The organism is Cohnella yongneupensis, from assembly GCF_042655785.1.
GTDB lineage: Bacteria > Bacillota > Bacilli > Paenibacillales > Paenibacillaceae > Cohnella > Cohnella yongneupensis.
The window spans coordinates 57,672-115,342 of sequence record NZ_JBHSNC010000021.1 but is presented as its reverse complement, the minus strand read 5'-3'; the positions used below and the strand labels follow the sequence as shown (position 1 = coordinate 115,342).

The following is a 57,671-nucleotide window of genomic DNA, read 5'->3' as shown; positions in this document are numbered from 1 at the left end:
GTTGGCACTTTGTCGATGCCGGCTTTAGCGAACGCTTGCTTGTTGTATACGATACCTTGCGTGTTTACGCCGGTCGGCAAGCCGTAGCTTTTGCCGTCTTGCGCTCTGTAGTCCGCGAACCATACGTTTTCTTTCATCGCGTCCGGAAGCGGCTCATAATAGTTCGCGAGCTCGCTGTTCGGCAAGCTGGAGTCCATCATGTTTACGTCGCCGGCTTCGCCGGTCGTCAGGCGAACTTTGATATCGTTTGCGTAGTTCGTCATGGCTTCGAATTCGATTTCCGCGTTCGGAGCGTATTTCGCTTTGAAAGCTTCTGCGTATTTGTCCATCGTGCCGTCGTCTACGAGGTCCGTGCGGTGCGTCAGAACCGTGATTTTGCCGGTCAGTTCGGCAGCCGGGCTTGCGGATTCGGATGCGCTCGGGCTCTCCGCAGCAGCCGTAGAAGCAGCTGGCGATGCGGATGGCGATGCGTTCTCTTCGTTGTTGTTGCTGCCGCATGCGGCAAGCATGCCAGCGGACAAAGTCAGAACGGATGCAAGAGCTAGTGCTTTTTTCATTCTGTATTACCCCCATACTTGATTTTTTTGAGCGAGTCAGACCCAGTAAATCAAGTTGTTTGACATCGCTTACATTACTAATTATAAATTTTTGGTTTCCAATGAAAATGCTTTTATTTTGTTTTTATTGTCTCTTATTATGATAACAAATAAATAATTTTAGTTTACAAATGCTGGGTTGGGCAATTGTTAGCTTAAACCGACGTTGTATAAGTACAATTAGACGCAAAAAAACGGTTAGGTAGACTAACATCTACCTAACCGCTTTATTATACACCAGATTACGTACCTACCGCTGCTTTGCCTTTTTTCCACTTCGCGTTCAAATCGTCGAAAGCCTTTTGCAAATCTTTCGCGGTTACAAGCGTCTGGATGTAGTCTCCCGTATAGAAACCGATCTCCGCTTTGTTGCCGATTTCCGCGAATTTCGGATCGGTCGACTGGCTCTCGATATAATTCGGAGCGAACGACTTGAATTCCGCAAGCTGAGGCAACGTCGGTTCCTTCGACTTGTCGACCGGAATGAAGCCCGACGATTCGACATACCCGGAATCTTTAACGAAGAACTCGACCCACTTCGTAGCGAGCTCTTTGTTACTGCTCGACTTGCTGACGCCGATCATCCAGTCTTGGCCAAGAGGGGCGTTCAGCTTGCCGCTGTTATCATAGGGTAGCGGGAAGAACCCGATATCTTCGGACTTTCCGCCCGCGCCGATGATTTGCGGGATGACCCAGTTGCCGAGATAATACATCGCAGCTTTGCCGCTCGCGACGTCGCCTTTGGACAACTCCCAGTTATTCGTCGACAAATCTTTCTCGACGTATCCTTTTTGAACGAGCGTCCGCGCGATCGTCAGCATTTTACCCCATTCATTGTTCAGTTGCCAAGGCGCATCCTGCTGTACCATCTTCGATAAATATTGCGGATCGCCGCTCGTGAACCATACGCTTTCCTCGCCCCAAGACTTCATTGGCCATTGCGCGCCGAAATTCATGTACAGCGGCGTGATGCCTGCGTTCTTCAGCTTGTCTGCATCCGCGTAAAATTCATCGAGCGTCGACGGGATTTTATCGATGCCGGCTTTAATGAACGCCTGCTTGTTATAGACGATGCCCTGCGTATTCACGCCGGTCGCCAGCCCGTAATGCTTGCCGTCATATTTCATAAGATCGGCGAAATACACATTGTCGAACAACGTGTCCGGCAGCGGCTCGAAGTACTGGCTAAGCTCGCTATCGGGAACGCTGCCTGGAATAAGCAACACGTCGCCCGCTTCTCCCGTCGTCAACCGGACCTGAACGTCCGTCGCGTAGTTCGTCAAACCTTCGAATTCGACTTCGGCGTCCGGGTATTTCTCCTTGAACTTGTCGGCGTACTTCGCCATCGTGCCGTCGTCGACCAAATCGGTACGGTTAGTCAAAACCGTGATTTTGCCTCCGATCGCGTTGCCGGCAGGCTGCGATGCGCCAGGCGCGCCCGACTGGGTCGGTGACGGCGAAGCACCGTTATTGTTGTTGCCGCAACCTGTGAGAGTAGCTAACGACAGCGCGAGACCGATACACAATATCGACGATTTTCTCATGATGTCACTCCTATTGATGCGCGTAATCGTGTGCTCCCGCTCCCACGAATCGGTTCAACTTGAATAGCTAATCGAAATCAGTCTCTCAAGAACGCGTACTCGGGCTTGTTCATGAGCTCGAGATTGCGCGCGATCAGCTCGCAACGTTGATCCACGCAAGCGGCGGAACGAAGCGGATCTTCCGGCGTGTTGATGCAGGCGTCGACTAATTTCTCAACCGTCGTCGCCGCTACATGAATGCGCGTATCGGAAGAAGCGTAGTAAATGTACACTTCGCCGTTCTCTTTCGCGATCAAGCCGTTGCAGAAAATAACGTTGGATACGTCGCCGACGCGCTCGATGCCTTCCGGAGCGATCAGATGACCGCCCGGCGCGTATGTCAGCTTGTGCGGCTCGTTCAGATCCGTCATGAACATGTAGACGACGTAACGCAACCCGGCTGCCGTATTCCGAACGCCGTGCGCGATGTGCAACCAGCCTTTGTCTGTCTTGATAGGAGCCGGACCTTGGCCGTTCTTCACTTCCTTGATCGTGTGGTACTTGCGCTCGTCTACGATGAATTCCTTATCGACGATCGCCGGGTTCATGCTTCCGGACAGTCCCCAGCCGATGCCGCCGCCGGACCCCGTATCGATGAAGCCGTCTTGCGGACGCGTATAGAAAGCGTATTTGCCGTCGACGAATTCCGGGTGAAGCACGACGTTGCGTTGCTGCGCCGAAGGCGTCTTCAAATCCGGCAGACGCTCCCAGTTGACCAAATCCTTCGTGCGCGCTATACCGCCTTGCGCGACGGCGCTGGACAAATCGCCCGCCGGCGCGTTCGGGTCTTTGCGCTCCGAGCAGAATAAACCGTAAATCCAGCCGTCTTCATGCTTGACAAGACGCATATCGTATACGTTAATGTCCGGATCCTCGGTTTCCGGCAGGCGAACCGGGTAGTCCCAGAATTTGAAGCCTTCCGTCGGACTATCGCTTTCCGCCACTGCGAAGAACGATTTCCGGTCGACGCCTTCCGCTCTGACCATTAGATAGTATTTCCCGTTCAGCTCGATCGCACCGGGGTTGAATGCGGCGTTCACGCCGATACGCTCCATAAGGAACGGATTTGTCTCCGGATTCAAATCGTAACGCCAATGGATCGGCGCATGCTCGTTCGTCAGCAACGGGTTTTCGTATCGATCGTAAATGCCGTTGCCTTTTGCCGCCGGTTTGTTAGGTCGGTTCACCAATTCGTCGTGCTCTGCTTTCAAACAGATCAATTTGTTCATGAAATCGCTCATCGTTCGTTTCTCCTCCACCGTCTCAATGTTGCGCTTCGATATGCGCCAGTCTTTCCAAACCTTCCAAGCAAGCTCTGCCGTTATGATAAGGGCATTTCCAAGGATCGACCTTCGGATGCGTCGTGACCGGCACGCCTTCCCGCGTAACTTGCCAATGCCACTCGCCATGCTCCGCATCGCTAATATATTTCTTAGTGAACGCCCAGCTATTGCGGGCGGCTTGCAAATACTTTGCTTCCCCAGTCAGCTGATAAGCATTCAAAAATCCTACCATCGCTTCCGCTTGCGGCCACCAATCTTTCGTATCGTCCAGATGGCCTTCGCCGTCGGCTTCGTTGAACACGCCGCCGTTCGCGTCGATGCCTTCGGCTATCGTAACGTCCGCCATCGCGATTGCTTCCGCTCTTACGCGCTCGATTCGCGCTTCGTCGCCTAACACTTCCGCCGCTTCGCAGAGCAGCCAGCTTCCTTCGATGTCGTGACCGTAGGAGACGTGCTCGGACTTGGATGCCCATTCATCGTCGAAAAACAACAAGAAATGATGGTTCGCCGGGTTGACGATTTTGTCCAGATGAATGTCGATCAAGTCGGCAAGCTTCATGCGCAGTCCTTCCGGTTGCCATACGCGATATAGATTCGTATACGCTTCTAGCACGTGAAGATGCGTGTTCATCGATTTGCGCTCGTTCAAATCTTTGCCGCTAAGGCTCAGATCGCTCGTCGGCGTCCAATCGGCGGACAGCGCTTCGATATAACCCCGGTGCGCAGGATCGTACGCGTGCTTCTCGATCAGCAGGTACAGCTCCTTCGCCCAGTTCAGCGCCTCTTCCGTTCCCGCCGCGCGATAAAATTCCGTTAACGCATAGATCGCGAACGCTTGCCCGTACACTTGCTTCTTGTCTTGCACGGGGTTGCCGGCAACGTCGACCATCCAATACAAGCCGCCGTTCGCTTGATCGCGGAAAATGCTATCGAGTTCCTCGTAAGCTCGCTCGGCGATTTTTAAGTAGGCTTCCTCTCTGTAAGTCCGGTAGGCGCTAGAAAAAGTCCAAAGGATGCGCGCGTTGAGCACGAGTCCTTTGTCCGCGTCTTCGACGATAGTCATGTCGTGCTTAATTTCTCCGATAAATCCGCCGTGCTTCTCGTCGATCGTATGACGCATCCAGAAGCCGAGTATCGTCTGCTTAAGTTCGTCTTCCAATTCGCTTCGCCACCGGGCGGTCGTTAATGCTTCGTTCATTGGCTCGCGTGCGCCTCCTTGCCTTGATGTACGCTAGACGTGTAGTAGTCTCGGACGATAGCCTCGGCCTGCTTTCCATACATGCAGTAATCGTCGTTCTGGGAAGCTTGCTCCGCAGAATACAACCGAGCGGGCCAGTCCCATAACATGTAACCACGCATCCATTCGCGCTTGGAACAAGCCTCGAACATAACGCGGTAATAGTTCGCTTGTTCTTCCTCCGAAGGACCGCCCGGCAATGACCAGTCGTTCGGTCTTTGCGCGGAGCCTTCGCGGCTTGGGCATCCGCCTTCCATGAAGAAGAAAGGCATTTCCCACTTCTTCAACACGCCCTCGATCCGATCGAGATGCGCTTCCCACTCCCCGATCGGATAATAGCCGCTGGAGGAAATAATATCGACTGCATCCCACCATGTGAGCCGGTCTTCTTGATATTTGTCGCAGTTGTAAGTAATGAGGCCGCTATATACTTTCCGCACTTCCGCGATCAATGCGCGCCATTCGTTCCCCCTGCTATCGGCCTGAACCATCTCGCAACCGACGCACAGCATCTCGCATCCTTCTTCCTCGGCGATGCGAGCGTAATGAACGATGAACTCGGTATACGAAGCGAACCACTCCGCCCAGCTCGGCTCCCCGGGCACGTCCTGTTGGAAGAAGACGATATGCGCTCGCCACGTGCCGTTCGCGCAGTTGACTACCGGCTTCATGCACACCTTCATCCCGAGCGATTTCGCTTGGCGGATCGCCCATCTTACTTCGTCGTCGGTTACCGTCGGCTCGTCGCCGTAAGCGATCTTCGTCGATTGCGCCGTTTCTTGCAGCGCTCCGAGCGCGATAGCTACCCAATTCACGCCTACCGCGCTCATTTTGCGCATCGAATCTTCCGCTTCCGAGCCGCCCCATGTACCGCGTACTCCGGTCCATCCCCAGGTCATCCCGTTTACTGTTCCGTCCATGTTTTCATGCCGACAACCTCCTGTTCCTGCTTTGTTTCTCTATTACCTGTTTGTTGTTATTGTTTTGTTTGCAAATAACAATAACAAGACTCAAACAAATTGTATCACCGTACGCTTAGTTGTCAACCGAAAAACGCGCGTTTTTCCTCTTTAACTTCTTGATTAGGATGTCATCGCGCACGCGAAAAAACCCGCCAGGTAGGCAGGTTTTCATTACACATCCTATTATTGCGCGTAAGGTGCGCCTGCCGTCGATTCCCGAATCAGTAGCTCTCCGGCCAGCAATATTTTTTCTTTCGGTCCGTCCGGATGCTCAACCCGCCATAGAAGCGTATCGACGGCGCGTTGGCCGAGCGCTTCCTTGTTGACGTGCACGGTGCTAAGCTTCGGACTAGCTAACGCGGCATCCTCGATATTGTCGAAGCCGGTAACCGAGCATTGGCTCGGAACGTCGATGCCTAGCTTCATTAACACCGTGATCATGCAAATCGCGATCGAGTCGTTCGCGCACACGAAAGCGGTCGGGAGTTTATGTTCGGCTTGCAGCTTGCGCACGATCGCTTCGAGGTTCTCGGTCATCTCCGAACGGTTATTCCCTTCGAACTCGATAAGCTCGGGACGCTGATCTAGCTGGACGCCCTGCTCCTCTAGCATCGACCGGAAGCCGAGCCAGCGATCGTAGAAGCTACGGGAATAACGAATGTTGCCTACGAATTGCAAATCGCGATGACCGCTGCCAAGCAAGTAATTGGCCGTTCTTCTGACGCATTCGTAATTGTTCATGAATAGCACGTCCGAAGGAATTAGCGGATCCTCGTGATCGACTAAGACGAACGGGATGCCTAGATTGCGGATTTCCAGCAACAGCTGGTTGGATATATGGCCTACGCCGAGCAAGCCTAACACCGCATCCGGATTGATCAGCTTCGTGAAGTTATCGGTAATATGTTCGGTCACGATCATCATGCCTAGGTGATTTTCTTCCAGCCCGTTCGTTATCCCGTCGATGATACGTCCCCAGAACGTCGACTGCCGCGTCTGCTCGCGCACGTTAGGAATAAGCACGATAATCGTATTCCGGTCAGCTTGCGAAGACTTGCCCTGCTGCGACGAACGGCTTACCGTAGGCCGAACGCGCTTTTGCACGAAATAGCCGAGCTGCGTGGCGGTTTGTATAATCTTCTCCCGCGTATCCGGACTAACGCCCGACTTGCCGGACAATGCCTTGGATACGGCGAATTTGGATACGCCGACTTGATCGGCGATCTGTTGCATCGTAATTTTCTTGGACATGGCTCGTTAACACACTCCGCTCATAAAAGAAAAAACGCCCGGAACAGATGATAACAAAATAATAATTGTTATCATAACACATCCCGAGCGTTAGCGATACTCTACGTTGCTATGCGAAGCTTTACTTAACCGCACCGTTAGTTACGCCGGCGAAGATGAACCGTTGCAGCAACAAGAAGATGAGGATCGTTGGGATAAAGATGATGAGAATCCCGGCGGAAATAACGTTCATCTGCGCGGCGTTCGGACCAACGAAGCTGTAGATGGCCGTCGATACGACCTTCAGCTTTTGCGAAGGCATGTAGAGGAACGGCACGTAGAAGTCGTTGTAGATCGAGATCGTCTTCAAAATGACGAGCGTAGCCGTCGCCGGACCGAGCAGCGGGAAAATAATCGACCGGTAAATCTTGAAGAGCGACGCGCCCTCGATCATCGCGCTTTCGTCCAAGTCTCGCGGGATGTTATTGATGAACTGCAAGTAAATAACGATTTGCAACACGTCCGCGCCCATATAGAGCAGCATCGGAGCTTTGATCGTATTGTAGACGCCAAGCCATTTGATTACGCTGAACGTAGCGACTTGCGTCGTAACGAGCGGAATAACTTGCGCGACCAAGTACAAGCCCATGATCGGAGCTCTAAGCTTGAATTCGAAGCGGCCGAGCGCATAAGCTACCATCGTACCGATGGCGATGTTGCCCGCTAGCGCGACGACGATGATGATCGCGATATTTTTGAAGCCGAGGCCGAGCTTACCTACTTTGAATACGCGCTTGAAATTGTCGAAGTTGAAGAAGTCGTGCGGTAAACTTAGACCCGATTGATAGAACTCTACCTTCGTCTTGAACGCGCCGACGAACACGGAATAGATCGGGAAGAACACAATGAACACGCCGATAAGCAGCGTAAAGTATTTGAGCGCGGTTACGGAGTTAGATCTGCCTATCATGTTATTTGCCCTCCCTGAACAGCACTTTACGCTGGATGACGATGAAGAACAGGACTATGAACAGCAGGACGACCGCCATCGCGGAAGCAAGCCCGAAGTTCTCGAATTTGAACGCCATATCGACCGTTTGGATGACGAAAGTCGAAGTGCCGTTAGCGCCGAGCATCATAACGAACGGAATATCGAACGCTTCAAGCGCGCCGGTGAGCGTAAGGATGAGCATCAGCTCGATCACTTTGCGCAAGCTAGGAAGAGTGATGAACCGGAATGTCTGCCAGCTGTTCGCGCCGTCGATTTTAGCGGCTTCGTACAGGTCGTCAGGGATCGATTGCAATGCGCCGATGAAAATAACCATGCTTAGTCCGAAATATTTCCACATCGAGATGAAAGCTAGCGAGAAGTTGACCAAATGCGGATTGCCCAACCACATTTGTTGCCAAGATTCCAGACCCAGCGCGCCAAGGAAGACGTTCAAAGAGCCGTACTCGGCATGATACATGTTCTTGAACATGATGACCGTCGCGACGCTGTGTAGCACGTACGGTAAAAACAGCAAGACGCGGAACGCGTATCTGCCCTTGAGCTTGCCGTTCAGAATGACGGCGAAATACAGAGCGATCGCGGTTTGGATTAACCCGCCGACGAAATAATAGAGGTTGTTTTTGAATGCGCCGAAAATTTCAGGTCTGACGAATAATTCCTTATAGTTTTCAAGGCCGACCCATTGCTGGTCGAACCCGAGTCCGTCCCAGTTCGTCAAGCTAAAATAAAATAACGCCGCCGCGGGATACAGCGAGAAGGCGCACAGCAGAGCCAACGGAATCGTTAGGAATCCGAACAGAATCATGTATCTCTGCGTTTTGTAGCTAAAATTCAATGAAATTCCCCTGCCTTTCAGTCACTTCTGTAGGTAGTCTGTTACAGGAAACGCTTTCATCATTATTATACGTTCTATTGTTATCGAATTTAATGGGCTGTGTTTGTTTTCATTGTCCTCAATTTAGATAATATTCACCTAACACGATCTCGGTACTCTTTCGGCGTGCAGCCGACGACCTTCTTGAACACCTTGTTGAAATACGCCGGATCGGCATAGCCGACTTTCTCCCCGATCTCGTAAGTTTTGAGAGCGATACGATCGCGCAGCAGCTCTTTGGCGCGGTCGATCCTAACGGAAATCAGGAAATCCGTTATCGTCTCGCCCGTCTCCGTTTTGAATAGCTTGCTTAGATAACTAGGCGTCAAGTACACTTCTTCCGCCAAGCGATTGAGCTCCAACTCTTCGGTGAAATGCTGAATGATATAAGTTTTTACCGTCTCGATGACGCGATTCTCTTGCCGGACCTCTTGCAAGATACGGAACAGCCCCTCGACTTCCCCGAGGAAAAACTTCGAGAACGCTTCGAAGTCCAGGTAACGGTGCGGATCGCATACCGTAACGGCTTGCTTCGATACCCCCGCGTCCCCGACTTTGGCCGCGCCAGAACGATGAATGAACGCCAGCACGGTCTCGCAGCTTTCGCGCAGCTCCGACCACTGCGGCTTATCTTCCTTGCATGTTCTGAACCATTTGGCTATCGACTCCTGGGCGCGCGCGAAGTCCGACATCGTCATCGCCTCTTGGAACTCGCGGTCGAGCAAGACGATCATATGCGATCCGGATGGCTGCTTCTTGGTCAGATGCGAATAGTCGACGAAGCTTCGTCTTCCGGACTCATACCAAGCAAATTGCATAGCATGCTCCGCTTGCCGATAAGCTTCGCGCAACCAGGACGATCCTCTAAACACGTCGCTTCCGCCGATTCTACCATCGAATGAGGGCGGCAACCGATGCGCCAGCGTCTGCCCGATTTCATGTACGCGCTCGGCATGGTCCGTACTGTTCATTCCGACGATCAAGGCGAGCGAATCGTCGCCCTTAAGCAGCTTCCAATTAGACAACCAACCCGAAGTCGCCGCTTCCATCATCGCGTCCGGCGACGGCAACGTTCCTCTGATGACGTATACCGCATACGGTTCGCTGAATAGAGGAGTCAGCTCTAGCGCTTTCCCCGCTTCCAGTCGAAGATGCTTAGGCAACAGCTCCGCTTCATTGAAGAGCAGCAAGCCCATCTGGTCTTCCTGCAACGCGTGTTTCTTCTCCCTCTCCTCCGCTAAGCTATCGCTAACTTTGCGGAGCAGGTAGTCTAGTTCCGCTTTGTCCACCGGTTTCAACAAATATTCCTCCACACCGAACCGCAACGCTTGACGCGCGAAGGTGAAATCGTCGAAGCCGCTCACAATCGCGACTTTTAGGTTAGGCGAACGTTCCTTCAATCGCTCGATCAGCTCGAGACCGTTCATCATAGGCATCTTTATATCCGTTATGACAAGATCGACCGCCAGCTCGTCTATTTGCGTCAGAAGCTCCATTCCGCTCGCGAAGATGCCGATAATCTTGTATTGTTCGCCGGCCTGCGCGATCAATTTCGCCAACCCTTGCCGTATGCGTTCCTCATCATCCACCACGACGATGTTAACCATTGTGTTTGCCTCCATTCGCCTGCTCGATCGGAATGCGCACGGTAACGTTCGTCCCGATGCCAGGCTCGCTATCTATGCTGATACCGTATCCTTCTCCGAATCTAAGCTTTAAGCGTTCATGAACGTTCCTAAGCCCGATTCCCCTGCCGCCTTCGGACTGTCTGCGCTGCGGGTCGTTCAATGTACCGCGAAGCCGCCTTAACGTAGACTGATCCATCCCGACGCCATCGTCCGAAATCGTATATAAGCGATCCGTTCCCCTTTCCTCGTATTTCAACCTAATCGTCATATTCGGCTTCGTCTCGTCCATGCCATGATACACCGCGTTTTCCACGATCGGCTGGAACAGAAGCTTCATGACCGGCATTTGCATGTCCATACTCACTTCAGGTAGCGTCAGTACGAACCGGTTGCTGCCGTATCTATAATTGAGCAACTGGAGATAAATTTCCAAATGCTCCAGCTCCTTGGCGAGCGGCACCGTCTCGGTTCCCGATCCGATTCCGTAACGCAGCAGCTTGCCCAGAAGCTGCGTCATATCGCTTACTTCCGTATCGTCGTTAATGACGGCCGTCATCCGAATGGATTCCAGCGTATTATAGATGAAGTGCGGATTGATCTGGTTTTGCAGCGCTTCGAGCTCGGCCTCGTTTTTGCGTTGCCCGGCTAAGTATACGTCGTCGATGAGCGACTTGACCCTTACGATCATCCGGTTAAACGCGCTGCCAACAAGTCCGATCTCGTCGTGGCCGCGAACCGGGAACGTAACTTCCAGATTGCCCGTCTGAACCGTCTTCATTAGACGCACGAGCGACCGAAGCGGCTTCGTTAGCGTGAACGTAAAAATCATCGAGATCAATAGCGCGAATCCGACGATCGCAATCGCCGAAGCCACTGTTACGTTCCGAATGCGCAGCGCGTCGCCCATAAGCTCTTTCTGGGGTATCGCCACGAATATTTTCCAGCCTGTGTTTTGCGATTCGCGGTAAATGGATAACACGGGCACGCCGTCGATTTCGGTATGAAAGCTGCCTCCGGTACCCGACGCTAGCTCCAGCAAATCGCTCGATTGCAAATTCCGCGCCAAATATTTTTTCTCGCTGTCGAACACGACTCTGCCCGCGTTGTCCACGATAAGCGTCGTCCCGTGCGTCGCGTTATCCAAGTCCTTGACGATGTTCTCGATGACGTCGATGTTCGCGTCCACGGCGATCAAGCCGAGCGATTCGAAGTTCGTATCGATAATTTCGCGCACGACCGAGAACACGTACTGGTTGCCCGCCCGTCCGCTCACTTCCTGTGTGCTTACGAGCACGGGCGTTCCGTGTTGCGAATAAGCGAGCGACTTCCAATCTTCGTACACCGCCTTCAAGTCTGAACGGATTCCGCCGCTCTTCGTCGTGAAATAATAGTGTCCGTACCGATCGAACAAGTATACGGAATTGGAGCCGGTACTTTTGATATTGTTCAGGAAATAGATGCTGGCCTCGATTCTCCGCAACATCTGCAACTCTTCGCCGGTTAATCCGACCTTCGTGTCGCTTCCCCGCGCAGTCGGATCGTTCTCCTGCAACGGCAGGCTTTCGTAATAGCGGTTGGAAATTTTGAGCCCTTCCTTGATTTCGTCCAAATACGAAGGAATGATCGAAATTTTCTTCATATCTTCCATATAATCGTCAAGCTTGCTGATCATCTTGTCCGAGATTTGGGATACGTATGTAACAGTATTGCGTTCGATCGAATCGCTATAACGAGCGGCGGATATATAGCTTAAAGCCCCAATTGGCAAAATAATCAAAAACAAAAAGACAATAAACAGCTTGCCTTCCATTCTGTTAATGGGCGAAACGAGCCGCTTCCAAATCCGTTGCCAAAGCCTCATCCGAACTTCCCCCTTCTCTCGATAGTAGTGTAACATAATTTTATGCTAACAAAATAACATAATCTACGTAAAAATCCCCACTTCACCGCTTGAAAACAGCGACAAAGCAGGGACTTCACGATCGATCAATTACGATTTCGCCAAAACGGCATTATTAGTCAACGCGGCTTCGGCTACGCATGCCGGCTAGTCCGAACAGTCCAAGCAAGCCTAACCAACCCCAGTTAGAGGCTCTGTTCGTCGTCGTTGCCGTCGCGCGGTAAGCGTTCGTTCGCAAATTGTTGTTCGTAACGCCCATGCCGCGATACGTGTTCACGTGGTTCCGGTCGGTAACGTCATACGATCTCATGCCGTAAGTTCCATTCGGACCGTGCGTTCCGGTCGTGCCGTAAGTTCCGGTTCCGGTCGTGCCGTGAGTTCCGGTTCCGGTCGTGCCGTAAGTTCCGGTTCCGGTCGTGCCGTAAGTGCCGTAAGTGCCGTAAGTTCCAGTCGTTCCAGTCGTGCCGAAATTCGTCACGTTGCCGTTGCCGTACCGGTAGGCATCCGTGTTTTGGACGTTCACGGTGCCGCTATACGGCGTCGCGCGGTAATCGGTACCGTGTCCGGTAGTTACCTGCTTGATCGTCATTTCCGTCGGCATCGGAGTAGCCATGACCGGAGCGACAGCGGCGACCGACATACTACCCACCAGCATCGAACTCAGCAAAAGCTTTTTCAATTTGCAGCCTCCTTGAAGTTCGTTTTGATTTCACCTCTAATTTCTCCGGCTCGTACGTTAATCATCCGCGCCATCCAGCGCCAATAAGCTAACAGTATTCTAATATTTGTAAACCAACTTTGCTAAAACTTTTAGCCTATACTTTAGGCAATAAGACACAGGAAAGGCGGTGGGTCGTATGCGCAAAATGTCCGAAACGGTACATCACATGGACGACGAGCTTCTCATTACTCAGTTCAATAAAGTAGCTCCGTTCTCTCCGGATGACGAGTTCATCCAGATGCTGCTTAGGGAGATCAAGAACAGGAAGCTCAACATCGAGGACGTACTTAAAGATTTGTATTTGCAATAAAATGGGCCGATTATGACAATTCGTACAGAAGCGGAACCTCGAAGAAATAGGTTGCTGTCCCATCCCTGTGCCATTACCATCGCATAAACTGACATCGTGATGATTCATCACAATAAAATGCGGTGGTGATACACATGGGTTACCCTGTAGCAGGTGAAGGCGTTGGATGTGGTGGCGGAATGGGCGCAGCTGCTTTCGCACTCGTATTGTTCGTTCTCTTGGTCATCATCCTTAAAGCCGGCTATTAATCTAAGGCGATGTAAGTAAGAACAACCCCGACCAGGACAGCTGGTCGGGGTTGTTCTGGGATGTCCTGAACTTCTTATTATTGAACGTAAATTCAATGGGAGAAAGACAGCGGTAGCAAATGCCAGACTCTGTCCGGTGGAGGTAGGCAATACTAAACCCGTGACCGATTTCTACCCGTTTTTACATTGATTAGCCATAGCATAATCCGAGCTACAAATTCGATACCGGGGATTGTCCCGCGAACGGGATCTCTCCGAAAATCGCGGAGACGAAAGCTTCGTGCGAGGCGGGAGCGTTGCCGTAAGCGTTCACGCGAACCGGCGCCATATCGAAATAATCGTTCATGACGTACGGAGATCCGAAGGACGCAACGATCGTTTTGTCGCGTCCGGCGGTCAGCGCGCTCCATGCGGCGGACGCTTCGTCTTTGGATAATCCGAGCGGCCCCATCGGCCGATGCGGCCGGACGGCCGGCGCGAATACGATCAGATCGAATTCGGCTTCACGCTGTTGGAGCTCCTCGTACCATATGTTTCGTTTGAGCTCGGCATTCACGCCTCGGCGCTCGAACGCCGCTTGGAGAGAGTCCATCTCTTCGAAGTCGGCGTCCGCCGGACAGATCGCAACGATCAACACGTTCTTTATCAATCGGGTGGATAGCGGTAACAGTCCGTTCTCGTCATTCAGCAGCGTAAGGCTGCGTTCGGCTACCGCCTTCGCGGTGCTTATTGCGAAGAGGCCAGCTTCCTCGGCAGACACTTCTGGAGCTTCGACCATGCTATAGTCGGTTGCTTGATCGTCGTCAGCCAGCTCGACTAAGCCGAGCCGTTGCTTGAGTTGCAGGATTCTTAAGACGGCGTCCTCCAGCCGCTCCATCGACAGCTCGCCGGACTCTAACGCCCGCTCCATTCGCTCGAAGTAGCTGAACTCCGGCCACAGCATCATGTCGGTACCCGCTTGCATGCTCTTCACGTACGCTTCGTCTTGCGGGAACCACTTCAAGTACCCACCCATGACAAGCGCATCGGAGACGACGACACCACGGAAACCCATTTCGTGTTTCAACAACTTCAATGTCAGTTCCTCGGCGAGCGTCGCCGGCAAATGCCGTCCGCCTTGTTCCGTTCGGAGTTGATAGGCAGGCAACGCGATGTGCCCGGTCATGATCGACCCTACGCCGTCGTCAATCAGCGCTTGGAACATCGCGCCATGGTTGGTCAGCCACTCCTCCCAAGGGAGCGAGTTGCGCGTCGTCATAATGTGTTGGTCGCGGTAATCGACTCCATCCCCGGGAAAATGCTTTGCCGTCGCAGCAAGCCTGTGCTCCTGCATCCCGCGCACGAACGCGCGCAGCAGCGGGATCGCCCAATCCGGCTTATCCGACAATGCCCGTATATTCGTAATCGGGTTCATACGGTTCATGTTGAGATCCGCGACCGGCGAGAACGTCCAATTAACGCCGACCTGTTGCGCCTCCATAGCGGTAGCCTTGCCGTAATCGTAGGCAAGCTGCTCGGAGCGCGTCGCTCCCAGCGCCATCGGCTGCGGCAGCTTCGTCGTTCCGGCGATCATGTTGCCGCACCCGTTCTCGAAGTCCGACGCGAACAGCAGCGGAATCCGAGTCGCCTCGCTATATTGCCTCGTCGCTTCCCTCACTTGCTCCCTCGTGTTACCTGTCATGACGTCCTTGATCATTTCCGCGCCTACGAAGAAGCCGCCGACTGGATATCGTTCCATCATGGCCGATAGGCTGCCATACTTGTCTCTTTCCTGCGCGCGGTTAGAGAGAACGACGACAGTCTGGCCTATTTTCTCTCTTACGGTGAGTTCCTTCAGCTTGATCTTCAAGAGGGCCATCGCTCCTTCGCTGTTCAGCATACACATCTCCATTTTGCTAGATTGGCGCGACGCGGCATACTGTACAAAGTAATCGTCAATTCCGTCAGGACTGTCAATTGTGTACATTACTGTCGTTGACGCACCTTTCCATCCGCGAAAGCAAAAAAACCGCGAAACGGATGCGTCGTCGCACCTGCTTCGCGGTTTTGGAATTAGAGGACGGCCGTCAAGATCAGATAAAATCCGCCAAGCGTCGCCAACGAGAGAATCAAAGTCTGAAAGAGCCGCTGCGGAATACGAGGAAGCGTCTTGAATCCGATGAACGCCCCGACCGCGACGACCGGCACGACCCAAGCGTTAACGGTCAACGATTCCGGCGTAATGAGTCCCAGATAGGCGGTAAAAGGTACTTTAATTACGTTCACCATAAAGAAGAAAAACGCGTTCGTTCCAATAAAGGATGTTTTGTTCATCCCCTTAGACAATAAGTAGATCGACATGATGCTGCCTGCCGCGTTGCCGACCATCGTCGTGAACCCGGCGAGCACGCCGAGCAGGCCGTTGAAAGCCGGGGACTTGGTGAACGCGATGTTCAATGCGCGCTCCAGCTTTTCTCTGCCGACATGCACCGCGATGAGCAACAGAACGAGCGTCCCGATCAGTAGCGCCAAATCCTGGTTGTCTATATATTCGAGTACGAAGAATCCGGCGGCCATGCCCGCGAGCACCCAAGGCAACAGCTTGAACAGATGCTTCCACTCCACGGCTCGGCGGTAGTAGACGATGGCGATAATATCGCCGGTAATCAATATAGGCGTCAATAAACCGACCGATTCGCTGGCAGGGAAGACAGAGGCCAGCATCGCGGCGACGAAAATGCCCAGCGTCGGGACGCCCGTCTTGGAGAAGCCGACGAGCAGCGCGCCGACGATCGTAAGCGTTAATTGCAGAGATGTAAGTTCCATGGTCGGGTGTCGGCTCCTAAAGGATCTTTTGCAGTTCCGTCATTAAATAGGTATACGTCATCGCGGAAGGAAAATAAGCCATCGGATGATTATAGTTAATAATGTTGGTTCGCAGTTCATTCCACCACAACTTCTCGAGTCCTCCGCTTGTCGAGCTATTTTCGAAATAAACGTTTTCCTTCGCCAATGAATCTCTTACGATATTAAATACGGTTTGTCCGCAGCATAAAACAATATTAGGCGATAGAATCTTGATCTGTTCCAGCAATAGATCCGCTGCATCAAGCCCGGTCTGATACACCTGTCTATCATCGGATTGCGTAGAACCTACCGTCTTCTTCACGTTCACAAAGCATACCGAGCCCAGAAAATCGTTGGCATTGCGCCGAATGTACTCCTCTTTCTCTTTGACATATCGATAGTCAGGAAACCCATGTAGAATTCCATATGTCCACCGGATCAAATTGGGCCAGGTGGTTCCTCGCTCTTTCAAATAGCCTCGTTCCGCGATGAACGTCTGATATTTCCATTCCTCGGTAGTCGGATGGTTGCGATCCTCGGTCGGTTCTTTAAGCAGTACGACGATTTTAAGCCCAGGACGACTTGTCCAAGCTTCTTCGTCCAATAATCCGTCTTCGATAAACACTCCGGAAGGATACCGCCTTCTCCATTCGGCGAATAGTTCGTCTAATCTGCGATTAATGATTCCCAACTGCGTCACCTCTAAAACCATCGTACCCGCCGAATCCATTTTGTTCAATATGCAAAAAAAGAAGTCGTCATCCCAACCGTCGCCGCTCGCGTCCGGCCTCTTCATATAATCGACCATGAACAATGCGGCGTCCTTCATCGGTCCGAACGCGCGATCCGACAGGAACACCTTGTCCATCGTGTATAGGTAATGCCACCATAGGCTCTGGACCGTCCAAGGCGTCTCGCATATTTCCCAGCCCCAGTGCGGGACGGGGTACGGCATCATCGTCATCTTCACCGGATACGCCGAATGCGGAAAATAAGCCCCTCGCATGCCATAATAATCCCGCGCCCATTGACGGCTGACCGGCAACACGTGATCTACCATATTGGCGTAGGCGAGATGCTTGTCGGCATGGTTGCTCGAGAAAGCGACCCAGAACGGTTGCTGCGCATTGTAGTTCATATGGTAATCGCCATGCCAATCCGCGCCGACCGAATTGCCCGCATACGCGCCGAGTTTGCGAACCGCATCATCCGGCCTGTCCAGAGGTACCCAACCGACGACGCCCCCGATCCAATCGAACCGCGCTGCCGTTTCCAACATGTATTCAGTATCCTCGTCGGAGTCCATCGCCTGCACGAGCACCGTCTTGTCGATGCCCGCCTTCATAAGAAGAGGCTCCAGCTCCAGCGGCTCGAACGTCCGATAGATCGGTCCGTACGCTGAAACGAGCCAAGGATACCGAACCCGATCCAAGTTCCAAAAATGCTGATGAGCGTCTATTCGCATCGCCGATGCCCCCGTTCGTGATCTGTTCACCACGATCGTAGCACGGGAGGCATCGGCTCGTATTTGGCAACCGGTTCATGGAATTGACGAATCGTCCGGTGATGAGATGTCCAATCGTCATCCGTGGTGCACAAGGAAAAGGAGCCGTATCTCAAGCCTTTCGCTTGGATACAGCTCCTACGCTTATTCGCACATCCGGCGATGGATGGCTGCCCCTTGATGGTTGGCTTCAATGGCAAGCGCGGCGTCTAGCTGCAATTTAGCTTGCTCGTACTTGCTGAGGCCGATCATACCGAGCCCGATCATATAGCGGCAATGGATCTCGTTGCGCTTGTTCATGTCGTCCTCGAAGACGAGGAAATCGGGCAGCGACACGGCGAAGTAATCGAACTTGACGTCGTCGTTCAAATGCTTCTCCCCATAGTCGATCAGCTTGTTGAAGCGGCGCTTCGCTTCCGTAGCGTTGCCTAGCTTCTGCCACGCCATGCCTTGGTAGAAAATCATATCCGGCGGTTGGTCGTTGTAATACATCGCGCTCGTCGGTTCTTCGAGACCTTGGGAGGCGGTGACGAAATGCCGTTCCGCTTCCTCTGGCTTATTCATGCCGAGGTAGGCGCACCCTAGGTAGTAGTAGACATTGTTCTCCTGCGCCCCGGCCAGCTTGCCCTCTCCCAAATTGTCTGGATACGCAAGCGCCTCGTGCAGCAATCCGATGGCCTGCTCGAAACGGCCCTCTTCCATCTCTTGTTTCGCGCGTTCGACGCAAGTCAGCACATGCTGGCCGGTCGTCTTTCCTTCTCCGCCTTCCCATGGGTGGAACTTACGGGAAGCTAGTGCTTGCGCGGCTTCCTCATGCCGACCCAGGGCGTTCAACAGCGCCACATGCTCCAAATACAAGTCATCGCGTTTCTCGACGAGCGGCCGATGCTTCTCCAACGTCTCGAAGCGTCTGGACGCCGTGTATCCGAGCTTCTTATACAACTGATCTAGCTCGTACAATACGCGCGCGTCATCTTGCCGGCAAGCGAACGCCGTCTCCAGTGAACGCTGTGCCGCTTCGGCATCGCCGAGCTTGTTGAAGTAGGCGAGCGCCAAATTCCGATGTACGGTGGCGAAGCCGGCGTTAGTCTCGAGAGAAGACTCCCAGTGAGCGATCGCTTCCAGATGGCGCTTTTTATCGTATTGCCAGTTGCCCACATAATAGTGCGCCATGCCGTCGTTCGTGTCGGCTCTAATTGCGCTTTCGAGGACAATGAGATCAAACAGCGTGTTCGGGAAGCAATAGTCCGGCTTAGCTTTTCTGCCCGCAAGGCGATATTCCGCAGCCAGTTCCGGATGCCCGGCTTGCTCGAGCAAGTAACCTAGCGCGTAATGCACCATCGGATAAGCTTCCGTCCGCGCAGCCGGCGCGAGCTTGGCCAACACGGAGATCGCTTCCTCATATAACCCGCCCTCCGAATAGTCGGCAGCTAAATTCAAGTAGTTGTGCGGATCGCCTCGCATAAGTCGCGCGAGTTCCTCCGAAGCTTTATTCGCGCGCTCCCGCGTCCCTTGTTCGGCGAACGTCAGCCCAAGCTCCCACGCTGATCCGAAATCCGCCGGATCGAGTTTTAGCGTCTCTTCCGCATAAACGGCAGCTTCCGTCAGCCGGTTAAGCTTCCGCAGCAGCGCTGCGCGTAGATGACGCGCTTTGTAGTTACGCGAATTGCGGATTAATGCGCGGTCGACCAATTCCAACGCTTCCGCATACTCCCCTTTTGCGCACGCGATACGCGCGAGCGAGAAGTAGCCGGCATCCTGCCACGCAACTGACCAAACCGATTTATAGAAAGCCGTAAATGCCTCATCTAACCGATTTTGCAGCTTCAACACAACGCCGAGCTGGTACAGCGCTTCGCTGTCATACGGATTCGGGTTGCGCCAAGTGAGCGATTTCACCGCCGTGCGGAAATGCCCTTCCGCGCTGGCAAACAACCCCCGGCGCAGCAGCAGCGTGCCGTACGCGACGTTGATCCGAATGTCGGACGGATCGCGCTTCAAGCCCTCCAAATAATAAGTTTCCGGCTCGAAAGTCGCATGACGGTATTGCTCCAGATGCAAGCCGGCCAAGTATAGCTGCTCTGTCGTCCGTAGTTCGGACGGCTCGGGCAGCGGCTTCGCGGCGTCCGGCACTTGCTCGATGGACGGCTTTGCCGGACGATAGTCGATCAGCGTCTTGCCGTGTCTATCGCGGACGACGACAATCAAGTCGTGCGCTAAATCCGTTTCGTCGATCGGTACGATCGATTTGAACGTCGAAGTCGGCGAGAGCTCGTGCGTCGTCTGTACGTATACGCGCTTCTTCCCGCGCAGCTCGACGACGGCGTCTTGGAAGACGGACGTCGCGTATGCCATAACGATCGCCTGACGCGTCGTTTCGTCGAACTCCAAATTGACGGCCGCATCGATCGATGCGTTTTTGACGACGCCGATATCTTTATACGGCATGAAATACTGCTTGAACGACTTCTCCTCATACGGCTGCAACCAAGTGAAATCCGGCTGGTTGTCCGTGTAGACGCCGGTCATCAGCTCGATGTACGGTCCGTCCTCGTCGGTCAAATTGCGGTCCCACGCCTGGCCGAACTCGCCGTTCCCCCAGGTCCATTGCTTCTTGCCCGGCGAAACATGATGGTTCGCTACGTGGAGCAGCCCGGCTTGAACGCCGTGATCGTAACCGCCGACAAAGTTATAGTCTGATTTGTAGGCCATGTACGAAGTCGGAACCGGAATGTTGCGATACCGGGAAATGTCTACGCCGGCCGAGTAGTCCTGCTTATAATAAGTGCCCGTTGCGATCGGGAAACGGGATACGTCCCGCTTGCCATGGTCGAATACGGCGGTTACGTCCGGCGGAAAAACGGATTGCGTATGATCGTTGACGGCTACCGCGGGATTCGCCCACCATAGGAACGTCTGCGACACCGGGGTGCGGTTGTAAAGCTGCGCGGAAATTTCCAAGTAAGCTTTGCCCGGATAGAGCGTAAATCCAGCGGTTACCTTCGTGCCGTACATACGGTCGATTTCGCTGATCCATACCGTCGCGCTACCATCCTCGTTCTCGGCTAGACGGTACTCCACGGGACCGTAAGTGTTCGGACGATGGTGCTGCGGCCAGTTAAATTCGATACCGCCCGAGATCCAAGGACCTGCCAAGCCGACTAACGCGGGCTTAATAACGCGATTATAATAGACGAAATCGTAATCGTTCGTTTTATCGAGCGCCCGATAAATCCGTCCGCCCAACTCCGGCATCATCTCGATGCGCACGTATTCGTTTTCCAGAATGGTCATGCGATACGTTTGCGGATGCTTGTCGTCCATAATTTTATCGACGACCGGATGCGGATACACTTTGCCGGAGCTGCCTTGATAGACGCGTTTCTCCAAAAACATCGGATTGCGGTCGGGCTCGCCGATGCCGTAGGTCGGGATAGACACGTTCTCTTCCCAAATGCGCACGGCCGGAAGCTCCTGTCGTTGTGCCTTTGCCAATGTAATTCCCCCTTGAATGGAATTTTCGGATACTTCTACTGTACGCCGGAAAATCGCGCGAGCCAATCGACGAAATTCGGTTTATAATGGACTATATTCTGATTTTAGATAACGAATAGTCCCTATAATTAATCAACTTCCATAAGAATAATGAACTTTTTTCTTATTCCATTAACCAAACGGGGTGCGTGTAGATGGACGAGGTTCGCAAGCCGGAAGGGTTTCCCGAGGAAAAGCTTTTCGTTCTGCCTGAATACAGCGTCGAGGAACTGTCGCGTCATGAATTGACGAAAGGACTGTTTGTCAGCGATATTGGATTTTTTCCTCGGGCTCAATATCACTATCGCGAACGGCCGGCCGGCTGTGACAGTCACATCGCGATCTATTGCATCGCTGGCGAAGGATGGATCGAGCTCGCGGGACGGTCCCATGTCGTGCGAGAACGTACGCTTGTCGTCGTTCCCGCCGGAGAACCTCACAGATACGGAGCTTCGCCTCGAGAACCATGGAGCATTTATTGGTTCCACTTGAAAGGAGCGCAGGTCGCCGCATTAATACGATTGTACGGATTGGACGCAGGTCCGATTCAACTGCCCGCCGCCGTTCAAGCCGAATGGACGGATAGCTTCGAGCGGTGCTATTCCTTGCTCGCGGACAAGCCCTATTCGATGCCGGTACAAGTACATGTCTCGCAGACGATCGGGCAGCTGCTCGGCCGCATCGGCCTCGGCGCGGGAGGTTCGTCGCGCGATCGGAAACGCGAGCTCGATCTTGAGCGGGCCATCCGATACTTGAACGACCGGCTGACGGACACCGTTTCGCTTATCGAATTGGCGGCGCATACCGGCTTATCCAAGCAGCATCTCATCTACTTGTTCAATCAGGAGACGGGCTTCCCGCCGATCGAATATTTTTTGCGCATGAAAATGCAAAAGGCCGGCCAGCTTCTCAGCTTAACCGGCCTTACCGTGAAGGAGATCGCCGCGTCGGTCGGCATTCCCGATCCCTACTACTTCTCCCGCCTATTCAAAAAGCGGATGGGAGCGCCGCCGACGGAATACCGCAGCGCGCCGAAAGGTTAACGGCTCCTACAGACGTTTAAGCCGCAACAGCGAACTGCCGTAATCTCCCCGCAGCGTCAGCGGGTACCCGACATTCATGAGCGTCGATCCGCGGCGGACGATCGGCTCCCCGCCGTCCAAGCTAACCTCGTACGATGCATCCGCATCGAGCCCCCGCAGACGTAGCCTTCTCTCCTCCGAGCCGAAATGCTGCGATTGCAAGAAGGCGAACGCGACAGCTTCTTGTCCGTCCCCGCTCACATAAGCGTATGCAGCCAGATTGGAGCGTCCAAGCGGTTCCAAGCGATAGTGGTTGCCCGCAAGCACGATGTGACGAATGCTCTTATACAGCTGGACGAACCGCCCCGCCTCTTCCGTCTCTTCCTCCGACCACTTGCCGATGTTCGCGCCGATGCCGAGTCCGCCCATCATCGCGCTATGGAATCGGTAAGACAACGGCAGGCTTCGACCGTTGAAGCCACTCGGAGATTCGGTAACCCAGCACATCATTACGGATGGGCTATAGGCATACGTGAAGCCTTCTTGTATCGCCAGCCGGTCGCGCGCGTCGGTGTTGTCGCTTATCCAGGCTTGATCCGCATACCGCAAAATCCCAAGGTCGATTCTGGCGCCGCCTCCGGCGCAAGTCTCGAACTCTACGTCCGGGAACCTCTTCCTAAGCTCTGCCCAAATCTCATATAGATTGCGCACGTGATTTAACCAGATCGGTTGTCCCGCATCCTTCGCTCCCGGCTCCGTGACGGTTCGGTTCATATCCCACTTGATGAACTTGATTTCGTACTTCGAGAGCAGCTCCGTCATGAACCCGAGAACGAACGCCTTCACTTCCGGCAAGCCGAGATTCAACAAGTACTGGTTGCGCAGCTGCGTGCCTTCGCGCGTATCGAACCGATAAATCCATTCCGGATGCTGACGGTACAGATCGCTGTCAGGATTGACCGATTCCGGCTCGACCCACAGACCGAACTCCATGCCTAGTCCTTGAACCTCGCGAACGAGCTCTTCCAAGCCGTTCGGGAATTTATCCGGATTGACGTACCAATCGCCTAAACCAGCGCGGTCGCTGTTACGCGCGCCGAACCAGCCGTCGTCGACGACAAACCGTTCGACGCCGAGGCTGGCGGCTTTACGGGCGAGCTTAATTTGTTCCTTCGCGTTCACAGCAAACTCGGTTGCTTCCCAAGAATTGTACAGCACCTTCCTTGGTCTACGGGTTGGAGAGATACACTCGCGCTCATACCGGTGCAGCAGGCGGCTCATCGAACCGAAGCCGCCTGCGGTGAATCCGCCGGTGAAGACGGGCGACGCGTACGTCTCTCCCGGCGCAAGCGTGAAGGCGCCGTCAAAATCGTTCACCCCGCCGACGACGCGAACATGACCGAACGTCGATTTCTCCGCGACGATTTTCCAGTTGCCGCTCCAGCCTAGCGCGCCGAACCAGACATGGCCAGCGTTCTCGTCCGCGCTTCCGTCGTCGATCGCGAACCAGGGGTTGGCGTGGGGACCGGTGAAGCCCCGTCTAGACTCCAGCCGTTTCTGGCCTTCGGTCAGCACGGTTCTGCGTAGTTGATACTCTCCCGCCCATCGGCCCGCTACGTGCGTGAGTCGGTATTCCGGAAGCGCCAGCACGTTCCAGACGGCGGCCATTACTTGCTCGATCGTAATCGGAAGCGCTTCGCCATTATGAACGCGAACGTGCCGCTCGATGAGATCGTACTCGGCAAATGTTTGGTAGATAACGTCAACGCGGATAGCATAATGGCGATCAACCAGTTGAATCGTGAGCTCGTCATCATTCGTCAAAGCATAGCCCGAATAATCAAGCTTTACATCCCGAACACCGTCGCCGAAGCGAATTTTAAGGCCGGGCTCTGCGTAATGGCTGCCGCCCCAGCCGCCGAATTCCTCCGTCTCCCGATCGATGTCCGCATCGAACGAGCTATGAGAGCGTCCCCGAAGCAAGAAACCGAGCTCCGACGCATCGACGGGCTCTCCCCAATACAGATGCTGAAGCGTGCCCTTTTCGTTGATGCCGAACACGTACGAGGTCCGTCGGGTGCTCAATTCGAAAATCCTATGCTGCTCCAAATATGCGATAGTCATGCCGCCACCCCTTAGATCCTATGTTAGCCCTTGATTGCCCCTGCTGCGATTCCTTTAATGATGAACCTTTGCATGAACAGGAAGAAGACGATAATCGGAATCATCCCCATCACTGCATAGGCGAACGCCAGGTTCAAGTCGCTGCTATACTGTCCGAAGAAGAAGTATTGCTGGAGCGGAATCGTGCGGTAAGCTTTTTCTTGCAAATAGAGCAACGGAAGCAGAAAGTCGTTCCAAATGTACAGCGCGTTAAGGACGAGCACCGTGGCCGTTACCGGCTTCAGCAATGGCAATACGATACGTATGAAAATACCCGGCGTCGAACAGCCGTCGATCCTCGCAGCTTCTTCGATCTCCTTCGAAATGCCGCGGACGAAGCCCGTGTAGAACAGTACGCCCGATTGTACGCCGAATCCTCCGTAAATGAGCATAATACCCCAATGGCTATTTAATAGATCTAGCGTTTTGCCGAGCTTGTAGAGAGGTAGCATCGTCACTTGGAACGGCACCATCATGCCGGAGAGGAACAGTAAATACATGAAATTGTAGAACGGCTTCTTGCCTCGCGCGATGGCGTATCCGCTCAAGGCAGAGACGATAATAATGAGCGCGACGGATAACAGAGTGACGATCAAGCTGTTCGTAAGGGCCGTCGGATATTTCGAGACATCCCAGGCGTGGGCGAAATTCGAGAAATTAAGGCTCGAGGGCAGCCCGTAGAAAGAATCGAACGTCTCCTTAGCCGATTTGAGAGACATTAATAGGGCAACGTAAAGCGGGAACAAGAACACGATTGCGAGCAGCGTAACTACCCCAAAGACGAGATATTTGGTTGGCTTCATTACATGTCTACCTCCCGTCTTCTAAAGAAGGATACTTGAATGATCGTAACCAACACGAGCACGACGAAGAAGATCATCGATAGCGCCATACCGTAACCGGCCTTAAAGGAAGAGAAAGCGGACTTATAAATGTAAGTCGAGATAACTTCCGTCGAAAAGGCAGGTCCGCCATTAGTCGTGACATACACAAGGTCGAACACCTTGAGCGATCCGGTCAACGTGAGGAGCATGTTGATCGTGATGGATGGAGCGAGAAGCGGGAGCGTAACGCTTCGGAACGCGCGGAACGCGCCGGCTCCGTCAATGCGCGCGCTCTCCAGCAACTCGCCGGGAATGCCTTGAAGCCCGGCTATATAGATGATCATCGGAGGACCGATTCCTTGCCACACCGCGACGACGATCAACCCGAATAACGCGTGGTCGGGATTACCCAGCGGACTTGTGACGTCAAGACCGAAGTACGCGAGCAGCTTCGGAAAGCCTTGGCTGTAATTGTAGCTCCAGATATAGCCCGTGAGTACGACCGAGATGACGCTAGGCAAGAAGAACACCGTACGGAACAAGTTGCGTAACGGCAAATAGCTATCTAGCATAAGCGCGAAAAAAAGCGCCAAGACGTTAACGAGCAAGGTAAGAATGATTGCGTATTTGAACGTGTTCCCAAGCGATGACCACAAATCGGCATCCTGCACCGCATGCACGTAGTTCTCCCAGCCAATGTAAGTCAACTTCTGAGATATGCCGTCCCAGTTCGAGAAGGAATAACGTCCCCCAACGACCAAAGGAACAATGACGGCCATCGTGAACAAGAGGATGCCCGGAATCAGAAAGAGAATGTACCAGATTTCGCGTTGCAGCGCGCGTTTAAGCGTTCCCATAGTCGACCCCCTCCTTGACTATGAACGGCATAGGCGTGGCCTATGCCGTTCATGGTCATTATGCTGTTCTATTATTTGTGGTTTTTGGCAACCCAATCATCCAGGTCTGCGATGATTTGATCAGGCGTTGCTTTGTCGAAAAACACCTTTTGCACGAATTGCGTGAATTGCGAGTTCCAATCGATCGTCGTCGTGATGAAAGCTTGGGAATTATAGAGCTGACCGTTGTCGAAGTAAGGCTTCAGTTCGCTTACGGCCGGAGCGATATCGGTAATCGAACCTTTCGCGTAGCTAAGCGTGTTCGTGTTTTTAACCCAAGCGTCTCCGCCTTCTTTGCTGGACAAGAACGCCAGGAATTTCATCGCGGCATCTTTGTGCTCCGATTTGCTGTTAACGGCGAGCGAAGCGTCTGGGTTGAACTCCAGCTTGTTGAGGCTTTCGTCGTTCGTGAACGGATACGGGAAGTAGCCCATGCCGGTTTCGTACAATGCCGGATTTTTCTTCTGGATGTCGGCAAGCGGCCATACGCCCATATACATCATGGCAGCCTCTTCTTTAGCGAACAAATCTACCGCGCCGTTATAGTCGACGCCTAGCTGGTCCTTGTTACCATACTTAAACATGTCTTGAGCGTGAGCGATTACAGTCTTCGTTGCAGGGTTATCCGCGAACTTCGCTTCGCCCTTCTCGAGCTTGTCGAAGAAGTCCGTTTGTTTGTCGACCAGGACCGCGTTGCTTGGGAAGTCGCGGCTAAGCCACATGCCTAGCGGCCATCCGTCTTTCCAACCAAGCGCGAACGGCGTTTTGCCTGCATCCTTGATTTTTTGCGCAGCTGCCATCAGCGCATCGTATGTTCTTGGAATTTCGATTCCCAGGTCGCTGAAAATTTTCTTATTGTAGAATACTGCGATTGGACCAGCATTCAGCGGCATGATATAGTTTTTGCCGTCCGTCGCTTGTTCTTGCAGCACGCTCGGCTCGAAGTTCGACATAAACGGCTGAGCTGTCAAATCCTCAAGGTAGCCGCCGTCATTAAACAATTTCGTATTGCTGCCTGCGTTTAGCGTGAACACGTCGACGATATCTCCGCCCGCCATCTTCGTTTTCAGAAGCGTATAGTAATCATCGTATTTAACCGGTTGTACGTCGACCTTGATGTTCGGATTCTCAGCTTCGAATTGTTCTACGATTTTGGCGATGCCGTCGGTGACGTCGCTCTTAAAGTGCATGAACGAGATCGTAACCGGCTCTGTATTTTCTGAAGCGGGAGCGCTTGCAGTTTCCGTAGCCGGGCTGTTCGACTCGGAAGCCGCCGGGCTGGCTGCTGGTTCGTTGTTGTTGTTGTTGGTGCCACATGCTGTCAATACGCCTGTTAGCAGCGCGATGCTAAGACCGAGACCTAGCTTTTTGTTCATATCCATATCCCCTTTGTCTTGTTTCGTGGCGAACGAGCGTCCCCGTCCTGATCTCTATGTTACGATTCGCCTTAGACTCGAGGAATAAAATAAATTGGGGACGCGATGTTCAATTTTTTGCGTGCGGGGTATTGGCAGGCGTTTCCCGATATTCCGATGGCGTCTGCCCGGTAAATTTCTTGAACACTTGGCTGAAATACCGCTGGTTTTCGTAGCCGACCAGCTCGGAGATGTCGTTGATTTTCCGGTCGGAAGAACGGAGCAGCTCGCACGCCTTCTCCATTCGTTTACGGGTGACGTACTCGATGAAATTTTCCCCCGTCACCGCTTTGAATTGCTTGCTCAAGTAGCTCGGGTCAAGGTGATAACGGGTTGCGACGTCGATCAGGCTGAGGTCCTCGAAATAATGCTCGTCTAAGTACGCCGCGATTTCGTGCATCGGATTGGCCGATTCCGGAACCGCCCTGCTCTCCATGTGCGCTTCGATCGCATCCGTTAGCGCCTCGACATACGAACGCATCGCGGATACGCCTATAATTCCGTCAATCGTCCGCAGCTCGAATACTGCCGGACGCGCATTCACGATGCCGGCCCATTCGCTGCTCGCGAGATCGACGAGCTTGCGCAGCTCCTTCTGGCCGTCGCTGATCGTAAGTCCCCGCGCCGCTTCCGCTTTCCGCAGGAATTCCCCGAACATCCTGCGCACGCTAGAAGCTTGGGCGGCAGCCATAGCCTGCTGCAGCAGCTTCGCTTCGAAGCCACTCAGCACTTCCGAAGCAGTCGCCGTCACGCGCGGGGCATCGGCCGTGTTCATGGAGAAGTCCGTGCCCTGCATCGGATTGCCGCGCAGCAGCTCGTTCGCTTCCTCGAACGCCTCAGGCAATTGATCCAGCCGATTGCGCGTTGCGCTCAGACCGACGACAACGGCCATTTGATACATTTGGCTCACGGCATCGTGAAAGGGCTGCAGCAGTTGCTGCACCCGTGCTCCGTCATATCCCGATTCGGGCAGCAACAGGCATAGCCGCATTTTATCGTCCGACTTATAAATGTAAGGTACATCGTCCTGTATTACTTCGTACAAAATATTTTCCACGCTATACATGAGCAGGTCGGCGTTCCCGTTAAACTTTGTCTCCGACAGCTCGCGGAACTGTCTTAGCATGCAAACAGCCAGCCGATAACGGCTGAGTACGGGCGAGGCGACCAGCTTCGCTGACTGCGCCTCGATATCGGCCGCGTTCGCGATGCGCCGACCCGTCACGTTTTGTAAAAAAGCCTCCGTCCGAAGCTTCCGCATCTCGCTCGTGAACTGCTGTCGCTGTTCGATGCTCAGATGATTGCGGCTCGCCTCCATCGCCTTGATCATCGCGCTCCTCAAATCCGCCAGCGATACTGGCTTCAGGACATATTCGCAGGCTTGATAAGTGACGGCCGCCTTCATATATTCGAATTGCGAATGGCCGCTAATGACGATCACTTTAATAGGGTTATGCCGATGATATAAAGTCTCGAGAAACTGCTGCCCGTTCATGACCGGCATGTTCATGTCCGTGACGACGATCTGCGGCCTGCTAATCGGGATAAGCTCAAGCGCCTCGGCGCCGTTACGCGCCTCCGCGACTACCTCGACGTCCAATGCCAGCTCGCCGATCATCTTGCTTACCGACTTCCGTCCCCAGGGTTCATCGTCGACAACCATCACTTTATACAATCGTCTCACCCCGCTTTCTGTATGGAATCCGGATGTGAATTTCCGTGCCTTCACCCGGCGTGCTATCGATGTTTAATCCATAAGCCTCGCCGTATACGAGCCGAATCCGCTCATGGACGTTTTTCAATCCGATCGAGATGCCCGAGAACACTTCCAGCGACTTCGTATCGAGCCCGCTCCGAAGGGCCGCGAGTTTTGCTGGTTCGATGCCGGGACCGTTATCGTGCACGGAGAGCAGTACCGTATCGGCTTGCCTCGTCGCTCCCACTCGAATAAGCAACTGACGGTCGTCAGGTCCGCCCAGTCCATGGACGACGGCGTTCTCGATAATCGGCTGCATGATGAACCGGATAATATAGACGTCCATCAGCTCCGCGGGAATGTTGAACTCCATCTGTAGAGCATCCTCGAACCGAAACTGCTGGATATACAAATAATTGCCTGCATGGGCGAGCTCTTGGCCGATCGTGGATTCCGTATTTCCCTCATAGAAGCTGTAGCGGAATAAGTCGCCGAGCGACCGACACATCTCGGGAATGTCGTAGTCCCCTATGAGAACGGCTTTCCCGCCGATCGTCTGAAGCGTATTGTACAAAAAATGCGGATTGATCTGCATCTGCAACGCAAGCAACTGCGCTTCCTTGTTCCGCAGCTGCATCTGATAGCGTTGCTCGATCAACTCGCGTATTTTTTCCGTCATGTAATTAAAATTTCTCGTCAGCTCGGAAATGTCGTCGCGGTAACGGTTCGGCTGGTTGATCGTGACGTGGAAGTTTCCGTGACGAACCGTCTTCATTGCCTTGCCGAGCAGCTTGATCGGTCTCGTAATATACTGCTGCGCGAGCATCGACAGCAAGGAAATGCAGAGCATGACGAAGATGAACGCGCCGATCGTAATAAGGAGCGTGTTCTTGCGATGCCTGGCCAGCTCTTCATTCGGATAAACGATCGATTGCACGAGGTTTCCGTTGTCGAGAGAGGACGTCGCGATGAGCAGATCTTTGTTTTTGTCGAACCGGACGGCCTTCGGATTGTTTTTCGTTTTCGCATCGGGCTGGCTTGTCTTCGAGATCAGATCGCTATACTGGCCGTTCGTCTCGTATATCGTTTCACCCCTAGCATTCCGTATCACGATGACGTTAGGGGAAAGATTGTTTGCCTCAATGACTTTCTTGAGCTCTTTTTGCTGGATATAAAATACGAGCGAACCGATTTTCCGATGGTAAAAAGGGTTGTAAATCGTAATCGCGTATACGAACAAATCCTGCTTCACCACTGGATCGGCGTAAGTGAACGACAGCGATTGTTGGAACGGCAAATCGAGCATGTCCCCGAAGTGGGGAATGCTCTGATCGAAGGGAATGGAGTCGTAGCTGGTCGCTCTCGACCAATAATCCCGCAGTTTATTATCCTTGCCGAATATCATAATCTTGATGATGGCGTCTTTGTTCTTGTTGGTGACGAGATAATAGTAATTTTTCAACGACTCCCGCAAATTGAAAAAGTTCTCGTCGGAGACGTTTCCGCCGTGCTCCATCAGCTCGAGCACGCGTTCGAACCCGTATATTTGCAACGCGGAGGAAGAAATATCGCGAAAATATTGATTCAAGTATCCGGATACGTATTGAGCGTTCTGATCCGAGCTCCGATAGATCGTTCGCTCCAGCGAATGGGTGCTCGATCGGTAGAACATGAACGACAGCACGAGCATCGGAATCAACGAGATGATCGTGCTGCTCCATACGATTTTCGTCCGGATGCTTCGGTTGATGAACAGCCATTTGATCATATTCATGTTCCCGACACCCCTCTTAACGTACGGACAGCTCCAAATACCATCGGTATTGCCCGCCGCCCGCAACGATAGCCGCTTCCCCGCGGCTCATGGCATAGGCGAGGTCGTCCATTGTTCCCGTGGCGGGCTCGATGGCAATATGGTAATGTCCTCCGTATCCGCCGTAGTTGGCCCAGACAGCCAAGTAGGGTACCTGTTCGGCCGGAAACCCGAATTCGACCGTTTCGCCCGTAGCCGGATCGCTCAATTCCGCCCAACCGCGCTTCAACTTGTCTTTAAAATAATATTTTTCCGCGAAACGGCCTTTCGGCGGTTCAATGACGCTAAGATCGATCGAGGTATTAGGAATTTTCGGCCATGGCTGCAATGTTCCGAATTCGCCCAGTCGCCCCTGTGCCGAATAGGACACCTCGATCTGAGTAAGTTCTTCAGGTACGCGCAGCCGCATGCCTTCGCTCGCCTTAAAAAGCGGATGCGCCGCCCATAGGAAAGAGAAAGGCGAGTTGGACCGGTTCGTCAACTCGTAATCGATGCGGAGAGTGTCCTCCGATGTGAAGGAGACGACCTTATCCAGTGTATATTGAAATTGCCTGCCGTCAACGCTGCACCGTAATTGTTGCCCGGTAGCTTCGGCGTTCCATTCTAGCGACCAAACTTCGCCATGATCCGGAATGATTCGCTCGCGCCACGGCTCGTCCGGATAGGCGCAGACGTTAATGCCCGGGAACATCTCGTCCCAACCGCTTTCATCCCCGTGCGAGAACACGGAGCCATAGCCCAGGTTACCGAGCGGTTTTCCGCTGTGCCAGAGCCATTCCCTCCCCGTCCTTCGGTTCAGCAGAGATACGACTTTAGCGCCGAGCGCTGGTACGATGGTTACTGACACCTGCGAAGTGTTATATGTCCATGCCTTAAAGCCTTCTCTATCAGTCTGTATCCAGTCCGTCATGCCTATTCCTCGCTTCGGTCCCTTATGGACCATGGAATCGGTGCGCCCAGAGGCGTTTGACGAATTATATCGTACCGATCCCTATCGCACAATTCAAAATCTGGGCATTCGGATGTTCATTTTTTTGTCAACTGAACGCCCTCCGGCAATAATTCCTCGATGATCTGCCGGAGTTTCGGGTCATTATGAAGTTCCTCGCTCAAGATGGCCACAATGCCGCGATCTTCGCGAGAGCGGATCAATCGTCCCATCCCTTGCTGAAGGCGAAGCAACATATAAGGCAGATCGACTTCTTCGTAAGGCGATACCGACGCTTCACGCTTCGCTAAAATGACCGGCTCTTCCGGAGGGAAAGGCAACGACCACATGATGACATTCGATAGAGACGGACCGGGTATGTCTAATCCCTCCCATAGACTTACCGCGCACAGAACGCTTTGCTCATCCTGTTGGAAAGCGGAGATGAGATGGCTGATTTCCGCGTCCCCTTCGAACCAGAACCGCATGTCCGCGCACGCCGGAATAGAAGGGATCGACTCTTTGAAGCGGAGCAGATCCTTTTTATCGTTGAACAAGATCAACGCCCTGCCATCCGTTCGGGTCAACAGTCCGGCGGCAGCCTTCAGCTTCTCGTTGAACGAAGCGCCGCGGGGCCATTCCGGGGCCAGTACTTCCATCTGATTGATATATTCGTAAGGGGACTTCACGCTGAACGACAAATATCGCTCGATCCCTAGGCTGTCTGCGGTATATACGAAAGAACCTTTGACGGATAACGTAGCGGATGAGAAAATGACCGGCATTTGGAGGCCGAATACCCGTTCGCGAAGCACTTCCTTAACGGCTCTCGGCATAATGACCAAGGTGAGTCCGTCATCGCTTTCCGTTGCCCAGCTGATCGGCTTATCGGAACGCTGGAACAAACTTAAAGCTTTCTGTATCGTCTCCAGATGCTCTTCGACGATGCGAAGCTGGTAATCGTTCAAGGTGTAAAGCTCGCTTTCGAATACTAATTCTTCTTCGATCGCTTCGATCACTTGGCAGAACTGGCGCACCTCTTCAAGCAGTCGTTCGCTCAGCTTAATCCGCTTGCGATCCGAACCCGCGATATCCTCGCTCTGCCGCGAAAGCGTCTCGAACAGCGCTTCGCTCCGATCGATCGCTTCGTCGATACGCAAGGCTAACGTTTCGCGAATTTCATTTTGCAACAATCGGCTGATCAACTCTACGAATACCGAATGCTTCAAACGGTACGTCAACGCCTTCTGGGCGGCCGATTCCAGCAGATGCCCTTCGTCGAATACGACGGCGCAATGATCCGGCAGCAACGGCAGTTGACCTTCCCTTTTGCGTCCCTCGTACGTCCATACGTGTTCCATATAGAAATCATGCGAGCAGATGATCAAATCGCCGGATTTCCGGTAGTGCTCGCGGGATAACGTCTGTCCGCAACGATGTCTTTGCGGGCAAGTAAAGCAATCCTGAAACGAGTCCCAGCTGATCTTGTCCCACTGATGATCGTTCAAGTGCGGGTATTGCTTGCGGTCTCCGTAGGCATGGAACGTTTGCAGCGCTTCATGCTTATGGACGAATCCGGGCAATTCATAGTGCACCGTTTTATACAAATCCAAATCCTCGAAGCCTGCTTGCGCCTGATCCAACTTGACCAAACAAAGGTAACGATCCGGCGACTTAGCCAATCTCGCGTCGATCGCAAGGCTCAAATGCCGGGTCAGCTTGGCCAGATCTCCTTCCGGCTTCGCCAACTGTTCGATTAACGATTCGTCGGCGCAGGCGATAACCGCCGGCTTGCGCATGTAGCGCGAGTAACAGATCGCGTACAACAAATAGACGAGCGTTTTGCCCGTTCCTACCCCGGCTTCCGCGAACAGAGTCTGCTTCTCGGCGAACGCTCTTTCCATTTGGTAAGCCATATAAATTTGCTCGTCGCGCACCTCGAACCCGGCTTCGGGCAATATATCGTAGAACACGTCCGCGACCCATTCGCCTACCTGTTGAAGAAAAGGCCTGGCATGGTCATATTCAAAAGGGTATCGATTCAATGTTGGCTCTGCCTCCAAATTGTTCTATTCATAAAAAAGAAGCTCCGGGAGACCGGAGCTTCTTGCGATTGTATAGGTGGTGCGGTCAAGAGGACTCGAACCTCCACGTCATTGCTGACACTAGAACCTGAATCTAGCGCGTCTGCCAATTCCGCCATGACCGCATGCTATAAAGTGTATTCGAGGGTTTGTCTTCATCGCATTACCGCATTACTAACCAACCTTGTCTCGAGCACGTATCTTATAATAGCACGTGGCTTGAAGCGAAGTCAAGCCAGGCGAGGAAGTTCTAATTTTCAGTTAATGGTCTATCAATACGAAGGCGACACCGCGGTACCGCCGGGAATCGCCATCCCTTCCCAACCTTCGTCCGAAGCGAACTCCGTGTCCTGCAAATAGTCTTGCAAGTGGCTGCTGCGAAGCTTGTCCGGTTCGATTCCATGGAACAGCGTTCCGTTGCCTCCGGCCGCATGAAGCGCGCCGCCTACCTGCATCACGCCTTGCGATAGCGCGTGCCCGCCCGCCGTTGCGGCTACGACCGCTACGGCTTCCATGATCTGCCGATCGCTGGCGCCTTGCGCAAGCGCCTCTTGCACGTGATACTGCATCGAAATCTCGTTATTGGCGTATAGCGATACGCCTAGCGCGATCAATTGCTTCGTGAGCGCGTCCAACTCGCCGTCCGCGAGACATTGGCTCGCGAATTGATCATAAGCGTCCTCGACCTGCGGCAGCATAATGGACGTCCCCGCTTCACCCTCGTTATACTTAGCCAATTTTTGTTCCATTAACGACATGATTACACCCCCCGGCGTTTAACCGTACGTGATGAATGGATCTTGTCGTCTACTTTGCCACAATGAAGGGTAAATCATTCCACCCATTCGCGCGGTTCCGAAGCCAATTGCATCGGGTAGCCGCGCTTCACTTTAATGACTTTCCGATTCGGTCTGCGCATCAGTACGTATTCGTCGTCCCAAGCGACGACGATGCCGACCACGTCGTTCTGCTCGAGCGCGTCTCTGACTATTCGTACCTTTGTGCTATCCACGCGTAATTGATCCAGTTGATCGTCGTTCATCGTTATCGCTCCTTCATATAGATACAAAAACAACCCGCATGGATGGAATCCTCGCGGGTTGTTTCAAGCGCGCCCGCCGGGCGCTCACCCTACGTGCTCTCTCGTATCGTTCGTTTCATACCAGCAATCCAGCACTTTGCTCGACATGACCCGTTTGTTGACATATTCGGCTTGCTTCTCGGTGAACCGTTCCGTCCATGCGATGCCAAGCTCTTCGGATAGTCTGACGATCGTTAATAGCTCCGACCATGCGACATATCTTTTATACCAGAAAAATTGCGGATGCTCGATCATATACGGATACAAGTCGTCGAATTCCGTATGTTTGCAGTCGAGCGCGCGCTCGAAGTGGATTTTGGCCGCTTCAAGCTTAGCTAGAAAAAACTCACCTGACAGTTCAAGATTCCCCATTTGCTGCTCGCCTCCCCCTGCAAGTTACTCCTATTATACGATAAAGTAATTCAATTGGGAAAGAAGGTAATTGCTCCAATTCCGCGTCCGGTTACTCGCCGAACGTGATCGTATTGTCCTCGAGCGATTGGATTTTGACGAGCGTCTCGACCTTGAATCCAAGCTCGCGCAGCGTGCGGCCTCCGGCCTGGAACGACTTCTCGAGCACGATGCCGATGCCCGCGAGATTAGCGCCCGATTGCTCGATAATTTTGATTAGTCCTCTTGCCGCGTCGCCGTTGGCGATAATATCGTCTATGAAGAGCACCGAATCGTCCGGACTAAGCAGATGGCGCGACACGATCAGATCGGTGACGATCCCTTTGGTGAACGACGGCACGCGTTCGCAATAAGCATCCGGCTCCCCAAGCAGCGTCTTCTTCCTGCGCGCGAACACGAGCGGTACGCCTAGATGCAACGCAGTCGCGAACGCCACCGGTATACCTGACGATTCGACCGTGATGACCTTCGTGATCGGCGTTTCGGCGAACCGTTTGGCGAATTCCTTCCCCATCTCCATCGTCAGTTGCGGGTCGACGCCATGATTCAGCAGCGAGTCAAGCTTCAAGACGTCCGAATTAATAACGCTCGCTTCCTTCAAAATTCTCTCCTTAAGAATGTCCATGTTTCCTCCACCGCCCGTTTCTTTTCCGTTTAACTTATCATATCCTTTTCGCTCGCGCAACCAGTAAACAAGCTGAATTAAGGGGCTAAATGCTTAGCCCGTCACCCCCGTTTTTATCCATTTTACATTATCCGCAAGTCCTGTTTCGAAGCGACATTATGCGACAAAAGAACTGTTTTGCCAAGTTTTTCATGTTGGACGCAACTTTTGCCTGGTACAATGTGTCATACTAGATATAGCTATTGCGGAAGGGAGAAGATGGGACATGTTGGGTCACGCGAATCGATTGCTAGCCTTGTTATCGGTTATCGCTTTAAGCGCCGTTTTAACGTCTTGCAACGCTAACGAGCGCCCTAACGCCGCTTCCGAACCGAGCTCATCCGCTTCTCCTATCCAGAGTTTCGCCGCTTCTTCGCCCGATTCGCCGAGCTTCGAGCCTATATCTTCGCCACTTTCGGAGCCCGAGGCCGCAAACACGGCCGACTCATCGGACGATGATCAAGATAACGGCGTAGGCGTGTCCAACGCGCAGCCTTCGGACGATTCGCCGACCGTTGGGTCTCCTGTTATCGCGGACAAGCCATTCGACGGAGGCCATCCGATGCTTCACGGCATCGCGCTGATGGAAACCGATGCTTCGATCGAAAGTCGATTCGGCACGTCATCCGCGAAGTACGCACTGCCAGGCGATTCTACTACAATCGACATGTGGGATTATCCGGGATTTTCGGTCGGATTTAACTCGGACGGCTTAGTCGTCTTTATCGAGATTTCGTCCAGCGACGTAACTTCCGGCGTCTTGGGATTGACAACCGGCATTACCGGCTCGGAAGCCGCCGATCTGTTGCAAATTCTTGATCACCCGCAAACGCATGTGCTCACGATGGAAGTCACGGGCGGCTGGCTGAAGCTGGACCTCGATCCCGACACGCACGAAGTATTGTCTATCAAGCTGATCGGATCGCAATAACCTTTCGTTGCGTACTCCTCCCTTCCTATCGAAATCCCCTTCGCTCAGGTTGTCCCCCCTCCCTGAGCGAGGGGGATTTCTTGCATTCTCGCGCAAAAAAGCCATCCGCCGACCGGATTTCCCGTCGGTGGATGGCTTTGCGGCTTCCTGTGCAATTGTTATAGCTGACCCTTCTCCGCAAGGAGATGAACGGCCAGGATATACATCGCGTGCGACCAAGTCAGCGGTACGACCCAAGCGGTCTCGCCGGTGTTCTGATCAACCTGCTCCGGAAGTAAACCGGAAGGCGTCACGTGCTTAACCGCATAATCGAGCAGCTTGCGAGCGTCTTCGTAACGACCTTGGAGCGTCCGGTAATGGCTGAGCCACAACGTCGTTAAAATCCACGGATTGCCGCCGATATAATTATCGTTCTCGTAACGCTTAATACCTCCGACTTTCGGAGAAGTCAGCAAGCGCTCGATCGCGTCCGCCGTCTGAACCATCCGCGGCGAATCCACTGCTACGACGCCGAACGGCACGCTAAGTCCGAGCAAGCTGATATCGACGATCGGATCCACTTCGAGCACGTGCTTCCAATAGCCTTTGTTACGTTGGAACACGTGACCCGCTTCACCGCGTTCGATCGCTGCCTCGTATTCTCCCTTGGAGACGGTCAGCTTCACGCCGCGGTAATACGAAGAACGCTCGTCGTTCCAGCATAGCTCTTCGATCGACTCGGCGATCTTCCGCGCGACTTGTTCCCACTCCGTCGCAAGGTCTTCGCGTCCTTGACGGCGAGCGAATGATGCTGCGGCTTGCAAGCCTCCGAACACCGCGGCCGCGGAATACGTATGCTCCGCTTCCCGCTCTTCCCACAAGTCCCTGCTCGGCTTAGGCAATCCCGTCTCCTGGTCGATGTACGAGACGAGGAACGCCGCGCCCTTCTCGACCGCTGGCCATACGCGATCCAGGAAAGACTGTTGCTCTCCCGAATAGACGTAATAATCCCACATTCCCCATAACAACGAAGAACCTTCGTCGATTTGAAGTCCCCAATGCGGAGCGAGCCTTCCGTCGTGATAATGACGTTGCTGCCAAGAGCCGTCAGGATCTTGCGCGCTCAACGCCCATTCGTAGAACTTCTCGGACAGCGACCCGAGACCCGCTTTGTTGAACGCCGTCGTGACAAATGCGGCATCGCGGCCCCAGCTATACGCATATCCGCCGCAACGGCTGAAATTCTCGTCGAACTCCGGAGCGGCGACGATCGTCCCCGTCTCTTCGTCCGCCATCAGCTTCATCGCGAGCAGCGAACGCTCGTAAAGCTCGGCGATTGCCGGATCGTTACTCGGGCAAGGCGCCGCGGCGGCCAAGTAGTTCGCCCAATAGGATACCGTATCGTCGTACCAAGCGCTTTGCGGACGGCTCTTCGCTTCCGCCAACGCGGACAACGCTTCATTTCGGCCATGACCGGCCGCGATATAAATCGTAAGCTCGACCGTTTGCCCCGGAGCGACGTTAGCGAACGTCCAAAACATCGCCCCGTCCGGTTGCATGTCGATTTCGTTGCCATTTAACTCTCCGTTAGCGGCGGCATGCCATGCGCCCGATCCCGCTTGGTAACCCGCGCACTCGTGCGAGCTGCCGATAGCGAAAGCGTATTGGTGCCGATGATGCAGCAACGCGTCTTGTTCCCCCCGGAACTCGGTCGTTGCGTACAGTTCGTTTTCCGCGATTCGGAATGAGCCGTAATAATAAAACGTAATGTTCCGCGCCTCGTTGCCGTCGTTGGTCAGGCGATACGCCCGTACGAACAACGGTTGTCCAGGAACGGCATAATCGGTTTGCTCTACCTTAACCGGATATTCCGGACGGCTGGCGCTTACGCGATATGCGTTCGTGTGCGGCACGTATCCCGCCTTGTGTTGCCATCCCGCTTCGGCCTCGTCGAACCAGCTAACGCCCCCCGGCGTACGATCCAACAGAAGTCCCGTGCGGATTTCGTCCACGTGCTGCGGAAAATCGATGTGCGGCCACCATAGCCGATACAGTCTCCCGGTGTTGCCGAGCGACGCCAGCATGGCGGAATTGCCCGCAATGGCATCTACGAGATAAGGTTTCTTGCGAAGATGATCTTGCAGTCTTTCTTGGCTAATCATGAAGCAGCTCCTTTGAAGCCCGGAACGCTGGACGACTCTCCCGGGCCGGGTAATTTGAAATCTGCCCGAAGCGATTCCGCCGATTAGAGCACCTAACCGTCGGCTTGATCGCCTCCCCCTCGGGTCCGCGAATCGTCCTCAGTCTATTTTACAATAACTTTCCGTACGATCAACCATCTTTATGCAAATCTCGACAGACTTGTTATGAAAACCATATTGTTTGCAGCCACAGGGCGGCCAGAGTCACTAGCAACACCGGTACGGTGAGCAGAAACCCGTACTTCATGTACTGCGGCACGCTTAAGCTTACGCCGTCGCGGCGTAGAAGCTGCAGCCACAGCAGCGTAGCGAGCGATCCGATCGGCGTCAGCTTCGCGCCTACCGACATGCCGATCAAGCTGGAGAAAGGCAAAACGGCATGTCCTCCGTCTAACTCGGAGATCGATAACGACGAGACTAGAACCGCGGGCAAGTTATTGATGCCGGCCGCCAAGAGCGAGAACAGCGCCCCCGAGCCAAACACGATGCCGGATAATCCCGAATCGTCGAGCGGCCGCATGAGCGAAGAGAACCATACCGTCCCGCCGTGGAGGTGTACGCTGTACACGATCATGTACATAGACAGCGCGAACACGACGATGAGCCATGGCGTTCTGCGCAACAGCCGCGCAGAGTTCGCGCTTCGCGTGACGATCGCGGCGATCCATAACAACGCCGCCCCGCCGCACGCGATCGCAGATACGGGCCATCCCAATCGCTCGGAGAAGAAATAGAGCGCTAGAATGAGCGTCAATACGAGCCAAGAGAGCAGGAACACGCGACGGTCGCGGATGACGGACGCAGGCTCCGGGAACGCGAAGGTTTTGGCGCCGGACCGTTCGTCCGCCCGAATCGTACGGCCAAATAACAAGAGAAGCATGCCGATCGATGCGATCGACGCGGTAATGCCCGGGAACGCCATATGACGCGCGAAGTCGCCGAAAGAGATGCCGAAGAAGTCCGCGGTAAGAATGTTGGTCAGATTGCTTACCATGAGCGTCGCGCTAGCCGTATCGGCCATGAATCCTATAGCCAGCAAGAAGGCGATGCGCGCCTTGAAGCCCATGCCGAGCAAGGCGGTCGCTTCTAAGACGATCGGTGTCATGATTAGGATCGTTCCGTCGTTATTGAAAAACGTCGTAATCAAGCTCGCGAATACGGCAAGCCCGATCATCAATGCGATCCGGCGATGGTGGAACCTGCGAACGATATGCAAAGCGGCCCATTTAAAAAAGCCGTTGTCGTCCATTACGCCGGTCAACACCATAATTCCGATGAGCGATAACGTCGCGTTCCATACGACTTGCCATATGTAAGAGACGTCAGCCCACGCGAGCGTGCCGAGCGAGAGCAGCAACAGCGCGCCGGGGGCGGCGTAGACGGCTTCGTTCAAGCCTTTGGGCCGCCATAGGATCAGAATAAGCGTAACCGCGAACACGACAATCGATACGGGTAAAGCCATGTTGGACATCTCCTGGAGTCATGCCCGTCCGAACTTTCACATACGTTGATAGGAAGGGAGGACAAGTTTGGATTTGGGGGTTCCGTCTTATGAAACGTTGGGCGTTAAGCATACAAGTCGCATTCACCTTTATCGGAACCGTCGTAGGCGCGGGGTTTGCTTCCGGCAAGGAGGTCATGCAGTTTTTCACTCGCTTCGGCGCATGGGGGCCTTATCTGATCATCGTTTCCACGCTGTTTTTCGTCTGGATCGGCGCGAAGGTCATGCTTCTTTCCGCGGAGTTGAAAGCTAAGTCGTACGAGGACTTGAACAAGCATTTATTCGGCGAGAAAACGGGCAGATGGGTCAGCCATGTCATGCTGATCGTGCTGCTAGGCGTGAACGCCGTCATGTTGGCCGGCGCCGGCTCGATCTTCTCCGAGCATCTGAATCTAAGCTATCAAACCGGCTTAATCGTGACGATGTTCGCCTGCTACTTGCTGCTGCGCAAAGGTATGAATGCGATCATTACCGTGAATACGTTCGTCGTGCCGGTCATGATGGGGTTTACTTTATTTTTGATGTTCGAGACATTGCGCCATCCGGACTCCGGCCATTGGCTTCACGCGACAAGCGAAATATCGCCGTGGGCTGCCTGGCTGTCGCCTTTTCTGTACGCGGGATTTAATCTGTCGATGTCTCAAGCGGTGCTCGTACCGCTCGGATCCGCGATCGGAGACCCCCGCGTTCTGCGACGAGGGGCATGGATCGGCGGCATCGGGATCGGCATATTGCTGCTCGCCGGTCACCTGGCCTTGTCCGCGCGGATGCCCGGCATTAAGCAATTCGATATTCCGATGGGATTTCTCGCGCGCGAGCTTGGGGCATGGCTGCATTGGATTTATATTTTTCTGATTTTCATGGAAATTTTCTCGACGCTCGTCGCGGATATCTACGGCCTCACCCTGCAACTACATGAACGTATGAAAATCTCGCAAGGCGTCATTACGATGGCGTTGCTGTCGATCTGCTTCCTAGCCGGACAGTTCGGCTTCGGACTGCTTCTCTCGACGCTCTATCCGATATTCGGACTGCTAAGCCTAGGCTGGCTGTTCCTCATTACGCGAGACCGCCAGCGACCGCCGGGAGTGCCGCCGACGCCGCCGGTTACCGAAGAACTAGCTGCTTCGCGCCTGTAATGCCGCTCTCGAGCATTTCGGCTACGTGACGGTGGCAAGTGAACAAAATCATTTGCCTTCTCGTGGCCATTTCCCCGATTACGGGGAGCGTATTCCGAAGCCGCTTCTCATCGAAGTGAACGAACAGGTCGTCTAGCAGCAGAGGCAATGGATGCTCGGAAGACGCGGCGTCGCACAAGGCGAAACGCATGGAGAGGTACAGTTGCTCCTGCGTCCCTCTGCTTAGAAACGCGCTGTCGAGCAGATGACGGTTCGGCGTCACCGCGAGCAACGCGGATCGGTCGCCGGGAGCTACGATGCGGTCGTACGCTCCGCCGGTCATCTGGCGAAAATAACCCGAGGAACGCCGAAGCACCTCCGGCTGGCGCTCTTCCTCAAACACGGCTTTCGCGCGGGACATTAACCGGTCGCTTAACGCCAATACCGCGTACCGCTCCAATAGCGACTCCAGCTGGCTTTCCCGCTCTATGAGCGTCTGCCGCCGATCTTCCAGCTCCGCATCCGTCCGCAGGCGCTCCAGCTCCTGCATCAATCTACCCCGCCGGTCCAGCCATTCGGTTCGCTGCCGCTCTTCCGCCGCTAACGCCGCGTTCTGCTCCGCAAGCGCGACGGCCAACGCCGCTTCGTCGTGCTCGTTAAGCCGCGCGTACAGCTTCTCTCGCGCCGCCTCCGAGCGTCCGGACTCCAGACGAAGCTGCGCGTCGCGTAGCTCTCGGCGAAGCTCCCTGCTCCTCTCGTCGACCCTAAGCCGAAGCTCCAGCTCCGCTTCGTCGGCAACCCGGTATTCCGCGAGAAACGCCGCGAGCTCTTCCGCCGCTTCCCGAGCCTGTTCGCTTAGCTTATCGGCATGGGCTCGCGAAGCTTCCCGCTCGCGATCGATCGTTTCCGCTTCGTGCCTCGATTGCCGATGTTTCAGCGCTTCGACGTAAAGCCAACGTATCCCGAGCACGCTATCCGAGGCGAGTGCCGCAGGCAAGCTTGACGTCTCGATCACCGCGTTAGCCGCTTGCGCGAATTCGTCCACCGTTTGCCTGATCGTATGTAACCGATCGGATACGCGCTGCAATTGACGCAACGTCGCGAGCGCTTGATCCGCTTGGTTGAACAGCTCCGGCACGCTATCCGGCGTAAGCCCCGCAGGCAATCCGTGCCGCTGCAGCCACTGCTGCCAAAGCGATTTCAGTTCCTCGATGCGGTCCTTGGCTTTAACCGCATCCCGCTCTATCGCCTCTGACTCCGTCCGCAGCTCCTTCATGCGCTGCTGCCGTTGTTCGCGTCCGGCTGCCGCTCGATCGCGGCGTTCCAGCTCGTCGAGGCGCGCATGTACCGATTCGCGAAGACGTCTCCACGTATCGTCCGCTTTCGTAGACGGATTCGTGAGGCTCTCCGCCATCGATTCCGGATTTACGATCAGGCGGCTCAGCCGCTCGACGACCTGCTGGCGTTGCGCGCGGATTCTCGCTTGCGTCGACTCGCTAAGAGCATTTGCATAAGGGAGTTCCGTCGCGACCGAGCGCGCCGTTGCCTCCTTGTAGGCACGGTACGCGAGCGTCGCGAGTACGCCCGACGCGAGCAATAGTACCGCGGTTCCGGTCGCGACTAACGGCGACACGGCTCCTCCGTCGCTTAACGCGAACGGGAGAGCGATCCCCGCGACTGCAAACACGACGGCCGCGCCGCCTGGCAACCACGCAGGGATTGCGCTTGGCTGCTGGTTAGGCGATCGACGCGAACGCCCGCCTCTGCCGTAAGCGGCATCTGTGCCGATTGCTGGTTCTGAGTCCGCCGCTGCGTCGATCGGCAACACGCGTTCATAGGCGCGCATCGCATCTTCAAGCGCATGCCATGCTTGAAGTAAATGCGTACGATTGCTCGGTAAGAACGTATAAGGATGCCCATTTCCATTAGGTGAACCCGAATAGGCGGGTTCACCCACCCCGTTGCCGTCGATCTTGTCGTCGCTTGCTTCATCCGCTTCCGCTTGCAGCGCATCTTGCATGCGCGCGATACGTTTGAGTTCGCCTTGGATCGGCTGAAGCGCGCGCTCCGACTCTTCCCAGTCTCTCATAAGGCGGCGAAGCTGCTCCCGCTCGGACAAAGCGCCTCCGAACGCTCGCAGCTCGGCTTCTCCCCAGTCCGCGGACAAGCGCGACAACGAAGCGGACAGCATCTCGTCCAGCATGCGACGTTCGGCTTCCAGCTCCGCTTCCTCTTCCCGTCTGGCCGCAATCCCTTCGCGAAGCGACTCCAGCCGCTCAAGCTCCGGCAAAGCAGCCATAAGGGATTCCGACCACACGTGCGCCTCGCGTGCCCGGGCGAGTTCCTCTTGAGCAGCATGAGCCTGCTCCAGCTTGCCGGCAATCTCTCCACGCCGCGCCTTCAGCTCCGTCCAGCGCAATTGCGCCGCCTCCGGTAACAGCGGAGCCGTCGGATCGGGCAGCGAGCCGCGAACCTCTTCGTCCGATAGCCGCAGCGACTGCGACTTAATCCACCATTCGCGCAGCTCGAAAGCGCTCTGCGCTTCGGCCGCCAGCTCTCTCAATCTCGGGAGCACCCGTTCCGACTCGGCAATCCGGCCCACGGTTTCCTGCAGCTCCGCCGTGCGATCGTAGAACTGTTGCAAATGATCCCTGCTTTGCCTAATGGCCGCCTCCGCTTCCTTGATCGCAGCCATTAGCTTATTCATCTCTTGCGTAACGCCCTTCGGACGGTATAGCTTATCCATCTCCGCGGCGATCCGGCGTCTTGCCCCTGTAAGCGCGGCCCCGCCGGCTAGCCCGGCGTGGTACAAGTAGTTGCCGATCTCTTCGCCTTGCAGCGAGCGAAGCTGATGAAGCTCGTCCAGCGACACGGAGAATAGCTGCCGAAACAGCTTTTCGTTAATGCCGCCGAGCGCAAGACGCTCCCACTCCGCTTGCGACAGCTGTCGCTCGAGCCCTCCGGCGTCCCGGACGGTCAGTCCGGAGCCGCGCTCCGCGTACCGCTCCACGAGCCATTCGCGGCCGTCCTGCCCGTGCAGGAGAAGCCGCCCGCCATGCCGTCCTCCGCGTACGGGTTCTCCGCGCTCGACCATCTCTTTGCGCGTCGGAAACCCGTACAGCATGCTGCGGATAAATCGCAGCAGCGTGCTTTTGCCGGCCTCGTTAGGTCCATAAAGGACAGTAACGGATGCATCCAACGTCAACTCTACGCCTTGCAGCGCGCCGTATCCATCTACCTGTAGCTCGCGAATGAACATCCCGTTACCTCCTCCTACTCGATATCGTTCGTTTACTGTTCCTCCCGCAACAGCGAGACCGACAGCTCCATCGCTTGCCGGATCCATTCGGCCCGTTCTTCGTGGCTTCGCGAATCCAACCAGCCTCGGAGCGCGGGCTGCTTGCGAAGCGATTCCAGCGCTTCCTTGAACAACGCGGAAGAACGCTCCTCGTCGTCGCTAGCTTCAAGGCCGATCCGCAGCATTTCGCCGACGAATCCTTCTTCCTCCGCTGCGGCTTCGAGCCGCAGTAGGCTGCTCGTCCGCACGGCGATCGCCTCCGGCCACAACCAGTCGCCCTCGGCATCGTCCGGGGCGCCTACCCAGTCTCTGAGCTCTGCCAGCCATTCTTCGGCGACCGACGGCTCTAGCAACCGCTCGTGCAGCGCACCTCGGCCTTCCAACCGCAGGCGGGCGACGACTGGCCGCCCTTGAGATGACATACGCATTTCTTCGACGGCCGCAAGCAGCCGTTCTTTAAGCTCTTGCTCGCGTTCGATGCCCGCTATGGAAATCACCGACTCCCGCCACAACACGTCGGCCACGTCGACGAACTTCATCTCGACGCCGCCGGTCGACGAGACCTTCACGATGTATGCGCCTTTGCTATCCGTCTCGCGAATGCTGCGCCCTTGCAAATTGCCTGGATAGACGACGTGCGGATACTCGTGCAGAACGCGCCGGCCATGCACGTGGCCGAGCGCCCAATAATCGAAGCCTGCCGCGACTAATTCATCGAGCCGGCAGGGCGCGTAGTTGTCGTGCGCGGGATCTCCGTCGACGTTGGCGTGAAGTACGGCAATATGAAACGTGGCACCTTCGCTCCGTACAAACCGAAGCGCTAAATTATCGGTGACGGCAGCGTTCGGATAGGAAATGCCGTACACGTTCGCGACGACTTCTCCCCCGCGCGCGTGCGCCGGCAAGCATCCCACATCGTCCGAACCGAACACAAAAAGCCCCGGAGGCGGATCCAGCATCGCCTGGCGTCCGCTCTCCGGGTCGTGGTTGCCGTGAACGGCGAACACTTCAATGCCCTGTTCGGTCAACTCCGTCAAGGCGCGTTGCAGCCTCAGCTGCGCGCGAAGCGACCGGTCGGCGGCATCGTACAAGTCGCCCGAAAGGACGACGAAATCGACTTTTTCCCGCTTCGCGGCATCGACCAACCGGCGCAACGCGGCGAAAGTAGCCTCGCGCAGCCGGCTTCGCACCGCCTCGGGCGCCTTAGCCAAGCTCTTGAAAGGACTGTCCAAGTGCAAATCCGCCGCATGCATGAACGTAAAAGGAACCCCCACGGCGTTCAAGCCCCTTTCTCGTTATCCTGTCGTCGTTCCCTGACCGAATGAAGTATAAATGCGTTTCAACTGTCCGATGACGCGATTGAGCGAATACGTCTTAACCGCTTTGTTCCAGCCCGCCCGGGCCATCTCGTACCGAAAGTGCGGATCGTTGATGACCGTCTCCAGCGCGTCGGCCAGCTTAACCGGATCTTCCGGCGGCACGAGCAGCCCGTTCACCCCGTCTTGGATTTGCTCGGCAATGCCGCCTACGTTCGTACCGACGAGCGCGAGCAAACAGAGCGCGGCTTCCGCGAATACGGAACCGAACGACTCCGCCCGGGACGGCAACACGAACACGTCGAAGAACGGAATCATCTCTTCCGGATGAAGCATGTACCCGTAGAAAATCGTATCGTCATAAATACCGAGCCGCTGCGATAGCTGCTCGAGTTCCTCTCGGGCAGGACCGTCCCCGATAATATGAAGCACGAACTGGCAATTCCGCTTCCGAAGCTCCGCGCACGCCTTCAGCAGGATATCCAAGCCCTTGGCCGGAACGAGCCGGCAGACGGAGACGAGCTGCGTGACCGCATTTTCGTGCGAAATCGGCTTGAAGCGCCGTTCGTCGTAACCGTTCGGAATGACTTCGATCTTCTCCGGATGTTCCATGTAACCGCCCATATATTGCGCGAAAGACTTCGATACGGTCAGCATGCGGTCGGTCCGATGCTCGAGCTCCCTATAGATGGACGTCAGGAATCGATGCTCCGGTCCGCCTTCGGCGATCCGTCCGTTCAGAATAAGCTCCTTCTCGAAGCTGGAGTGAACGGTCATCATGATCGGCGTATCCGTAAAATGATGCTTCATCGCGAGCGCCGCGATCGGATGATGCGCGTGGATCAAGTCGAACTTTTGCTGGGCCAGCCGCAGCTTTACCCACCAAATATAGTCTTTGTAGGTTTGTATATATTTGTCTACAATCGCGTTACCGGCGTATTGCCGCCAATCGAACGTCTCGAACTCTATCTCTTCGTGACCTTTGTTGCGGATTCGTTTCGGTAGCGAGAAAAGTTCCATCTCCCAGCCGAGTTTACGGAACCGTTCCCTGATATGGGGCACCATGGACGAGACGCCTCCCGGTTGCTCCGGAGGGAAAAATAGCGCCTGCAAAATGTTCAAGGCCGATTCCTCCTCTCTTCCTATGCCTAAAAGCCTATCTACTGACTCTTTTAGAACGGCTCTAAAATATGATATTATAGAAACGTATGTTCTGCAAGCTAAATGGTCGTACATAAAGGAGCCGCTGATGGACTTGCCCATGCATACAATCGACATTTCAGGCCAATTGTTCACTTCCACGATGACTGTCGTCATCGTCGGCCTAATGCTATTCATGTCTTACCGGCTTCAAGGGAGCAACCGCAGGCAAGCGTTCCGGTCGTTGCTCGTCTCGCTCGTCATTATATTGTTCTATAACCTGCTTCAATTGGCAATCGCGGTGAATGCCGCCAAGCCGAGCGCATGGATCGTATTCGGCGGCAAGCTATTACAAGTATATGCGTTCATCGTCATCAATTTCGCGATATTTGAGCTTTATCACCGCAGACGCCCCCGTACGCGGCTGTGGCTGTTCGGCTTGCTCGTCGTCGCCCTCGTCATCGGCATAGCCGACTTTATGCCGGACGCTCCCGCGGAAGCCGCAGCCGACTTGGCGGTCAACGTGCGCACGACGCCCGTCCTGGACGGCTTCATGCTGCTGCTGTCGCCACTATTCGCGCTCATGTTCGCGCCTCACATCGGCCAGCCTCGCAAATATTTGGCTTCGCTTTTCGTTTCGTTCGCATCGCAGCTAACGATCATCGTAGGCGCTTACGGCTTCGCCGAGCCCCGCGGATACGGTACGTTGAGCGGGCTGCTTACGGTGATCTACTATTGCCTGCTCTTCCTGCTGCTGTTCGAGCGCGTCGTCGAGCTGCTGCAATCCGTCTACCGTTCGTCGATCACGGACGGCCTTACGAACTTGTACAACCGCCGCTACTTCATGGGCAAGCTCGAACAGCTGGTTAGATCCGGCCGGCCGCATGGCGTCATCTTCTGCGACATCGACAACTTCAAACGCCTTAACGATACGCAAGGTCATCACAAAGCGGATATCGTGCTGAAGCAAGTCGCGGCCATTCTGACGGAAGAGACCGAAGGGATCGGCCTCGCCGGACGTTACGGCGGCGAAGAGCTCGTCGCGATCGTCGCCGGCCCGAGCAGCGCCTTGATGCAGACCGCGGAAGCTATTCGCGCAAGAACGGAGAAGGAAAGCCTCGTTACCGTCAGCGTTGGCGTTCGTCTATACGAAGCCGGGGTTACGGCCGAACAGCTCATGAAGAACGCGGACCAAGCGATGTACCATAGCAAGACGAACGGTAAGAACCGCGTTACCGATTTCGCGAAGCTCAAGGGAGCGAGCTAGCTCCTGTCGTTCGATGGCGGTATTTGCCCAAAATCAAATGCCATGGGGTAAATGTCCAATCTACGACCGTCCTTCTTCATAAAATAAGTGTAGACCGAGGCGAAAGACATCCCGATCAGGGACCTGAGCCCGGCATCCCAACACATTATGTTCATGAAGGAGGAGTATGCATGTCCGGTGTAGTTGGCGGGTACGGAGCAGCTGCAGCCTTGGCTCTGGTTCTTTACGTCTTACTTGTTATCATCCTCAAAGCAGGTTACTGAGTTCCCAATTGAACTTACATTAGGGTCCGCCTTGCTTAGAGCAAGTCCGGCGTGCGCTGGCTTGCTTTTTTTTTGATTTTGCATATATACCCGTTACGCAAGCACATGCTTCTCTAAGGCGAGCGCAACGCCGTCTTCGTTATTCGATAACGTGATTTCATCCGCCTCCGCCTTCACTTCCTCCGGAGAGTTATCCATCGCGATGCCCAAGCCGGCGAACGAGATCATGCCCAGATCATTATAATAATTGCCGATCGCCAGCACTTGCTCGCAGGGTACCCCTCTCATGGCAGCCAGCTGTCTCAGCGCTGTCCCCTTCGATGCCTGGAAGTGCTGCACGTCGATGAAATAGTCGCCGCTTCTCACCGTCTGCAGCTCGTGCTGCCAGTCGCTCCATGCCGCTTCCGCGTCGTCGAGCGCTTCCTTCGATGCGAACATCGAAATTTTGACCAAGCCTTCCGGCATTCCATCCTCGGCTGACCGAATAATCGGATTCGCGAACATGCGCTTGTACATCTGCGAAGTATGATCGTCCACAGACTCTACATAGAGATCGAATGCGGTGTTCATATCGTAATGAATACCGCGCTCCCGCGCAAAATGAACATAACGCTGCGCCTGCTCGAGAGGAATCGCCGTCTCCGCGATAATGTTGCGCGTCGCGCTGTCGACGATCGAGGCGCCGTTATGCGTGATCATCGTCCCCTCTAACCCGAGCTCGGCGAGCACGGGCAACGCGCTCGTCGAACCTCGACCCGTGCATAATACGATCTCCGCGCCCCTCTCGGCGGCAGCTCTAACCGCCTCCCTCACACGCGGCGTTACTTCGTGGTGGTCGTTGATCAACGTTCCGTCAACGTCCAATGCGATTATCCGATACGTCATGCCAACCCATCCTTCCGGTAATTACGCAAGCTGTCTACTTCTTCCTCGCTCAACTCCCGCCATTCGCCGGGCGATAGCGACGGATCCAACGCCAGCGGCCCCATGGAAACGCGGCGAAGGTAGAGCACCTTCTTGCCGACCGCCTCGAACATTCTTTTCACTTGATGAAATTTTCCTTCATGGATCGTAAGCTCGATCCAACTTAGCGGAGACTCCGTATAATCTAATGCGATCGCTTGACGCGCGATGTTCGCGGCTTCGCTCAGCTCGGCAACGTTCAGTTCCACATCGTCAGACAGGCCAATAGCGGCAGCAGGATCCGTTGCCGACGCGAGTACGCTTAACTGCGCAGGCATCGTCACGTAACCGTCTTCAAGCGTCACCCCTTGGGTGAACGCCGCGGCGTCCGACGACCCCACTTCGCCCGCTACCAAAGCTCTGTACGTCTTCGGCACGTGCTTGCGCGGCGATAGCAGCTCGTGAGCGAGCTTCCCGTCGTTCGTCAGTAGCAGTAAACCTTCGGTGTCTTTGTCGAGCCGCCCGACCGGGAACGGAGATAGTACGGTTACGTCCGTATCAAGCAAATCGAGCACCGTGCGGTCCCGGTTATCTTCCGTCGCGGATACGACTCCCGCGGGCTTATGAAGCATTACGTAGACGGTATCCCGGTATTGAATCGTCTCGCCGTCTAGCACGACGACGTCTTTGTGTGGGTTAATCTGCATGCCCGGGTCTTTCGCGCGTTGGCCGTTTACGTTGACCGCGCCTTGCTTGACGAGGATTTTGATGCCGCTTCGCGTGCCGTACCCGAGATTGCCGAGCATTTTATCCAATCGGATCGTTGTTTTCATTCTTTATTCCACCTTTTATGCAGTTGGGGCAGTTTGTTGTCATTATTATAACTTCGGTTTTTCCCGCGAGTCTAATCTAGTATAATGTAAGAAAGATGGATGGACTTGTCCATGCTTCGTCCTTAATCATAACGGATAGGTGGGAGTATTGCCTGATGAAAGGTAAAAATTTAGCCATTTTCTTCGGAGTTCTCGTCGTGCTCATCGTCGCATTGGTCGTTCTTAACAATTTCAAGAAAGATACGGTGTACGGAATGCCTTCGAGCGATCTATCCCAGCCAACGAGGGACCTTTTGGATGATCCGAATTACAACAACATTTTGATTCCGGACAAACTGGATCAAATGATCGCCGACAAAAATAGCTTCTTCGTCTATTATTTCTCGGCAAGCTGCCCTCATTGCTTATTCTCGACACCGCAGATTAAACCGATCGCGGACGATCTTGGCATTAACTTCCACCAGTTCAACCTGCTTGAGTTCCAGTCTTACCTGGGCAAAATGGACATCAACGCGACGCCAACGCTCGTGTACTACAAAGACGGCGTCGAAGCCGGCAGAATGGAAGGCGGCTTGAAAGAATCCGCCAATACCGTCGGTTATACGCTAGACGACTTCAAGAAGTTTTTCACCGACCATAAACCGGACGGAAACGATTAAGTCGGGAGGTAACGACTAATGAAAGCCAAATGGTTGCTCGCATTACCGACGGCGCTACTCACTTGCGGCATCGTGCTCGTCGCCTGCGGAAGCGGAGGCTCGCACGTCCATGCTACCAACAGCGAGACGTGGGAGCAAGAAGCGTCGCTCGCGGACATGCCGTCTTTCATCGACAATTTCTCGGTGCGTACGAAGCATTTGTATGCGATTGTCGGACAGTACGAGGAGCTAATGAAAACGGTGAACTGCTACTGCGGTTGCATGGAGTACGAGGATGACCCGCATGTCGGACTTTTCCGCTGTTACGTGGCGAGCAAAACCGAAGACGGCGTCACTTGGACGAACCATAGCGGCCTGTGCGGCATTTGCACCGAAGAACTAGCCGACATCGAAAAGTGGAGCAAGGAAGGCAAGTCCGACGAAGAGATCCGCCAGCTAATCGAGCAAAACTTCAATCCTAACTACAAAGCGTAAAATGCGAAAGACGGAACGAGAGGCTAGCTGCTTCTCGTTCCGTCTTTTTGTTAAGGCCGGTATCACCCGTCCCGCCGGGCCTTCTCCCAATTCGCAACCGCGTTTACGAGTGGCTCGTCCAACACGCCCAGCTCGAATGCCCGAAAAGGCGCATCCATAGGTCTTGCCGCGAGCGCAGCCAGCGAAGTTGCTAAGTCGCCGCGTAACCGAGCCAAATCGAGTCCTAGCACGACGTCGGCATAGACGGACAGCTTGGCTAAGCTAGCTTCCATTAACTTCACCGCTCCGGAGAAGTTATCGTTATGCCAGTGGTGCAAGCCGACGGCCGCTTGCAACAGTCCCTGCAGCAGCGGATGGCGTCCTTCCTCCAGCCATAGCTCCTCCATGACCTCGTGACACTCGTAGTAGTCAAGGTCCGTATTGAAATAGGAGATGAACGCCAAATAGCGTTCATCCCCCATCACATCGGCCAGTCCGTAAGCTTCCTTAGCCATGCCGAAGTCCCCGCCTCTCGCCACAACCGTCCCACGTAACGCATCCAGCTTACTCGTGTCCGCTTTTGCCCGCGCGATCGAGCGCCGACTGAATTTCCGCAGACAGCTCCTTGATTCCCCATACGTCGTCCTGTTCCCATAGCTCGTTGAAGCGGATTTGGAACTGCGCCGCCTCCCGTACTCTTCGGAAAAAATACAGCTCCTGAATTTCATTGAGCACCTTGTGAACGATAATCGAGCTCTCCTCGAAGTCCTGCTGCGCTTCGACGATCTCCTGGCGAATGCTCGACATTTCCAGATCGAGCTGGGTCGCGGCTTCCGCGGCTTTGCGGAGGCGCTCTTTCACGTGCTCGGGCAACTGATCTCTATATTTGTAATTCAGCGAATGCTCGATCGTTGCCCAGAAATTCATTCCGAGCGTCCGGATTTGGATTTCGGCCAACACGGGCTTCGAACCGAGCGACGTCTGCACGGGATATTCCACGATGAGATGGTAGCTACGGTATCCGCTATCCTTGAAGTTCGTTATATAATCTTTCTCGTATACGAGCACGAGGTCTTTGCGTTGCCGGATCAGCTCCGCCACGCGATAGATGTCGTCCACGAACTGGCACATAATGCGGATGCCCGCGATGTCTTCGATGCCCAGCTCGATGTGGTCGAGAGGCACGGATAGCCTGCGAGCCTTCTCCAAAATGCTGGAAATCCGCTTAACGCGGCCTGTAACGAACTCGATCGGCGCATATTCGTCCCTGGCTTTAAGCTCGGAACGCAGCGACTTCAGCTTTACCTTTAGTTCTTCGACCGCCTGCTGATAAGGCAGCAGAAACTTCCCCCAGTCTCTTCCGTCCATCATCGGCAAACCTCCTATCCCTTACTCTAACCACGCGAACTTCACCGGGCGACGCTGCGCTTATCGATGATCCGCGCCGACCGCTTGCGAAATGCGCGTAAACCCGTCTTGCTTAAGCCGTTTGAGCAGTCCGCTATGGATCGACTTCAGCAGCCCCGGCCCTTTATAGATGAGCGCCGTATATACTTCTACGAGGCTTGCGCCCGCCCGGATTTTGTCATAGGCGTCGTCAGCCGTGAAAATGCCTCCGGACCCAATGATCGGAAGCTTGCCTTTCGTTAGCGAATAGACGGCGCGAATGACTTCCGTAGAGCGCTCCGTTAGCGGACGGCCGCTCATGCCGCCCGTTTCGCCTTTGTTCGCGTGCGTCAGACCGTCTCGGCTAATCGTCGTATTAGTCGCGATAATGCCGGACATGCCGCTGAGCTGGATCGCTTCAGCCATATAAGCCAGTTGCTCTTGCGTATTGTCGGGCGCGATTTTAACGAGAATCGGCTTCGGCAATCCGCCATGACGCTCCGCTTGCTTGCCCATTTCGTCCTTGACCGCGTCGAGCAGCGAGCGCAGCTCGTCTCCATACTGGAGCGCGCGAAGATCGGGCGTATTCGGAGAACTAATGTTTACGACGAAGAAATCGCCGTACGGATATAGTTTCCGTACGCACTCGCGATAGTCGTCCGCCGCGTTCTCGTTAGGCGTCAGTTTGTTTTTGCCGATGTTCACGGCGAGCGGGATCGTACGCTTCGGTAGCTTCGCCAACCTCTCTGCCATTACGTCCGCGCCTTCATTGTTGAAGCCCATCCGGTTAATTAGCGCTTCGTCCGGCGGAAGACGGAACAACCGGGGCAACTCGTTGCCCGCTTGCCCTTTCGGCGTTACCGTTCCTACTTCCATGAAAGACAACCCGACTCTCGACAAGCCGGTTACCGCTTTCGCGTTCTTATCCAAGCCGGCCGCGAGGCCTACGGGATGCGCGAAATGCAGTCCGAACAGGTCAACCGCTAGCTCCGGCGCCGCTCTCGTTCCCCATATCGCGGACAATAGAGCCGGGACTCCAGGCACGCGAGCTGCGGACCCCATGCCGTCGACGATAAGATGATGGGCAGATTCGGGATCCATGCGGAACAAGAACGGTTTGGCCATTTTATACAACAACGAATTCAACTTCCCTTCCGATGATCGATGCGAGTAATAGTCAGATCCAATAGGTTAATGAACAAAACCTTTCGGGTAACAGTTTAGCCTTTTCGCAGGCAAAAGAAAAGGGCACATCGCCCATTCGCCATATCTTGATGCAATCTTTGAAAATCGACCGGAAAACGGGAGCTCGTCTGGCAATTTCGCCCGAAAACGTTTACAATGAATAAGTAAAAGTTGAACTATTCGATGAGAGGTTGATGAACGATGAGCGCACCCAAAAAAAGAGCCCCTGCTAATCCGCGTGCCCACAAACCGACTGAACAAGTGAACAAGAAAGCTCTCATCTGGCTCGGCGTTATTTTCGTGGCGGTCGTCGCCGTCGTAGCCGCATTGTTAATCTGGAATCCTTAACGGATCGTTGTTCAATCTAACCAGTCATAAACCTTATGGGGGTTTGTCTCGTCCTTCGCGTTGCTGAGCTTGAATCGCTCGGCAGGCACGCGGAGTTCGTTGGGCAAACTTCCTTTTGATATCGTTACTTTCGTTCCTAGCGGAACCATGTCGAACAATTCCTCGATATCTTCCTTCTTCATTCTGACGCAGCCAAGAGATTCGTCCTTCCCCATGCTGCCTGGCTTATCCGTGCCGTGGATGCCGTAGTCGCTATCCGATAACGTCATCCCTCTGCTTCCGAATTTCCCCTTATCGGTCCCATTCGGGTTGCGAACTTTTTCCGTAATGACGAACGACCCTTCCGGCGTCCGCCCGCCCCCCAAGCCTACTTCGTAGTTGCGCAAAATAACGTCGCCGCTCACGACCGCAAGCCGATGGATCGACTTATCGACGACGATCTCGACGGGCTGTTTCGTTAACGGCGCGAGCGCGCCAGCGGGCGTGCCTAAGCCGCTAGCCGGACCCGAGGCGGTCGGCCAACCGATCGTGGATGGCAGCTTGCCGTCTTGCTTATCGTTCAGTTCGGCCATAACCTCCGTGAACCAAGGCGTCATCTCCTCGCTCCACCCTGCGATCGTGTTATTTGGATAGTCCGCATTCAGCGCTTCCGGACTAGCAGGCCAAACGCCCTTGCGTTCATGGTAACTCAAGATCGCCGAACGCATCACTAGCTTGCTCTCTTGCATCGGTTTCCATTGCTTGATTTGCTGTTTCGTCGTACCCGGTTCTTGAGGCTTGCAGTTGCACGTCTTCGCATCGAACCAGTTGACGCCGGAGACGCCTTGCGCTTCACTCGCTACGACGGAAGCCAGCGGCTTGCCGCTTTTGAGCCAATCGTTCCACTTGTCTAGCGGCATAGCCTGAACGAGTAGATTAGCACGATCGTCCGTCGCTGGCATCAACAAAGAACCGAGTCCTTGTTCGGCTTGGTTAGCGTCACGCGCCGCCGACACGATGCCAAAGGCTGCTACGGACGCTACGGGAATCTGTACGGGCTGCGGCGGGACGACTTGCGCGTTATCGATCGGGGAAGCTTCCGCCGTCTCTACCGACTCGATAGCCGATTCGATTGGCGAAGCTTCTTGTCGATGCTGTTCCTTCGCTAATGCGTAAATCCCAAGCCCGATCGCGCCTAGGAGCACGACGAATACGCTGGCCCAAATCCAGAACGCCTTTCGCTCCTTCTTGTCCTCGTCCTCTTCTTGGGGATCAGGTAATGCGGGGGCCGGTTTTCCTTCGAACGCCGTATAGATGTCGCCCGCCTGGCCGAAGCAATAAGTTGCCTTGGCGGTATCTCCTTTGCTCTCATATTGCTTGCCGAGCAAATACCATGCCATTCGGCTATCTTCGTGCTTCAATAAATATTCTTTAAGGGGAAAAGCATCATCCACATCGGGTACGTGATCGTAAAAATGTTGGATTTGCGCTTCGATCCGTTTTTCTTTGCTCACCGTCGCTTACACGCTCCTTGCGATGTCCCGATCTCTATTTCTTTTATCGGCTAGCGGCGGGACGGAATGAAGAAAGCTCCGCCCCTTTCGGTTGCCCGAAGGGACGGAGCTTATGAATACGATGCTAAAGATCGAGGACATCCTCGGCTTATTAATTGAATTGCTTATTACGGATGACGACGATTTGCGCCGCTTGATCCCATTGCACGTCCAAGCCGCTTTCTTCCGCGAAGAAGCGGACAGGAATGAACAACCGGTTGCCCTTCTCGAACGTCGCGGCATTCAGCGTGATCTGTTGCGCTTTGCCTTTCACCGTCTTCGTCACCTTCTTGGATTTGCTTTTGATCGTGTAGACGGTTTCCCCATTGGTGAGGATCGCCGCTTGCGCTTTGTCGTCATAATCGACCGTATATCCAAGCGCCGTAGCTACGTTGCGTAGCGGGAGCATAACCGAGCCGGATTTCATTTGGGCCGGCACGTCCGTCGTAACCAACGCTCCGTCGTAAAGCACTTTGATTATTTTGTCGGCAGGCAACGACGCAGGCGCCGCGTACTTTTGCAGTACGCGCACTTTGTTGCCGTATTCGTCGACGATGACGAGACGTCCGTCCGCGAGCACCGTCACATCTGTCGGATGGTTGAATTGCGCGGATGCGGACACGCCGTCCGACTTGCCGAATTCGGTAGCGATGCCCGTCAACGTGCCGACTTGTCCGTCCTTCAGCGTACGGATCGCATGGTTCAAGCTATCCGCGATAATGAGCGTGCCGTCCGGCGTTACGGTCAATCCTTCTGGCGCGTTCAGGCGCGATTGAACCGCCGATCCGTCCACGTAATCTCCTTCGACGTAAGGCGCTTGCTTGTCCAACGTGCCGCCGCCGGCTACTGTGATGACCGTGCCTGCAGCGAAGTCTATGTAACGGATTCGCTGATTGCCGCGGTCGCTGACGTA

At 54.5% G+C, this 57,671-nt stretch carries 48 protein-coding genes and 1 tRNA gene (2 of these 49 cut by a window edge); 9 read left to right on the top strand and 40 right to left on the bottom strand.

Annotated elements, in window-relative coordinates; translation table 11 throughout:
* The 11 genes from ACFPQ4_RS07080 to ACFPQ4_RS07030 form a co-directional block, all read right to left on the bottom strand.
* Positions 1–557 carry the start of an ABC transporter substrate-binding protein gene (locus ACFPQ4_RS07080; RefSeq protein WP_378111078.1) on the bottom strand. 778 nt of this gene lie to the left of the window's left edge, so 557 of the gene's 1,335 nt are visible here — the first part of the coding sequence; it begins with the start codon at positions 555–557; its stop codon lies beyond the left edge, outside the window.
* Between the two features lie 281 nt (positions 558–838).
* A complete protein-coding gene (locus tag ACFPQ4_RS07075) occupies positions 839–2,140 on the bottom strand; it encodes an ABC transporter substrate-binding protein (protein WP_378111077.1) in 1,302 nt (433 codons plus the stop codon).
* 77 nt (positions 2,141–2,217) lie between these two features.
* Positions 2,218–3,420, bottom strand: coding sequence for a glycoside hydrolase family 130 protein (locus tag ACFPQ4_RS07070; RefSeq protein WP_378111076.1), 1,203 nt, complete (start codon positions 3,418–3,420; stop codon positions 2,218–2,220).
* A 22-nt stretch (positions 3,421–3,442) separates the two neighbouring features.
* On the bottom strand, positions 3,443–4,660 hold the full coding sequence (locus tag ACFPQ4_RS07065) for an AGE family epimerase/isomerase (protein WP_378111075.1): 1,218 nt from the start codon (positions 4,658–4,660) through the stop codon (positions 3,443–3,445).
* Positions 4,657–5,619, bottom strand: a complete 963-nt coding sequence (locus ACFPQ4_RS07060; RefSeq protein WP_378111074.1) for a glycoside hydrolase family 113 — start codon at positions 5,617–5,619, stop codon at positions 4,657–4,659. Before ACFPQ4_RS07060 ends, ACFPQ4_RS07065 begins: the two co-directional genes overlap by 4 nt.
* 225 nt (positions 5,620–5,844) lie before the next feature.
* Positions 5,845–6,912, bottom strand: a complete 1,068-nt coding sequence (locus tag ACFPQ4_RS07055) for a substrate-binding domain-containing protein (RefSeq protein ID WP_378111073.1) — start codon at positions 6,910–6,912, stop codon at positions 5,845–5,847.
* 121 nt (positions 6,913–7,033) lie between these two features.
* A complete protein-coding gene (locus ACFPQ4_RS07050; RefSeq protein ID WP_378111072.1) occupies positions 7,034–7,861 on the bottom strand; it encodes a carbohydrate ABC transporter permease in 828 nt (275 codons plus the stop codon).
* Position 7,862: 1 nt separating this feature from the next.
* A complete protein-coding gene (locus ACFPQ4_RS07045; protein ID WP_378111071.1) occupies positions 7,863–8,738 on the bottom strand; it encodes a carbohydrate ABC transporter permease in 876 nt (291 codons plus the stop codon).
* A 134-nt stretch (positions 8,739–8,872) separates the two neighbouring features.
* The gene (locus tag ACFPQ4_RS07040) at positions 8,873–10,384 is read right to left on the bottom strand and encodes a response regulator (RefSeq protein ID WP_378111070.1); all 1,512 of its coding nucleotides are present in this window, start codon (positions 10,382–10,384) and stop codon (positions 8,873–8,875) included.
* Complete coding sequence (locus ACFPQ4_RS07035; protein ID WP_378111069.1) at positions 10,377–12,266, bottom strand: sensor histidine kinase; 1,890 nt, start codon at positions 12,264–12,266, stop codon at positions 10,377–10,379. Before ACFPQ4_RS07035 ends, ACFPQ4_RS07040 begins: the two co-directional genes overlap by 8 nt.
* Positions 12,267–12,420: 154 nt before the next feature.
* Complete coding sequence (locus ACFPQ4_RS07030; RefSeq protein ID WP_378111068.1) at positions 12,421–12,984, bottom strand: WGxxGxxG family protein; 564 nt, start codon at positions 12,982–12,984, stop codon at positions 12,421–12,423.
* Positions 12,985–13,162: 178 nt separating this feature from the next.
* Here ACFPQ4_RS07030 and ACFPQ4_RS07025 point away from each other — a divergent pair, with 178 nt between their 5' ends.
* Both ACFPQ4_RS07025 and ACFPQ4_RS07020 read left to right on the top strand, forming a co-directional pair.
* Positions 13,163–13,336 carry a sporulation histidine kinase inhibitor Sda gene (locus ACFPQ4_RS07025; RefSeq protein ID WP_378111067.1) on the top strand — a complete coding sequence of 58 codons (174 nt, stop codon included), beginning with the start codon at positions 13,163–13,165 and terminating at the stop codon, positions 13,334–13,336.
* 134 nt (positions 13,337–13,470) lie between these two features.
* Positions 13,471–13,584 carry a sporulation protein YjcZ gene (locus tag ACFPQ4_RS07020; protein WP_378111066.1) on the top strand — a complete coding sequence of 38 codons (114 nt, stop codon included), beginning with the start codon at positions 13,471–13,473 and terminating at the stop codon, positions 13,582–13,584.
* Between the two features lie 211 nt (positions 13,585–13,795).
* On the opposite strand, the gene ACFPQ4_RS07015 is transcribed toward ACFPQ4_RS07020, so the two are convergent.
* From ACFPQ4_RS07015 to ACFPQ4_RS07000, 4 genes are all read right to left on the bottom strand, one after another.
* Complete coding sequence (locus ACFPQ4_RS07015; protein ID WP_378111065.1) at positions 13,796–15,463, bottom strand: glycoside hydrolase family 3 protein; 1,668 nt, start codon at positions 15,461–15,463, stop codon at positions 13,796–13,798.
* Between the two features lie 173 nt (positions 15,464–15,636).
* Entirely contained in the window at positions 15,637–16,389 is a 753-nt protein-coding gene (locus ACFPQ4_RS07010; protein ID WP_378111064.1) for a sulfite exporter TauE/SafE family protein, read from the bottom strand.
* 16 nt (positions 16,390–16,405) lie between these two features.
* On the bottom strand, positions 16,406–17,875 hold the full coding sequence (locus tag ACFPQ4_RS07005; protein WP_378111063.1) for an amidohydrolase family protein: 1,470 nt from the start codon (positions 17,873–17,875) through the stop codon (positions 16,406–16,408).
* 183 nt (positions 17,876–18,058) lie between these two features.
* Entirely contained in the window at positions 18,059–21,415 is a 3,357-nt protein-coding gene (locus tag ACFPQ4_RS07000) for a DUF5107 domain-containing protein (protein WP_378111112.1), read from the bottom strand.
* 188 nt (positions 21,416–21,603) lie between these two features.
* Between ACFPQ4_RS07000 and ACFPQ4_RS06995 the strand changes: the two genes are divergently transcribed.
* Positions 21,604–22,491 carry a helix-turn-helix domain-containing protein gene (locus tag ACFPQ4_RS06995; RefSeq protein ID WP_378111062.1) on the top strand — a complete coding sequence of 296 codons (888 nt, stop codon included), beginning with the start codon at positions 21,604–21,606 and terminating at the stop codon, positions 22,489–22,491.
* Between the two features lie 6 nt (positions 22,492–22,497).
* On the opposite strand, the gene ACFPQ4_RS06990 is transcribed toward ACFPQ4_RS06995, so the two are convergent.
* The 13 genes from ACFPQ4_RS06990 to ACFPQ4_RS06930 all read right to left on the bottom strand — a co-directional run bounded on the left by ACFPQ4_RS06990 (position 22,498) and on the right by ACFPQ4_RS06930 (position 36,406).
* Positions 22,498–24,594: an alpha-galactosidase gene (locus ACFPQ4_RS06990; protein WP_378111061.1), complete on the bottom strand. Its 2,097-nt coding sequence runs from the start codon at positions 24,592–24,594 to the stop codon at positions 22,498–22,500.
* A 23-nt stretch (positions 24,595–24,617) separates the two neighbouring features.
* Entirely contained in the window at positions 24,618–25,436 is an 819-nt protein-coding gene (locus ACFPQ4_RS06985; protein WP_378111060.1) for a carbohydrate ABC transporter permease, read from the bottom strand.
* Positions 25,436–26,314: a carbohydrate ABC transporter permease gene (locus ACFPQ4_RS06980; RefSeq protein ID WP_378111059.1), complete on the bottom strand. Its 879-nt coding sequence runs from the start codon at positions 26,312–26,314 to the stop codon at positions 25,436–25,438. Before ACFPQ4_RS06980 ends, ACFPQ4_RS06985 begins: the two co-directional genes overlap by 1 nt.
* 71 nt (positions 26,315–26,385) lie before the next feature.
* Positions 26,386–27,729: an ABC transporter substrate-binding protein gene (locus ACFPQ4_RS06975; protein WP_378111058.1), complete on the bottom strand. Its 1,344-nt coding sequence runs from the start codon at positions 27,727–27,729 to the stop codon at positions 26,386–26,388.
* Between the two features lie 109 nt (positions 27,730–27,838).
* Positions 27,839–29,434 (bottom strand): response regulator transcription factor, encoded by a 1,596-nt coding sequence (locus ACFPQ4_RS06970; protein WP_378111111.1) that lies wholly within the window; start codon positions 29,432–29,434, stop codon positions 27,839–27,841.
* 1 nt (position 29,435) lies between these two features.
* Positions 29,436–31,238, bottom strand: coding sequence for a sensor histidine kinase (locus ACFPQ4_RS06965; protein ID WP_378111057.1), 1,803 nt, complete (start codon positions 31,236–31,238; stop codon positions 29,436–29,438).
* A 16-nt stretch (positions 31,239–31,254) separates the two neighbouring features.
* Positions 31,255–32,187, bottom strand: coding sequence for an aldose epimerase family protein (locus ACFPQ4_RS06960; RefSeq protein ID WP_378111056.1), 933 nt, complete (start codon positions 32,185–32,187; stop codon positions 31,255–31,257).
* 116 nt (positions 32,188–32,303) lie between these two features.
* On the bottom strand, positions 32,304–34,250 hold the full coding sequence (locus ACFPQ4_RS06955) for an ATP-dependent DNA helicase (protein WP_378111055.1): 1,947 nt from the start codon (positions 34,248–34,250) through the stop codon (positions 32,304–32,306).
* A 77-nt stretch (positions 34,251–34,327) separates the two neighbouring features.
* Positions 34,328–34,414 (bottom strand) — tRNA-Leu (locus ACFPQ4_RS06950).
* A gap of 147 nt (positions 34,415–34,561) precedes the next feature.
* Positions 34,562–35,047, bottom strand: coding sequence for a carboxymuconolactone decarboxylase family protein (locus ACFPQ4_RS06945; RefSeq protein ID WP_378111054.1), 486 nt, complete (start codon positions 35,045–35,047; stop codon positions 34,562–34,564).
* Positions 35,048–35,121: 74 nt separating this feature from the next.
* On the bottom strand, positions 35,122–35,331 hold the full coding sequence (locus ACFPQ4_RS06940) for a hypothetical protein (protein WP_378111053.1): 210 nt from the start codon (positions 35,329–35,331) through the stop codon (positions 35,122–35,124).
* Positions 35,332–35,415: 84 nt separating this feature from the next.
* Positions 35,416–35,742 (bottom strand): hypothetical protein, encoded by a 327-nt coding sequence (locus tag ACFPQ4_RS06935; protein WP_378111052.1) that lies wholly within the window; start codon positions 35,740–35,742, stop codon positions 35,416–35,418.
* A gap of 91 nt (positions 35,743–35,833) precedes the next feature.
* Positions 35,834–36,406, bottom strand: coding sequence for a xanthine phosphoribosyltransferase (locus tag ACFPQ4_RS06930; RefSeq protein WP_378111051.1), 573 nt, complete (start codon positions 36,404–36,406; stop codon positions 35,834–35,836).
* Positions 36,407–36,671: 265 nt separating this feature from the next.
* Here ACFPQ4_RS06930 and ACFPQ4_RS06925 point away from each other — a divergent pair, with 265 nt between their 5' ends.
* Positions 36,672–37,376, top strand: a complete 705-nt coding sequence (locus ACFPQ4_RS06925; RefSeq protein WP_378111050.1) for a hypothetical protein — start codon at positions 36,672–36,674, stop codon at positions 37,374–37,376.
* A gap of 158 nt (positions 37,377–37,534) precedes the next feature.
* On the opposite strand, the gene ACFPQ4_RS06920 is transcribed toward ACFPQ4_RS06925, so the two are convergent.
* Together ACFPQ4_RS06920 and ACFPQ4_RS06915 are read right to left on the bottom strand one after the other, a co-directional pair.
* Positions 37,535–39,517, bottom strand: a complete 1,983-nt coding sequence (locus ACFPQ4_RS06920; RefSeq protein ID WP_378111049.1) for a glycoside hydrolase family 15 protein — start codon at positions 39,515–39,517, stop codon at positions 37,535–37,537.
* A gap of 202 nt (positions 39,518–39,719) precedes the next feature.
* Complete coding sequence (locus ACFPQ4_RS06915) at positions 39,720–41,018, bottom strand: ArsB/NhaD family transporter (RefSeq protein ID WP_378111048.1); 1,299 nt, start codon at positions 41,016–41,018, stop codon at positions 39,720–39,722.
* Positions 41,019–41,107: 89 nt separating this feature from the next.
* On the opposite strand from ACFPQ4_RS06915, the gene ACFPQ4_RS06910 reads away from it, so the two are divergent.
* Positions 41,108–42,196: a YkvI family membrane protein gene (locus tag ACFPQ4_RS06910; RefSeq protein WP_378111047.1), complete on the top strand. Its 1,089-nt coding sequence runs from the start codon at positions 41,108–41,110 to the stop codon at positions 42,194–42,196.
* Here ACFPQ4_RS06910 and ACFPQ4_RS06905 read toward each other — a convergent pair.
* Genes ACFPQ4_RS06905 through ACFPQ4_RS06895 form a run of 3 tightly spaced genes read right to left on the bottom strand, consistent with a single transcriptional unit; the run spans position 42,165 to position 47,911 of the window.
* Entirely contained in the window at positions 42,165–45,434 is a 3,270-nt protein-coding gene (locus ACFPQ4_RS06905) for an AAA family ATPase (RefSeq protein WP_378111046.1), read from the bottom strand. The two genes, ACFPQ4_RS06910 and ACFPQ4_RS06905, sit on opposite strands and share 32 nt — an antisense overlap.
* Positions 45,435–45,466: 32 nt before the next feature.
* Positions 45,467–46,747 (bottom strand): metallophosphoesterase family protein, encoded by a 1,281-nt coding sequence (locus tag ACFPQ4_RS06900; protein WP_378111110.1) that lies wholly within the window; start codon positions 46,745–46,747, stop codon positions 45,467–45,469.
* 21 nt (positions 46,748–46,768) lie between these two features.
* On the bottom strand, positions 46,769–47,911 hold the full coding sequence (locus ACFPQ4_RS06895; protein ID WP_378111045.1) for a glycosyltransferase family 4 protein: 1,143 nt from the start codon (positions 47,909–47,911) through the stop codon (positions 46,769–46,771).
* Positions 47,912–48,050: 139 nt separating this feature from the next.
* On the opposite strand from ACFPQ4_RS06895, the gene ACFPQ4_RS06890 reads away from it, so the two are divergent.
* Complete coding sequence (locus ACFPQ4_RS06890; RefSeq protein WP_378111109.1) at positions 48,051–49,196, top strand: GGDEF domain-containing protein; 1,146 nt, start codon at positions 48,051–48,053, stop codon at positions 49,194–49,196.
* 356 nt (positions 49,197–49,552) lie between these two features.
* Here ACFPQ4_RS06890 and ACFPQ4_RS06885 read toward each other — a convergent pair whose 3' ends face one another.
* Both ACFPQ4_RS06885 and ACFPQ4_RS06880 read right to left on the bottom strand, forming a co-directional pair.
* Positions 49,553–50,344, bottom strand: coding sequence for a Cof-type HAD-IIB family hydrolase (locus ACFPQ4_RS06885; protein WP_378111044.1), 792 nt, complete (start codon positions 50,342–50,344; stop codon positions 49,553–49,555).
* Positions 50,341–51,195 (bottom strand): pseudouridine synthase, encoded by an 855-nt coding sequence (locus tag ACFPQ4_RS06880; RefSeq protein ID WP_378111043.1) that lies wholly within the window; start codon positions 51,193–51,195, stop codon positions 50,341–50,343. Before ACFPQ4_RS06880 ends, ACFPQ4_RS06885 begins: the two co-directional genes overlap by 4 nt.
* 155 nt (positions 51,196–51,350) lie before the next feature.
* On the opposite strand from ACFPQ4_RS06880, the gene ACFPQ4_RS06875 reads away from it, so the two are divergent.
* The gene (locus tag ACFPQ4_RS06875; RefSeq protein ID WP_378111042.1) at positions 51,351–51,854 is read left to right on the top strand and encodes a thioredoxin family protein; all 504 of its coding nucleotides are present in this window, start codon (positions 51,351–51,353) and stop codon (positions 51,852–51,854) included.
* Positions 51,855–51,872: 18 nt separating this feature from the next.
* On the top strand, positions 51,873–52,328 hold the full coding sequence (locus ACFPQ4_RS06870; RefSeq protein WP_378111041.1) for a PCYCGC motif-containing (lipo)protein: 456 nt from the start codon (positions 51,873–51,875) through the stop codon (positions 52,326–52,328).
* A 62-nt stretch (positions 52,329–52,390) separates the two neighbouring features.
* Here ACFPQ4_RS06870 and ACFPQ4_RS06865 read toward each other — a convergent pair whose 3' ends face one another.
* From ACFPQ4_RS06865 to ACFPQ4_RS06855, 3 genes are read right to left on the bottom strand one after another with little or no spacing between them, the layout of a single operon-like run.
* Entirely contained in the window at positions 52,391–52,822 is a 432-nt protein-coding gene (locus tag ACFPQ4_RS06865; RefSeq protein ID WP_378111040.1) for a DUF309 domain-containing protein, read from the bottom strand.
* Positions 52,823–52,871: 49 nt separating this feature from the next.
* Positions 52,872–53,675: a GTP diphosphokinase gene (gene yjbM / locus ACFPQ4_RS06860; RefSeq protein WP_378111108.1), complete on the bottom strand. Its 804-nt coding sequence runs from the start codon at positions 53,673–53,675 to the stop codon at positions 52,872–52,874.
* A 60-nt stretch (positions 53,676–53,735) separates the two neighbouring features.
* Positions 53,736–54,830, bottom strand: coding sequence for a quinone-dependent dihydroorotate dehydrogenase (locus ACFPQ4_RS06855; protein ID WP_378111039.1), 1,095 nt, complete (start codon positions 54,828–54,830; stop codon positions 53,736–53,738).
* Positions 54,831–55,079: 249 nt separating this feature from the next.
* Between ACFPQ4_RS06855 and ACFPQ4_RS06850 the strand changes: the two genes are divergently transcribed.
* Positions 55,080–55,226 (top strand): hypothetical protein, encoded by a 147-nt coding sequence (locus tag ACFPQ4_RS06850; protein ID WP_378111038.1) that lies wholly within the window; start codon positions 55,080–55,082, stop codon positions 55,224–55,226.
* An 11-nt stretch (positions 55,227–55,237) separates the two neighbouring features.
* On the opposite strand, the gene ACFPQ4_RS06845 is transcribed toward ACFPQ4_RS06850, so the two are convergent.
* Positions 55,238–56,719: a L,D-transpeptidase gene (locus ACFPQ4_RS06845; protein ID WP_378111037.1), complete on the bottom strand. Its 1,482-nt coding sequence runs from the start codon at positions 56,717–56,719 to the stop codon at positions 55,238–55,240.
* 151 nt (positions 56,720–56,870) lie between these two features.
* Positions 56,871–57,671: the 3' portion of a stalk domain-containing protein gene (locus tag ACFPQ4_RS06840; protein ID WP_378111036.1), read on the bottom strand. It continues 783 nt past the right edge of the window; the window shows 801 of its 1,584 coding nt (coding positions 784–1,584); its start codon lies off the right edge, out of view; its stop codon occupies positions 56,871–56,873.

What these genes read in the sequence shown, in the direction of transcription:
- ACFPQ4_RS07075 (WP_378111077.1), bottom strand. Translation starts at nt 2,140, where the DNA reads ATGAGAAAATCGTCGATATTGTGTATCGGTCTCGCGCTGTCGTTAGCT.
- ACFPQ4_RS07070 (WP_378111076.1), bottom strand. Translation starts at nt 3,420, where the DNA reads ATGAGCGATTTCATGAACAAATTGATCTGTTTGAAAGCAGAGCACGAC.
- ACFPQ4_RS07065 (WP_378111075.1), bottom strand. Translation starts at nt 4,660, where the DNA reads ATGAACGAAGCATTAACGACCGCCCGGTGGCGAAGCGAATTGGAAGAC.
- ACFPQ4_RS07060 (WP_378111074.1), bottom strand. Translation starts at nt 5,619, where the DNA reads ATGGACGGAACAGTAAACGGGATGACCTGGGGATGGACCGGAGTACGC.
- ACFPQ4_RS07055 (WP_378111073.1), bottom strand. Translation starts at nt 6,912, where the DNA reads ATGTCCAAGAAAATTACGATGCAACAGATCGCCGATCAAGTCGGCGTA.
- ACFPQ4_RS07050 (WP_378111072.1), bottom strand. Translation starts at nt 7,861, where the DNA reads ATGATAGGCAGATCTAACTCCGTAACCGCGCTCAAATACTTTACGCTG.
- ACFPQ4_RS07040 (WP_378111070.1), bottom strand. Translation starts at nt 10,384, where the DNA reads ATGGTTAACATCGTCGTGGTGGATGATGAGGAACGCATACGGCAAGGG.
- ACFPQ4_RS07035 (WP_378111069.1), bottom strand. Translation starts at nt 12,266, where the DNA reads ATGAGGCTTTGGCAACGGATTTGGAAGCGGCTCGTTTCGCCCATTAAC.
- ACFPQ4_RS07025 (WP_378111067.1), top strand. Translation starts at nt 13,163, where the DNA reads ATGCGCAAAATGTCCGAAACGGTACATCACATGGACGACGAGCTTCTC.
- ACFPQ4_RS07020 (WP_378111066.1), top strand. Translation starts at nt 13,471, where the DNA reads ATGGGTTACCCTGTAGCAGGTGAAGGCGTTGGATGTGGTGGCGGAATG.
- ACFPQ4_RS07015 (WP_378111065.1), bottom strand. Translation starts at nt 15,463, where the DNA reads ATGCTGAACAGCGAAGGAGCGATGGCCCTCTTGAAGATCAAGCTGAAG.
- ACFPQ4_RS07010 (WP_378111064.1), bottom strand. Translation starts at nt 16,389, where the DNA reads ATGGAACTTACATCTCTGCAATTAACGCTTACGATCGTCGGCGCGCTG.
- ACFPQ4_RS07005 (WP_378111063.1), bottom strand. Translation starts at nt 17,875, where the DNA reads ATGCGAATAGACGCTCATCAGCATTTTTGGAACTTGGATCGGGTTCGG.
- ACFPQ4_RS06995 (WP_378111062.1), top strand. Translation starts at nt 21,604, where the DNA reads ATGGACGAGGTTCGCAAGCCGGAAGGGTTTCCCGAGGAAAAGCTTTTC.
- ACFPQ4_RS06990 (WP_378111061.1), bottom strand. Translation starts at nt 24,594, where the DNA reads ATGACTATCGCATATTTGGAGCAGCATAGGATTTTCGAATTGAGCACC.
- ACFPQ4_RS06985 (WP_378111060.1), bottom strand. Translation starts at nt 25,436, where the DNA reads ATGAAGCCAACCAAATATCTCGTCTTTGGGGTAGTTACGCTGCTCGCA.
- ACFPQ4_RS06980 (WP_378111059.1), bottom strand. Translation starts at nt 26,314, where the DNA reads ATGGGAACGCTTAAACGCGCGCTGCAACGCGAAATCTGGTACATTCTC.
- ACFPQ4_RS06975 (WP_378111058.1), bottom strand. Translation starts at nt 27,729, where the DNA reads ATGAACAAAAAGCTAGGTCTCGGTCTTAGCATCGCGCTGCTAACAGGC.
- ACFPQ4_RS06965 (WP_378111057.1), bottom strand. Translation starts at nt 31,238, where the DNA reads ATGAATATGATCAAATGGCTGTTCATCAACCGAAGCATCCGGACGAAA.
- ACFPQ4_RS06960 (WP_378111056.1), bottom strand. Translation starts at nt 32,187, where the DNA reads ATGACGGACTGGATACAGACTGATAGAGAAGGCTTTAAGGCATGGACA.
- ACFPQ4_RS06945 (WP_378111054.1), bottom strand. Translation starts at nt 35,047, where the DNA reads ATGTCGTTAATGGAACAAAAATTGGCTAAGTATAACGAGGGTGAAGCG.
- ACFPQ4_RS06940 (WP_378111053.1), bottom strand. Translation starts at nt 35,331, where the DNA reads ATGAACGACGATCAACTGGATCAATTACGCGTGGATAGCACAAAGGTA.
- ACFPQ4_RS06935 (WP_378111052.1), bottom strand. Translation starts at nt 35,742, where the DNA reads ATGGGGAATCTTGAACTGTCAGGTGAGTTTTTTCTAGCTAAGCTTGAA.
- ACFPQ4_RS06930 (WP_378111051.1), bottom strand. Translation starts at nt 36,406, where the DNA reads ATGGACATTCTTAAGGAGAGAATTTTGAAGGAAGCGAGCGTTATTAAT.
- ACFPQ4_RS06925 (WP_378111050.1), top strand. Translation starts at nt 36,672, where the DNA reads ATGTTGGGTCACGCGAATCGATTGCTAGCCTTGTTATCGGTTATCGCT.
- ACFPQ4_RS06920 (WP_378111049.1), bottom strand. Translation starts at nt 39,517, where the DNA reads ATGATTAGCCAAGAAAGACTGCAAGATCATCTTCGCAAGAAACCTTAT.
- ACFPQ4_RS06915 (WP_378111048.1), bottom strand. Translation starts at nt 41,018, where the DNA reads ATGGCTTTACCCGTATCGATTGTCGTGTTCGCGGTTACGCTTATTCTG.
- ACFPQ4_RS06910 (WP_378111047.1), top strand. Translation starts at nt 41,108, where the DNA reads ATGAAACGTTGGGCGTTAAGCATACAAGTCGCATTCACCTTTATCGGA.
- ACFPQ4_RS06905 (WP_378111046.1), bottom strand. Translation starts at nt 45,434, where the DNA reads ATGTTCATTCGCGAGCTACAGGTAGATGGATACGGCGCGCTGCAAGGC.
- ACFPQ4_RS06890 (WP_378111109.1), top strand. Translation starts at nt 48,051, where the DNA reads ATGCATACAATCGACATTTCAGGCCAATTGTTCACTTCCACGATGACT.
- ACFPQ4_RS06885 (WP_378111044.1), bottom strand. Translation starts at nt 50,344, where the DNA reads ATGACGTATCGGATAATCGCATTGGACGTTGACGGAACGTTGATCAAC.
- ACFPQ4_RS06880 (WP_378111043.1), bottom strand. Translation starts at nt 51,195, where the DNA reads ATGAAAACAACGATCCGATTGGATAAAATGCTCGGCAATCTCGGGTAC.
- ACFPQ4_RS06875 (WP_378111042.1), top strand. Translation starts at nt 51,351, where the DNA reads ATGAAAGGTAAAAATTTAGCCATTTTCTTCGGAGTTCTCGTCGTGCTC.
- ACFPQ4_RS06870 (WP_378111041.1), top strand. Translation starts at nt 51,873, where the DNA reads ATGAAAGCCAAATGGTTGCTCGCATTACCGACGGCGCTACTCACTTGC.
- ACFPQ4_RS06865 (WP_378111040.1), bottom strand. Translation starts at nt 52,822, where the DNA reads ATGGCTAAGGAAGCTTACGGACTGGCCGATGTGATGGGGGATGAACGC.
- yjbM (WP_378111108.1), bottom strand. Translation starts at nt 53,675, where the DNA reads ATGGACGGAAGAGACTGGGGGAAGTTTCTGCTGCCTTATCAGCAGGCG.
- ACFPQ4_RS06850 (WP_378111038.1), top strand. Translation starts at nt 55,080, where the DNA reads ATGAGCGCACCCAAAAAAAGAGCCCCTGCTAATCCGCGTGCCCACAAA.